Source organism: Flavobacterium frigidarium DSM 17623 (genome assembly GCF_000425505.1).
Classification (GTDB): domain Bacteria; phylum Bacteroidota; class Bacteroidia; order Flavobacteriales; family Flavobacteriaceae; genus Flavobacterium; species Flavobacterium frigidarium.
This window is the reverse complement of sequence record NZ_KE384393.1, coordinates 115344-162778: the sequence shown is the minus strand read 5'-3', so window position 1 is coordinate 162778 and position 47435 is coordinate 115344. Positions and strand designations below refer to the sequence as shown.

The following is a 47435-nucleotide window of genomic DNA, read 5'->3' as shown; positions in this document are numbered from 1 at the left end:
GATCTTTCAAATAATCCTCACTAAAACACAATAAAAATCATTTCAAAAAATAAATCTAATAGCTCTTAGACTTCTCAAGGTATTTAAATCTACAAGTTTCTAGATAAATCTTGGCCCATAGCCCTGATAGAAGCGGCATCCTTTTATGGTTTTATTTAAAACTATAAAAGATATAGCGTATAGCAGGAAACAGCTCCAAAAAATTGAAACCTATAGGTAAAACAACTCTTAATTAGTCATTTGTTTTGTTATTAGATACTGCTTTACTATCTTTCCAATTCAATTTATTAACAACCGTAAACATTGAACCAATGTTAGAAGAAAAGAATGATAACCTGCAAGATGCAGATGGAAAATTAGCTACTGAGACTACTGAAACTGCAACTGCTGAATCAAATAGTACAGACGACACTGCAAATGAGGAAGCTGTAAATGATCATCAAAAAGCGATGAATGCTATCGAGGATTCAAACGCTGAGGAAAGTGAGGACGAGACTTTGAAAGATCGCCATGAAATTCCTATGCAAGATTATGATAGCTTATCGATGGAAGAACTTGTCGAAAATTTAAAAAGTATTACTGCTGTCGAGAAAGTGATGTCTGTAAAAGACCATGTCGATGAGATTAAAAAATCCTTTTTAGCGAAGTACAATGATTTTATCGAAGAGAAAAAAGAAGCTTTTCACGCAGAGCAACCAGATAGCACAGAAGATTTTCAATATCATTTACCTCTAAAAACACAATTTGACGAATATTATAACGCCTATAAAGACCGTAAAAACACTCATTTTAAAAGTCTGCAAACAAATTTAAAATCTAATTTAGAAGTACGTTTAGCTATTGTTGAGGAATTAAAAGAACTTATAAATCCGCAGGAAGACATAAAAGATACTCTTAAGCATTTTAATGAATTAAGAGAGAGATGGAAAAATGCTGGGTCAATCCCAAAAGATAAATATAACCACGTTTGGAACAATTATCATTTTCACGTAGAGAACTTTTATGACTATTTGCACTTAGATAGAGAAGCGCGAGATTTAGATTTTAAACATAACTTAGAGCAAAAGCAAAAAATAATTTTGCGAGTAGATGAGTTATTGCAAGAAGATGATATCCAAAAAGCTTTTAGGGAATTGCAAGACTTACACCGCATGTGGAAAGAGGACATAGGTCCTGTGGGTAAGGAACATCGTGAGGAAATTTGGAATCTTTTTAGTGAGCTAACTAAGAGAATGCACGATAAAAGAGAGTTACTATTTGAAAAACAGCGTGCTGTAGAAGTAGAAAATTTGGCGTTAAAAAATCAAATCATTGCCGATATTGAGGCGCTAGCAACTGTGAAAGTAAATTCACACTCGCAGTGGATGGTTCAAATAGAAAAGGTAGAAGCGCTAAGAACTGCTTTTTTTAATGCTGGAAAAGTACCCGTAGAAGTAAATGAAAGTACTTGGAAATCTTTTAAAAATGCAGTTAGAGATTTTAATTCTTTTAAAAACTCTTTTTACAAAGAAATTAAGAAAGACCAAAACGAAAACTTAAATAAAAAGAATGCACTGGTTGCTCAAGCTCAAGCACTACAAAATAGTGACGATTTTGAGACTACTACCAATACCATGAAACGCATACAGGAAGAGTGGAAACAAATAGGCCACGTTCCTAGAAAGGCTTCAGATAAGGTGTGGTCAGAATTTAAAACAGCTTGTAACTATTATTTTGATCGCTTAAAGGAACAAAAGTATGAAAGCAATGCACAAGAAGTGGCAGCCTTTGAAGCAAAGAGGGAATACTTGGAATCATTAAGGGATTTTGAACTTAGTGGCTCGCACAAAGAGGATTTAGATGCCATTAAACTTCATATAGCTAACTGGAAAGAGTTAGGCCGTGTGCCACATGCAAGAAGACATATTGAAGGTAAATTCAATAAGATTCTTGATGCCCTTTTTGACAAGCTAAGTTTGAGTAAAAAGGACACAGACATGATGCGATTCTCAACAAGGATTGATCAGCTTGCAGAAAATAATGATACTCGAAAACTTGAAAACGAGAAAATTTTTATCATTCGAAAAATTGAAGAAGTGCAAAACGAAATTTTCCAATTAGAAAATAATATTCAATTTTTTACGAATACAAAAAATGCTAAAAAGGAGAATTCAATTGTACTAGAGGTTAGAAAAAATATTGCCATCCATAAAGAGAGTTTAGATATCTGGAAGGAAAAACTAGTACAACTAAGAAATTTAAATCAAGAATAGTACACGAAGAATGACATTTAAAACCTCAAACTAATAATCGTTTGAGGTTTTTTTATGCTCTAAAAATTAGCTTAATTTCATTAAAAAAAATTAGGCTTCGCATCGCCAATGCTATAAATTTGCAAGATGAATTGGGTTAAGAAGACGGTCTTTTTTATCGGACTTATTTTTTTGTTTTTTGTTGCTTTTTCAGCGACTGAACATTCGTCGCTTATAAAAGTCGAAAAGCAATCTTCTACTAAATTTTCTCTTGAGAGCATTCAAAATCCTGCTTTCATTCAACCTCAACCGCATTATACTGCAAATGTACAGCTAGAAAAAGATAGTAACCTAATAATTAAATGGCAAGCTGCTTTTTTAACTGCTAGCACTGCAGTTAAAAAACTTAGTTGTTCTAACGCCTACATAAATCAAGATATTAATAGGTGTGAAAAGGTATCTATTCTCTTGTTTCCCTTCCACTTTTTCTGGTGATCTAAATTAGTTTATAAACGTACAAAAATATTATCTACAGCTTAATCAGATGCATTAAGCTGGTCTTGTTGAATAAATTAATTTAAAATAAAATGGATACATCCGTAACAATTATAGGTCTTGCAATTACATTACTTATTGCAACCCCACTACTCTTTGTTTTTCGATCTAGTATTACTAGCAAAAAGAAAATTAAGGCTATAAAAGAAACTTACAATAATTATAATTTTGATTTAAGCGAAATACTTAATAATAAAGTAATGAGCTTGGACGAAAAAAAGAAAGCATTTCTATTCATGGACTTTAATAATAATGAAGAGCATAGCGCTTTTATCGATCTTACCGCTGTTAGCTCATGCAACTTGGTACTTACCACAAAAAAACCAAGAGAAACCGTCGTGAGAATTGATTTTGAATTTCAATATAAAGGTTCTGCTACTACAGACATCGTTACGATTTATACCATTGAGAACGATCAAATAAATCAAATACGATTATATGAAGAGCATCAATTAGCAATAAAATGGAAAACGCTTATTGACAAGTGCATTGCAGAATAGCAGCAATATTTATTCTAAAGAGGCTTTTTTAAGCCTCTTTTTTTTTGACAAAAACTAAATCTCTCTACGGATGATATTTATCATTTTAAATAATAAGGCTTAACAGTATTTTTGAAGTCAAGATAAAATTGCTAGACATGAAAAATGCATTAATTCAAAAATACAATGTTCCCGGACCACGATATACAAGCTACCCTACAGTTCCCTACTGGAATGAGACAGAATTTGAGTATCAAAATTGGATTGACACTTTGCAAAGATCTTTCAGAGAAAGTAGTAGCACAGATGGCATAAGTTTGTATATTCACCTCCCCTTTTGCGAAAGCATGTGTACTTTTTGTGGTTGTAATAAAAGAATTACCAAAAATCACGAAGTAGAAAATCCATACATTGAAGCAGTTTTGAAAGAATGGTCTTTATATTGTAAAATGCTTCCCGAGAAGCCAATGATCAAAGAAATTCATTTAGGAGGAGGAACGCCTACCTTTTTTTCGAATAAAAATTTAGAGGATTTAATTAACGGAATTTTCTCCTATGCAACAATAGCGCCTGATCATGAATTCAGTTTTGAGGGACATCCTAACAACACGACCTACAAGCATCTGCAAAAACTATATGAACTCGGCTTCAGAAGAGTTAGTTTTGGTGTTCAAGACTATTCACCAGTAGTTCAAAAAGCAATTCATCGCGAACAACCTTTTCACAATGTAGCAAAAGTAAGTTTTTGGGCAAAAGAAATAGGATATACTTCAATTAGTCACGACCTGATATTCGGTCTTCCTTTTCAAAGTAGTAAAGATATCATTGATACTATCGAAAAAACAAAATCATTGCAACCAGATCGTTTGGCATTTTACAGCTATGCACATGTACCCTGGATAAAAGGAAATGGACAGCGCGGTTTTAAAGACGAAGATATTCCAAAAGACAATGAGAAAAGACAATTGTACCAGATAGGAAAGGAACTACTATTGAAAAACGGTTACCACGAAATAGGAATGGATCATTTTGCACTTGAGACCGACAGTTTATATGAAGCGGCTAAAAGTGGTTCCTTGCACCGCAATTTTATGGGTTATAGCGCCTCAAAAACTAAGTTGATGATTGGTTTAGGAGTTTCGTCTATAAGCGATAGTTGGTATAGTTTTGCCCAAAATGAGAAAAACTTAGAAGATTATTACCAACTCCTGGAATGGGACAAACTTCCAATATATAGAGGTCACCTTTTAACTGATGAAGATCTAATTATACGTCAGCATATTTTGAACTTAATGTGCCAATTTCATACTTCATGGCAAAACAAAAATTACTATTTCAAGGAGATTCCTGATATTTTAATTCAACTACAGGAAATGGAGCGAGACGGCCTATTAATCCTCACTAAAGACAGCATTCAGGTTACCGAAAATGGTAAGCCATATGTTCGTAATATTTGCATGGCATTTGATCTCTTACTAAAAAGAAAAGCACCTGAAACCGCTTTGTTTTCGATGACAATTTAACACAAAATCACCTTAAATTTTAAACCACAAATTCGCAAATTATTTAGTACTTGAAGTATTTTTTAAATTTGTGAATTCGCGGTTTTTTACATGTAAAATAAAGTTTTCCTCTCGAATTATTCTTTTGTCAAAACAGCGTATATCTCTTCTTTTAAGAACAATAATTTTGCTTTTAATTTGTGCGCATAACCGTCAGTAAGCACCATAGTATCTGTGTTAATGCGTTGCACTTCATACTCCATTTCATTATACTCATCAAATAATTTTTAATGAGTATCATTCACTATCACTTCTTAAATTCTCTCCTAATGCTCAAGGAACTTTTGACATAAATTGTGTCATTTAACCTTGACGTATTTATGAGTTAGTCATAAAATTATAGTTATTAACTAATGACAATTTGGAGTGGCTTGAACAAACAAGCTCATATTTGAAGGAGAAACATAAGGAATCCCTAGCCCAAGTCCTCTTAAAATGAAAAGACAACCAATGACAACAGCAACATAAGGAATTGCTTTTTGAATTTTGTTACGAATGCGAAGTGTAATAAAAGAATTTGCATATACCACCGCGGTCATCATGGGTACCGTTCCTAATCCAAATAAGATCATATACAATACCCCTAAACTAGCACTTTGCATCGCTATTGCACCAAATAAGGCTACGTAAACCATTCCGCACGGTAAAAAACCGTTGAGTAAACCAATCGTAAATAAGGACTTGTAACTTTTGTTTTTAAACTGACTTCCTAGATGCTGCTTAATTTTTGATATTAATCGAAAAACAGGTTTCGAAAAATTATATTTTGCAAACGACTTCTCAGGAACAAGTACTATTAAAATCATTGCTACACCAATAAAGATAGACATCTTCTGTTGCAGTCCAGCCATGAAAAAGCCCTTTCCTACTAAACCAAAAACCAAACCTATAGTACCATAAGCAGTTAGTCTGCCCAAATGGTATGTCATGATTTGGATTGTTTTTTTGGTTATGTTATTTCGGTCGACAGGCAGCATCATCGCAATGGGACCACACATCCCTATACAATGCAAACTACTAATCAATCCAAATATAAAGGCGGTGTATATCATTTTTTTATCTAATATGTGGTAGTCGGAAAGTCAACAAAAAAACTAACGTAATGTAAAAGTGACTAAACTTACATTTTAATAATTACCAATCACTCCTTACTAATTACTATTTACGAGTTGCTAATTAATATAAATAGTTTCCTTAGTTAAGTATGCTTTTCCTTCATACTGCCATTCCATATTAATATCCCAACGACCGCCTACCAATTTTGATTTAGGTATGAGCAAAGTTGGCTTAGATAAAGAAATAGGAATTTCGAAATCTAAATTTTTCATAGACGGTCTATATAGGGATACTTTACCTTTAATTTTCTCTGGTGCAAAAACTGATGGGAACGCTATTGTAACCCCATCCTCCGTTTTAGTAATTATTGGTTTTTGAACTAAATCATGTGCACTTTGTACACGTATCATTTCATCACCAAATTTAGCATCGTGCTTGTAATATTCTTCAACAACTAATTCGTTGTCATATTTAGAATTCATCTGTACTTTAATTACAAAATACAATATAAATGCCATAAACAATCCCATGGCTATAACAATTCCTGCTCCCCAATTAATCTTAAAACCTTTTTTACCAGAAGAAATTCCAGTAGGTTTATTCGTATTATCTTCCATTTAATTTGGTTTTTTTAATTGAAATTAAGAGATAGCATTTTATAATTAATCAAAACTACGCGGACTTAAAAAGCTCGTTGTACTTGTTTCAATTTTTTTATTGCCATCATAAACCTTAATTCTCAATTTTGTTTTGTCGCTCTCTAACAAATATTGGTTGATTTCTATAAACATCGTCCCGCTACTCATTCCTTGTTTCACTACTTTTAAATGTTGGTTACCCACAAGTTTAAGCGTTCCTTTTATTCCTACTAATTCAAAATGAATGTCTTTAAAATCATTATTCGTTTTATTAATCACTTTGTAGGTATAGACATTGCTAATATTATCACCTTTATGTTCAAATAATTGCCCTGGCAATCTTAAAATAACCGCCTCAACCTCAGTACGTAAAAACAATAACCCTGTTAAAATACCCACTAATATTAATAAAATAGCCGAATATCCTTTCATTCTTGCAGTGAATTTGAAAGGCTCTTTTTTCTCAATCTCGTCTTCAGAGGCATAGCGAATCAATCCTTTTTGTAAGCCTACGCTTTCCATGATCACATCGCATTCATCAATACAAGCGGTACAGTTTACACATTCTAATTGTGTACCGTTACGAATATCGATTCCAGTAGGACAAACATTTACACATTGCTTGCAATCAATGCAGTCTCCTTTTCCAGTTGTGGCTCTGTCCTCTTGCTTACTGAATTTAGCTCTTCCAGTTTCTTTTTCTCCACGCACAAAATCGTAAGCAACGTTAATCGATTTGTTATCTAATAATACCCCTTGCAATCTTCCGTAAGGACAAGCTATAATACATACTTGTTCTCTAAACCATACAAATATAAAATAGAAAACTCCGGTAAAAATAGATAGTGCGATTAAGGTACTAGTGTGCGTTTCTGGTCCATCTTCAATCATTTGGATCAATTCATCACTACCTACTAAATAGGCCAGAAACACATTGGCAATACCAAAAGAAATAATTAAAAAAATAGACCATTTAATCCCTTTCTTTCTTATTTTTTCGGCATTCCACTCTTGTTTTGACAACCTGATTTGGGCACCACGATCTCCTTCTATCCAATATTCAATTCTTCTAAAAACCATCTCTAGAAAAATAGTCTGCGGACAAATCCATCCGCAAAAAATACGTCCAAATATTACCGTAAATAAAATGACAAATACCACTCCTACAATCATAAATAGTACAAAAATGTAGAAATCTTGTGGCCAGAAAGGAAAACCAAATATATTAAAACGACGTTCTAATATATTGAACATCATAAATTGGTTTCCATTTACCTTTATAAATGGATTTGCAACTAAAATGATTAATAAAAAATAACTAACCCATGTGCGGTAATCATAAAACTTACCTGAAGGTTTCTTAGGAAAAATAAATTTCCTTTTACCTTCTTCGTCAATGGTTCCAATGGTATCTCTAAACGCTTCGTTTGGTAATTTTGACATTTTGTAAGGTATTTTAATTCTACCTTTTGATACCGTATATTTGACATCAAAAGGAAGTGAATCAGTGCAATTATTTTGCTGCAGGAGCTTCAGCTGCTTCGTCCACCCAAATTTCACCATCTGGTGCTTTAGGGTCTGCAGGATTACTTCCTTTAAGAGAAATAATATAACTTGCTACTTTTTGCATTTCTTTAGGTTTTAGAGTTCCTTTCCAAGAAATCATTCCTTTCCCGTCACGACCACCATTAACAAGGGTGTGAAAAATATTTTTAATTCCGCCACCTAAAATCCAATGATCATCAGTTAAATTTGGACCAATTTGCCCCCCTGCATCAGCTCTATGACAAACAGCACAATTAGTGGTGAAAATTGTTTTTCCTTCAGCTAAATCCCCTGGTTCCGTTAGTAACGTAACTGTTTTTTCATCCATTAAATCGGGAGCTGTCTTCATATATTCAGCTACATCAATTTTGGCTTGAGCCAATTCTTTCTTCAATTCCATTTCCTGGTTGTCACCACCCATCAACTCAAAATGCACAAAATACACTACTCCAAAAACGATACTGGCATAAAATAAATATACCCACCATGGTGGTAAATTATTGTCTAACTCCTTGATACCATCATAATCATGATCTAATAAAATATCAAGTTCGTTTTCAATAGGTTCTGTTTTAGTTAGTTTTTGCATTAAATTTTTGAACCATAAGCTCTCTTTGTAACTAACTGTGCTTGCTACTGCTAACTGCTCTTTTTGCTCCTCGGTAAGCATTTGATAGGTAATATTATCAATTGCTTTCATTGTTATTTCGATTGCTATTAAAAGAAATAGAAATACAAATAAGAATAAAGAAACCATAGGATACCTTATAAATGCCGGCTGTTCACCTGAATCTATGAAGTATTCCATTGCGCCAAACACGAAAAAGAAAATTGCGGGTACTCTTACGTATGCTGGGATTAATTTTTTCATTTTAATTATTTTGAAATTATACTTTTATTTATCTTTTAATGGCATCTGACTCAACTCTTCTATCTTTTCTTTTTTATAAGAGAAAACCCAAATTCCTAATCCTACGAAAAAGATAAAGAAAATCAATAATGACATAATGGGGTAAATCGCTACACCTGCGATAGTTTCCATGTTGTGTTTTACTTGTTCGAACATATTTATATTTTTTAAGTTACTTAGATCCTGAGACTCTAAGGTTTTGTAGAGACTTAGCGACTTACAACCCTAGAGTCTTAGAACATTTAGTAAACTACTTTTTATCTTTTACTTTAATATCAGTACCCAACCTTTGAATGTATGCTATTAAAGCAACAATTTCTCTTTGATGCATTGGTACAAATTCTTCTCCTTTTGCAGCTGCTTTTTTCTTGCTGTTTTCATAACTTTTTACAAAGTCAGGATCAGCATGTAAATTATCTTCAATTTTTTGAGATTGAATTTTAATGGCATTTTTAGCATTTGCTACTTCAGTGTCACTGTAAGGAACTCCAAGTGTTTGCATCACTTTCATTTTTCCTTCAATATCTGAAATATCTAACGGTTTATTATCAAACAACCATTTGTAACCTGGCATGATCGACCCTGGAGAAGTGCTTTGTGGACTCCACATGTGGTTAAAGTGCCAGTTGTCGTTATACTTACCACCTACTCTTAATAAATCTGGTCCTGTACGTTTAGATCCCCATAGAAACGGATGATCGTAAACAAACTCTCCAGCTTTTGATTGTGGTCCATAACGTTCCACTTCTGATCTAAACGGTCTTACTGATTGGGAGTGACAGCCTACACAACCTTCTCTAATATATAAATCACGACCTTCTAGTTCTAAGGGCGTATATGGTTTTACACTTGCAATTGTAGGTATATTTGATTTTACCATAATGGTAGGTACAATTTGGATAACACCACCAATTAAAATAGCGATTGTAGCTAAAATTGTTAATTGGATTGGTTTTCTTTCTAACCAAGGGTGAAACTTTTCTCCTTTGATACGACTACTACTAATTTTTTGTAATTCAGGAGCTTCTGCTAATTCATCTTCTATTGTTTCATTAGCCATTATTGTTTTAGTAATGTTATAAACCAAGACAAGCATTCCGGCAAGATATAAAGTTCCTCCTATTGCACGCATCCAATACATTGGCATAATTTGCGTAACTGTTTCAAGAAAGTTACCGTAAGTTAAGGTTCCGTCAGGATTAAATTGTTTCCACATTGAAGCTTGTAAAAAACCTGCAACATACATTGGCAATGTATATAATATGATCCCTAGTGTTCCTATCCAGAAATGGAAGTTGGCTAATTTAGTAGAGAATAAAGCTCCTTTAGTCATTCTTGGAACCAACCAATAAATCATCCCAAAAGCCATAAATCCATTCCAAGCTAAAGCACCTACGTGAACGTGAGCAATAATCCAATCCGTAAAATGCGCAATAGCATTTACGTTTTTAAGTGATAACATTGGGCCTTCAAAAGTAGCCATACCATAACCTGTGATCGCTACAACAAAGAACTTAAGTACTGGTTCTACACGTACTTTATCCCAAGCGCCACGTAAGGTTAATAGTCCATTAATCATACCTCCCCAAGATGGAGCAAGTAACATTATTGAGAAAGCAACTCCTAAATTTTGAGCCCAGTTAGGTAAAGCAGAATATAATAAGTGGTGAGGTCCAGCCCAGATATAAATAAATATCAAAGACCAAAAATGCACAATAGACAATCTATAAGAGTACACCGGACGATTTGCTGCTTTAGGCACAAAGTAGTACATCAACCCTAAGAATGGAGTTGTCAAGAAAAATGCTACTGCATTGTGACCATACCACCATTGCACTAAGGCATCTTGAACTCCAGCGTAAACAGAATAACTTTTCATTGAAAACAATGAAACGGGAATTTCTAAACTATTAAAAATATGTAAAACGGCAACCGTAACAAAAGTGGCTAGATAAAACCAGATCGCTACATATAAATGACGCTCTCTTCTTTTTATCATAGTTCCTATCATATTGATTCCCATCACTACCCAAATAAAAGTGATCGCAATATCTATAGGCCATTCAAGCTCTGCATATTCTTTTGAGGTACTATATCCTAAGGGTAAAGTAATTGCTGCGGCAACAATAATTAATTGCCATCCCCAAAAGTGGAGTTTACTTAAAAAATCACTATACATTCTCGCTTTTAGCAATCGTTGCATAGAATAATACATTCCTGCAAAAAAAGCATTTCCTACAAAAGCAAAAATAACTGCATTAGTATGTAAAGGTCTTAATCTCCCGTAACTCAACCATGAAATTCCATCAGTCATGTTTGGGAAAAGAAACATTGTAGCTAGAGTAAGTCCTACAAGCATTCCCACTACACCAAAAAGGATGGTGGCGTAAATGAAATTCTTTACAATTTTGTTGTCATAATAAAACTGCTGCATTTCCATAATTAAATTTGTTTTTCTTTTATTGTTTGTATTTCTGTTTTGGGTGTTTTTTTGATTTCGTCATCAAACAGCATTCTGACCGAGGGTGTATAATCATCGTCGTACTGACCACTTTTTACAGCAATTATAAATGCTACAAAAAAGCCAATAGCAACACAAATACTAATTCCTATCAATAAATAAATGACACTCATACCTTAAAATTATGTTAACAAAATTAGTCTGTTGGTACCGTATTAAATATGATATTTATCATACTTCTAATTAAAAAACGGCTATTACTTAGTTATTTTCCTTGCATAATAATTACTCATAGCGGTAACAAAACTAACAATGGTGATTGTACTCAGCGGCATTATGATGGCAGCCATTAGTGGGTCTAATTTTCCAGTTATCGCATATGACAAGCCCACAATATTGTAGCAAAGTGATAATACGAAACTCATTTTTATCGTGAGCATCGCCTTTTTAGAAAGCTTTAAAAAGTAATTCAAGTGATCAAACTGCTTTGCTTCTAGTATAGCGTCACAGGCTGGAGAGAAAACATTCACATTCTCTGATATGGATATTCCCACATTACTTTGTGCTAAAGCTCCCGCGTCATTCAATCCATCACCTACCATCATTACATTATGACCGTTATCCTGTAGCTGTTTAATAAAGTTGAGTTTTTGTTCTGGCTTTTGATCGAAAATAAGTTCTGTTCCTTGAGGTAGTAATTTTTCTAGCACAGCTCTTTCTCCCTCGTTATCACCTGATAAAACTTTGATTTGGTAACTGTTATTTAAATTTTTGAACAATGATTCAATTCCCTCTCTATATTGGTTCTTAAAAATATATTTTCCTAAATATTTTCCGTCTATTTTAATATGAACTGCAGTTTGTAAATGGTCGCTTTCAATTATATTTTCAACAAAACTTGCGGAACCTATTTGCAATTTCACGCCATCTATAGTAGCTAGAATTCCGTTCCCTGCAATTTCTTCAAAATAAGTAGTTTTTATTTTTGAGCTTTCTGGCAGCATATCATATAGCATGCGACTTAAAGGATGGTTACTTGCTCTAAGAACATTTTTTAACTGCAGGATATTTTTATTCAAAAGCGCCTCTCCTTCGTAAACAATATTTGATTTTTTATTTGTTGTTATTGTCCCCGTTTTGTCAAAAACAACGACATCTACTGCTGCTAACTGCTCAATTACTAAGGCATTTTTGAGATAAAACTGCTGTTTACCAAAGATTCGCAAAACATTCCCCATTGTAAAAGGCGCCGTTAATGCAAGGGCACATGGGCATGCAACGATTAAAACCGCTGTAAAGACACTGAAAGCAGTATTTGTATCAATAAAAATCCAATATGTAAAAGAAGCAAATGCTATTAAAAGTAAAGCGGGAGTAAAATACCGGCTTATGGTATCTGTGATTGTTTTGTGGTTTCTTTCAAATTTCTTCTGAAAAACATCATTACTCCATAATTGTGTTAAGTAACTCTGTGAAACAGAATGCAGCACTTCCATTTCGATAACTTTTCCCATTTGTTTCCCTCCAGCAAAAATTTTGTCTCCTGATTTTTTGGTGATTTCATCGGCTTCTCCAGTGACAAAACTATAATCAATAGCTGTTTTATCGCTAATTAATATTCCGTCAACAGGTATCAACTCTTGATTTCGAATTAATAATCGATCTCCTTTTTGTATATCATAAATAGGTACACTCTCTTCAGATGTATCATTATTTATCCTAGTAATAGCTATTGGAAAATAGGATTTAAAGTCTCTTTCGAAACTCAAAAAACTATAAGTTTTAATTTGGAACATTTTCCCGAGTAACATAAAAAAGATCAATCCGCTCAAGCTATCAAAAAAACCAGGTCCGTAATCAAAGACAATATCAACCACACTACGCACAAACATGACAATGATTCCTAACGCAATAGGAATATCAATATTTAGCATTCTTGACTTGATACTTTTATACGCCGAAACATAATAATCAGATGCAGAATAAAAAAAAGTAGGCAGCGCTAGTACAAATATTAAGCTTCTAAAAAAAGGTTTAAAAGTATCCAACCAGAATTCTGTCAATTCGAAATATTCTGGAAACGAAAGAAGCATAATGTTACCAAAACAAAAAAACGCGACCCCTAACTTATAAGTCAAGCTTCTATCGACATTGTCTTTTCCGGTCTCATAATTCTCTAAACTAATATAGGGTTCGTAACCTATGGAGCTTAATAAGTAAACTATTGTTTTAAGTGAAACGGCATCAGAATTATAGCTGATTCTAACTTTTTTCTCAGGAAAATTAACTTGCGAGCTACTTATTCCCTCTTGAAGACGCTGTAAATTTTCCAAAATCCAAATGCACGAGCTGCAATGAATATGAGGAATATTGAGTGAAACCACAGCGGTTGCAGTTTCTTGAAAATCCAGTAATTTTGAAATAATCTCTTCATTGTCTAAAAATTCATATTTGCCCGCTATATCTAACGGGGTACTTCCAGGGGAATTTTCGAAATCATAATAACAAGTCATATCATTGACACTAAAAATCTCGTACACCGTTTTACATCCGTTGCAACAAAAACTTTTGTGGTCAAAAATAATTTCTTCTGATTTTATAATATCCAACCCACAATGGAAACAATTTTGTGTGTCCATAACTTTGCTCATTTACCTACTGCAAAGCTCTTAAATGAATGTGATTGAAAATATGATATATGTCATACAGAATAACTAAGTTTGCATAACATTCAAAACCAACCTAAAATGAGTAAATGCGAACAATGTATTGTTAGAGAATTTAGCTCTTTAAAGGCTTTAAAGAAAGACGAACTTTTAAAAATAGCCGACTGTAAAACGTCGTACACTATAAAAAAAGGGGATACTATCTTTAGTGAAGGAGAGCAAGTAAATGGTATCTTTTGCATCAAAGACGGAGTTTGTAAATTGAGCAAACTAAGTCAAAATGGAAAAGAGCAAATTGTAAAGCTAATTACTAAGGGAGAATTATTAGGTCAACGCTCTATGATTAGTGATGAAGCAGTAAACCTAAGCGCTGTTGCCCTAGAGGATATGGAAGTTTGTTTTATTCCAAAGGCAGATATCATGGGTTTCTTTGATAAAAACAACCAGTTCTCAATGAATGTTATGAAAAATATTTGCGGCGATCTTAAAGAATCTGAGGCTCACACCGTTTCTATGGCTCAAAAAACAGTAAAAGAACGCTTAGCAGAAACATTACTTTACCTTGAAACTTCTTTTGGTAAAAATGAGGACGGCTCTCTACACATTCAACTTTCTCGTGATGAACTAGCTGGCATGATAGGAACAGCAACCGAGAGTTGTATTCGATTGCTATCTGAATTTAAGAAACTAAATTTGATTGCGCTATCCGGTAAAAGCATCACCATTATAGACAGCGCAAAATTGAAAAAACTAGCTGAATAACCGACTTATTTTTTATTCATAAATAGGTAATAAACGGGTATTCCCAATACTACAATTCCCAGACCTAAACCAGTGTTTACAGTATCATATACTAGTAATGTTAGGCAAATTCCAGTTGTCACTATGATATAAAGCGCAGGTACAAGTGGATATCCAAACGCGCGATAAGGTCTTTCTGTATTAGGTTCCTTTTTTCGAAGAACAAATACTCCTATAATTGTTAAAATATAAAAAAGTAACGATGCGAATGTAGCATAGGTTAATAGGTCTCCAAATTTTCCCGAAAGTGCTAATATACACGCCCAAACGCATTGCACCCATAATGCCTTTGCTGGCACTTGGTTTTTATTTAGTGCTGTTGCTTGTTTAAAAAATAAACCATCTTTTGCCATAGCATAAAATAAACGGCCACCAGAAAGAATTAAACCACTATTAGCGCCAAAAGTGGAAACCATAATTAAAGCTGCCATTACAAATACACTAACGTTACCCATTATCATTCCGGCTGCTGCTGCACCCACTCTATCATTACTTGCAAACATGATTCCGCTATCAAAAGCTGTTGCAGCTCCTGCTGTTCCTTGCATTGGCAATAAAGCGAGATAAGCCACATTTGCCAATACATAAATGATTGTAACGATTAACGTACCTAAAAACAAACTCCTAGGAATATTCTTCTTTGGTTCTTTAATTTCACCAGCGATAAATGTCACATTGTTCCATGCATCACTAGAAAATAAAGAATTAATCATTGTTGCTGCTGCTGCACCTAGTAATGCTGTACCCACAAGTTTAGTAACTGTTACCGTTCCGTCAGGATTTAGAACAGTGCGGCTTGCATCCCACATGTTTTCAAAATTATTCGACAAAACATCTGTCTTTAAACCAACATAAATTCCAAGAATTATCAAGGCAAAAAGTGCTATTAATTTTGCCGAAGTCAAAATCAGTTGTACAATTTTCCCGCTCTTAACTCCTTGTGTATTAATATAAGTCAGTAAAACAATACTTAAAATTGCTAGAAGTTTACTATTTGTAAAAGTAAAATTGCCTAATTGAATTAAGATATTGTCTAATGCTGGAAAAAAAATAGCTGCATAGCTGGCAAATGTCACTGCAATTGCAGCGATGACACCGGTTTGGATTACTGAAAAAACTGTCCATCCATATAAAAAAGATACTAAACGTCCATAAGCACGCTGTATGTATACGAACTGACCACCTGCATTAGGCATCATTCCTGCCAACTCTCCATAACTTAATGCAGCTGCAACTGTAATTAACCCCGTTACCAACCATATTATTAGTAACCAAGCAGCCGAACCAATGTCACGAGCCATCGCCGAGGTTACAATAAAAATTCCGGAACCAATCATGGAACCTGCCACCAAGCTGGTAGCGTCTATTAATCCTAAAGAGCGTTTCAACTCTGTTTTCTGTTCAGCCATTTTTTTAATGCTATATTCTGTGGTAAACTGTATTTATAGTTTTTCTAATTCCTAATTTTTCGGAAGGCGCTTCGCTTCTTCCCAATTGAGAATGTTTGAAAATCGCAGATTTTCTAATTCCTATTTTTTGGGTAGGCGCTTCGCTTCTTCCCAATTGAGAATGTTTGAAAATCGTAGATTTTCTAATTCCTAATTTTTCGGAAGGCGCTTCGCTTCTTCCCAAAAAACGTCCATTTCAGCTAAGGTCATGTCCATTAGGGGTTTTCCTAGCTGGTCTGCTTTGCTTTCTAAATATTGAAAACGTTTTATGAATTTTTTGTTTGTTCGTTCTAGAGCATCTTCAGGATTTATTTTCAAGAAGCGCGCGTAATTAATCATTGAAAATAAAACATCCCCAAATTCTGCTTCCATTTTGTCATGATCATTAGCAGCAACTTCCACTTGCAGTTCTTGCAACTCCTCTTGTACTTTTTCCCAAACTTGCTCTGGTTCGTCCCAATCAAATCCTACCGCCTTCACCTTATCTTGAATGCGACTTGCTTTTACTAATGCAGGCAAGCTTTTGGGTACACCCTCAAGAACAGAACTTCTTCCTTCTTTTAGTTTTAATTTTTCCCAATTCTGCTTCACTTCCTCTTCATCAGCTACGACAGTATCTCCATAGATGTGTGGATGTCTGTGAATTAATTTTTCGCATATTTCATTGCAAACATCAGCGATATCAAAGTCTTTTGTTTCACTACCAATTTTTGCATAAAAAACAATGTGTAACAAAACATCTCCAAGTTCTTTTTTGACTTCGTTTAAATCATTATCTAGAATAGCATCGCCTAATTCATAGGTTTCTTCGATAGTAAGATGACGAAGGGATTGCATGGTTTGCTTTTTATCCCACGGACATTTCTCTCTAAGATCGTCCATAATATCTAACAGTCTTTCAAAAGCTTGTACTTGTGTTTGTCTCGAATTCATAGCGGTAGTTTCTTTAAAATTAAGAAATCCTGTATTCTAAATAAGTAGAGTACAGGATTTCTTTATGATGGATCAAAATTATCGTTCCAATTTTAGTTTTTAGCCTCTTCAGTAGCTTCAACTGTTTCTTCTTCTTCTTTTGGCAATTCATCACTCACTAATCCCTTAGCTTGCAAAATGTTATACCAGTTCAATATTTTCTTAATATCTGAAGGGTATACTCTATCTTCATCAAAGTCAGTTAAGATTTCTCTAAAGTAAGCTAATAAAGTCGCATTGTCTTCCTTGTGAGAAATCGTAGGACCATTTTTTTCCTTCTTAGTGATATTATTCATGATTTCCGCCAATGGTTTTTCACCGTCGTACGTATAAATTGAAATCTCAGATAATAAACTTACGTTACTTTTTAAATTTACTGTTATCTTTTTTCCATCTGCTAATGATTCTGCAACAAACCCTGAACGTGTTTGTACTTTAAGAACATATAAACCTGGCTTACCAGAAATGGCTAATACTTTTTCTAAATTCATCTCGTTTAATTATTATTTAAGAATTTGATTTTACTTTATATTGTTGTGCAAAAAGTGTGCAAATAATCCGCTTAAACGATATTATCTTCCTTTTTTTGCAATAAACTTCATTCTGTAATCTTGGAACGTCTTTCCTTCAGTAATATTTTTTAATTTTTTCTGAATCAAACGCTTTTTCAACGATGAGATTTTATCTGTAAATAAAATTCCTTCGATATGATCGTACTCGTGCTGAATAACTCTAGCGATAAGTCCGTCAAAAACTTCTGTTTTTACTACAAAATCTTCCTCACAGTATTCGATTGTGATGCGTTCGTTTCTATAAACATCCTCACGTACATCTGGAATACTTAAACAACCTTCGTTAAAACACCACTCTTCACCATCTTCTAAAATCATTTTAGCGTTGATAAAGGTTTTTTTGAATCCTTTAAGTTGGTTTTGCTCCTCTGCCTCTAAATCTTCATCATCACTAAACGGAGTTGTATCGATAACAAATAGACGAAGCGCTTTGCCCACTTGTGGCGCAGCAAGACCTACTCCAGAAGCATTATACATTGTTTCATACATGTTAGCAATCGTTTCTGTCAAATTAGGATAGTCTTTTGAAACTTCCTCTCCTACTTTTCTTAGAACCGGATCTCCATATCCTACTATTGGTAAAATCATCGTAATTGTATTAAGTATTAAATGCCATTAATTAAGAATCTTTTATCCTTAAATATGGTTGGCAAAAATAGTAAAAAATTGGACAATGAATAATGACAAATTGATAAATAGTCTTTTTTTATAATTTAATCCTAAATCGCTACGAGTTATGCCTTGATAAATCGCACAATTATTATCTTTGTTTGTAACCAATAACCAAATGATTTCTAAAGTTCAAAAATTCACTGATTCTACATATTTTACTAATGCAATCAAAGTTACGATTGCCTCAGTAACTCCTGTTTTAATATTTACTTATCTTGGTCATTTCCAGATGGGTTTTACTATGGCTTTAGGTGCCTTTTTTACCTATCCAAGTGATATTCCAAGTAATTTAAAACATAAGATCAACGGAATTTTAGTTACCGCTCTAATTATTTCAGGAGTAAGTTTGCTTATCAATATTAGCTACCCCTATCCCTATATATTTTACCCGTTGCTAATTGTTTTGATTTTCAGTCTGTCTATGATATCTGTTTATGGGCAACGCGCTACGATGGCTTCCTTCTCTGCATTACTTGCTTTGTCATTAGCATTTGCGCACATACAAACGGGTTGGGCAATTGTCACCTATACCGGATTACTTTTTAGTGGTGGGATTTTTTACTTGCTAATTTCTTTACTATTTCACTATGTACGTCCCCATCGTTACGTGGAGTTGCAATTAGCACAATGTATTGAACTCACTTCGAAGTACTTGAAATTAAGGGGTGATTTATGGAAGCTGAAATCTGATCGAAAGGAGATCACTAAAAAACAACTGAATTTACAAGTTGAGTTAAACGTTATACACGAAAACATTCGTGAAGTATTAGTTAGAAACAGAGCAAATACGGGATCTTCCAATCAGAATAGAAAGATGCTGATGACTTTTATTGCTTTAGTTGAAATTATGGAACTAGCGGTATCTAATTCCTTTGATCACAATAAATTACATCAAAAATTTGATGCTCATCCTGCTATTCTCAGTAATTATAAAAACTTAGCTTACAATTTAGCCAAGACTTTAAAGCAATTAGGAAGAGCCTTAGAAAACAGCAAACCCTATCAAGCGCAACATGATTTGCTCAACGATTTATACAAATTTGAGTTGGCTATCTTAGAATACGAAGCTCAAACAGGGAACGAAGCAAGCACCGAAGATGTTTTCATGCTTACCACCATGCTACATTATGCAGAGAAGCAGGTGGAGAAAATCAAAATACTTGAGCGAACCTTTACTAGTAAAAGTGTGATATCTGATTTTAAAGATAAAGATCGTGACTTAGAGAAATTCATCACGCCGCAATATTATCCTTTAGAAACTTTAATCGAAAATTTCAGCTTCTCATCTACAGTTTTCAGGCATTCGCTGCGATTAACAATCACTTTATTGGTTGGTTTTATAATTGGTAAAATCTTGCCTTTTCAAAATACCTATTGGATAATTTTGACCATTGTCGTAATTATGAGACAAGGATATGGTTTAACAAGACAGCGAACGTACCACCGGATTTTCGGGACATTCTTAGGAGGAATTATTGCTTTTGGATTGTTATCATTTATTCATCAGCCACAAGTTATTGGGGGATTAGCAGTAGTTGCCATGATTATGGGATTTTCCTTTACGCCTACCAATTATAAAATTGGAGCCACTTTTATCACCATCTATGTGATTTTTGTATACGGTATTCTAACTCCCAATATTGAAGATGTAATTCAGTACCGTGTATTAGATACCCTTGTAGGGGCATTGCTTTCGTTTTTAGCGAATAGTTTTATTTGGCCTTCGTGGGAATTTTTAAATGTTCCTGTATATTTAGAAAAATCTATTTTGGCTAATCGAAATTACCTAAAAGAGATTTCCCTCTTTTACAATAAAAAAGGAGAAGTGCCTAGTTCGTATCGCTTGGCGCGAAAGCATGCCTTTGTCGAGATAGGTAATTTAATGGCTTCTTTTCAAAGAATGGTACAAGAGCCTAAGTCAAAGCAGAATCAATTGCCTCAGGTTTACAAATTGACCGTTCTAAATCATACATTATTATCATCGGCTGCTTCATTAGGAACATATATTCAGTCGCATAAAACAACAGAAGCTTCAGAAGCGTTCAATGCAGTTGTAAATAGAGTGATTCAAAATTTAGACTATTCGATTGTGATTCTTACTGAAGAGATAGAAACAACTGTAATGCAATTACCAAATGAAGATATAAGCAAACGTTTTACTGAATTAAAAAACATTAGAGCTAACGAATTGAAAAATAGAAGCGAAATAAACGAGGAAGAATTTCAGTTAAAAATGCAAGAGGCCCACTTGATAATCGAACAACTGATATGGCTGAACAACCTTTCAGAAAATATCGTCAAATCCACCCAGTTATTGATGACCATAAAAAAAGAAGCCTAGTAAAAATTACTAGGCTTCTTTTATATAAAATCTTGATCTAAATTACTTTACTAGTTTCAATACTGTTGCAGTATGCTCTCTAATTGAATCAGATAATTCTGGTTTATCATTTAATGTTTGACCATATGATGGAATCATCTTTTTGAATTTAGCTTGCCATTCAGCTGTTGCCGTTTGTTCTTTGAAACATCTTTCGATTAAATCAACCATGATAGAAACAGCAGTCGATGCACCAGGAGAAGCTCCTAGCAATACAGCTAATGTTCCATCGGCAGTGGTAATTACCTCAGTACCAAATTCTAGAATACCACCTTCTTTTTCATCTTTCTTGATTACTTGCACACGTTGACCTGCACGTTCAATAACCCAGTCTTCTGCTTTTGCACTAGGTACATATTCACGTAGGGCATTAATGCGATCATCCATTGATTGACGTACTTGTTCGATTAAATATTTTGTCAATGGAATGTTTTTGATTCCCGCTGAAATCATTGGCCAGATATTATCTGTTGTGATTGATAAAGGCAAATCAGAGTACGATCCGTTTTTTAAGAAACGGGTTGAAAATCCTGCAAATGGTCCAAACAATAATTGCTTCTCACCATTGATCATTCTTGAATCAATATGAGGAACAGACATTGGTGGCGCACCCACACTCGCTTTTCCGTATACTTTTGCAGCATGTTTATCAATTACCTCAGGATTGATACATTTTAGCCATTGCCCACTTACGGGGAAACCACCATAACCATCACCTTCAGGCACATCTGCTTTTTCTAGAAGTGGTAGTGAACCACCACCAGCACCTATAAAAACAAATTTTGTATATACTTTTCTTTTTTGGCCTGAAGCCAAATCAGTAATTTTAATTCTCCAAGATTTGTCGTCACGCTGTTTTAACTTGTCAACTTCGTGATTGTAGTGAATATTAACGCCATCTAAGGTTGTTAAATAAGCAAAAATACTTCTAGTCAAGGCACCAAAATTTACATCAGTTCCATGCTTCATACTAGTTGCAGCAACTTTATCTGTCACCTTTCTACCTTCCATCACAAGAGGCATCCATTGTTTTAGCACTTCTAAATCAGTACTAAAAACCATGTCTTTAAAAAGTTGGTTTTTTTGTAAAGCTTCGAATCTATTTTTAAGAAATTCTACATTATTTTCTCCCCATACAAAACTCATGTGTGGGATGCTTTTTATAAAATTTTCAGGAGAAGGGACTTTATTTTCTTCAACTAAATACGACCAGAACTGTCTTGACACCTCAAATGATTCTGCTATGCTAACCGCCTTTTTGGGATCGATTGAACCGTCAGCTTTCTCAGGAGTGTAATTTAGTTCACAAAAAGCAGAATGTCCAGTACCGGCATTATTCCAAGCATCAGAACTCTCTGCAGCTGCAATATCTAATCTTTCAAAAATATCTATTTTAATATCAGGTTGCAGTTCTTTAAGAATTAAACCAAGAGTGGCACTCATAATTCCAGCTCCTATAAGAACTATTTCAGTATTTGAACGTATGGTTGTATCAGGCATAGCAAAAAATTTTAAAAAACAAAGATACCGTTTATAATTGCAAAAAAAAGCATAAATAAGAGTAGAAAAGTTACAAAATTTAAATCTTTTTAGATCTTCCTATTACACTCTTGAAGAGCATTTAAAATCTTTTACTGCTCAAATAATCTTGTAACATAATCGTAGCTGATATTTCGTCAATCAAGGCTTTGTTTTGCCTTTGCTTTTTATTAAGTCCGCTATCGATCATGGTTTGAAAAGCCATTTTTGAAGTAAAACGCTCGTCCATTCTAATTACTTTCATTTCGGGAAAATGATTTGAAAAATGGGTCACAAATCCTTTAATTATCGAGGCACTTTCAGAGGGTTGTCCATTCATTTGTTTGGGCTCCCCTATTAGTACAGCCTCTACTTTTTCCTTACTAAAATAGTCTTTCAAGAAAGCAATTGCTGTAGCGCTAGGAATAGTTGTTAATCCTGAAGCAATGATTTGCATTTCATCAGTTACTGCAATTCCTGTTCGTTTTTGACCGTAATCTATAGAAAGTATTCTAGGCATAATGATTATTTAAGGCTGCAAAGATACGAGAATATCTTGGTAGAAATTTACTTGTTATACTACTGCGTTATTTTTGAAAATTCAAATTATCATGGACTGCACTAATTTGCGTAAGGGATAGAAGTGGATAGCCCACAAGCAAGTAATGCGCTAGCTTTGCTTGCTGCGGACTTGCAACGGATAGCCCGACAGTTAAAAAAAGGGGTACTAAAGTGAATTTGGCTGTAAAACGTGCTACTTTTTTTAACTGATACGCCCAAAAAAAAGGAAAAAACTAAATGTTTATTATAAAACAAAATAAACAATTATGTTACTATTGTGAAAAGGTTTTCCTTTTATAAAAAATCCAATTATATTTGCTAAAAATATACAGAAACATGGAATCATTACAAGTAATTATAGAGCAAGCCTGGGAAAACAGAGCTTTGCTACAAGAAGAAACTACAACAAAAGCAATTAGAGAAGTAATTGAACTTGTAGACACAGGAAAACTGCGCGTTGCTGAACCAAAAGGAGATGCATGGCAAGTGAATGAATGGGTAAAAAAAGCAGTTGTAATGTATTTTCCAATCCAGAAAATGGAAACATGGGAATCAGGTATCTTTGAATACCACGATAAAATGTTATTAAAAACAGGCTACGCTGAAAAAGGAATTAGAGTTGTTCCTAATGCTGTAGCTCGTTACGGAGCTTACATTTCGAGTGGTGTTATTTTAATGCCTAGTTATGTGAACATTGGTGCGTATGTTGATGAAGGAACAATGGTTGATACTTGGGCAACAGTAGGAAGTTGTGCTCAAATAGGTAAAAATGTACACTTAAGTGGTGGTGTGGGAATTGGTGGTGTACTAGAGCCATTACAAGCTGCTCCAGTTATTATCGAAGACGGTGCTTTTATTGGTTCGCGTTGTATTGTTGTTGAGGGAGTTCATGTAGGTAAAGAGGCCGTTCTTGGTGCAAATGTTTGCTTGACGGCATCTACAAAAATTATAGACGTTACCGGAGATGAGCCAGTTGAAATGAAAGGATTTGTTCCTGCTCGTTCAGTTGTGATTCCTGGTAGTTATACTAAAAAGTTTGCTGCAGGTGAATTTCAAGTTCCTTGCGCATTAATCATCGGACAAAGAAAAGCTTCGACTGATTTAAAAACGTCTTTAAATGACGCTTTACGCGAATATAACGTAGCGGTATAAAAATTAAAATAATTGATTAATTATTGTATATTCCTCCCTTAAACAGGGAGGTTTTTTTTATCTATGAAAATAATAGTTATACAACAAAAGATGATTGGGGATGTACTGGTAAGCAGTATTATATGTAATAATTTGAGAAAAGCATATCCTAATGCACAAATCGATTATTTAGTATATGAAAGCACAAAGGCAGTCCTAGAAGGTAATAAAAACATTAGCAATATCATTTCCTTTACACAAGAACATCGTGAAAGTAAGAAAGCACTATTGCAACTTGCGATGAAGATTAGAGCTGAAAAATACGATATCCTAATCGACGCTTATTCTAAACTTGAGAGTTGGATAATAACGGCTTTGAGCGGTGCAAAAAGAAAAATATCCTATAAAAAACCAGGAAGAACAATTCTGTACACAGACAATGTTCCGTTTGCCTCTTTGCCAAAAAGTAATTTGGGGCTAGCAATCGAAAGGCGTTTGTCGCTTTTAGAGCCACTGGATTTAGATGTTAAAATCAACCCTTTGCCTGAACTATTTGTTACCGAGACTGAAAATAAAGCGGCGCAAGAATTGCTTGTACAACACCATGTAAATCGAGATCGCAAAACGGTTATGATAAGCTTGATAGGAAGCGAAAAACTGAAGACTTATCCCTTAGAATATATGGCTAAAGTAATCGATACGATTGCTGCGAATCGAGATATTACTATTTTATTCAATTATTTTCCAAAGCAAATTGAGGATGCTACAATTGTTTTTAATGCTACAAATAAAAGCACTAAGAACAAGATATTTTTTGATCTATTAGCACCTGATTTGCGCGGCTATATTGCTTTAATGAATCAATGTGATTTAATTATTGGTAACGATGGTGGTGCAATAAATATGGCCAAAGCCTTAGGAAAACCCTCTTTTATACTCTTTTCGCCATGGATTGAAAAGAAAATTTGGGCCACATTTGAAGATGGAGTCCAACATGTGTCAGTTCATCTACAAGATTACAAGCAAGAACTTTTTACAGCAAAAACAGAAAAAGAGTTAAAAAAAGATGCCCTTAATTTATATGAAAAATTTGAACCAACATTATTCGAAGAAAAACTGAATCAATTTTTAAACACTAATTTATAGTTGCTGCAAAAATTGTAATACTTCTGTGTTCTCAAAGAGCTGGAGAATTAAATACCTACTTTTTCCAGAATTTTAATCGCTTTTTTAAACGTTTCTTTTTGGCAAATTTCTCTTGAAAAACGACTGTTTCCATCCACATGTTTTCGAAGATAGCCTCCTCAGTTTCTGAGTGATATTTAGCATATTCATTACTCATGACTTTAATCATGTCTTTCTTAGGTGTCAATCTACTAAAGTTTTTCATTCGAGTAGTAAAACTCATACTTTCATGAAAATTCATACGGTTTAAGTCGACCAAGTAAAAATTATATTTACCTTCAGCTCCTTTTTTAATTAACGTATTTCCAGGTGAATGATCAAGGAATTCGATTCCGGCTTCGTGTAGATCAAAAGTAAACTTAACAAACTGTCTCAAAATATTTTCGTGATCAGGATAATCCGGAATTTCGACTAATTCTCTAAAGGTTAAGTCACAGTCTAAATGTTCGCTCACATAATAACTATCAAGCAATCCAAATTTATTAAAGTTTTCGAAATAAGCTAAAGGCTGCGGAGTTCCAATCCCTTTTTGCAACAGAATCGTAGCATACTCAAAAGAGCGTTTGGCTTTAGATTTTCTAAAATGTTTGTAAGCTACTTTATTAACAACATTAGGAATTTTAAACGATTTAATATTGATTGTTTTACCATCAAGATCAAATAGTTTGATAATATTACGATCTCCATTGCCAAAAACAGTACCTAAATCAGATTTAAACTCTTTAATACAATTAAGAATTTGCTTTGAATTTTGAACCGATTTAGAAAACATGATTTTAATTGTCATTTGGAATATTTTAGATACCCATTCAATTTAGGACAGCTATACAGCAACCGCGGTAAAAATAATTCGACTACTTAAGCAGTCTTCATATACCTGAATGATGGACAAAAATACACATACCATTTTAGACTTCAAATTAATATTGTAATTTCGGCAAAAAAACAATAATGACCATACTACATGTATCTGCTGTAAAGAATTGGGGTGGTGGAGAAAACCACATAGAAAACCTTTGTTTCGAACTTAAAGCAACACATCCTGAAGTAAAAAATATTGTATTATGTGTAGAAGGAGGTCTTTTTCACAGCCGTCTTTTAAAAACAGATATAAATTTTGAAACCGCACCTTTAGCATACAACCTTGATTTTCGCTTTTCGATGAAAATTGCCAGATTATGTAAAAAGCTTCAAGTCGATTTAATTCATATTCATGATCCATCTGCAATCGCACTAAGTATAATAGCCGATAAATTTTCTAATTTACCTCCTTTTATATTTAGTAAAAAAACCTCTTTCCCAATTAAACCAAAGAAGTTTACGCTTTACAAATACAACTATAATAAGATTAAAAAATATTTTTGTGTATCGAATGAAACAAAGAGAGTTACTGCTGAATCTATAAAAGATACAAGCAAGTTAATTACCATCTATCATGGCACAAACTTAAAGCATAAAAGTGATAGCACGCCTTTCTTGCTGAGAGAAAAATACAACATTGCTCCAAATAAAAAGATTGTTGGAATTATAGGAAATCACATTCGAGCTAAGAATTTTGAAACACTAATTGAAACAGTAAATATTGTCATTAATGAGGACAAAAGAACAGATCTTGTTTTTGTTCAAATAGGAAACTTTACTGATAGAACCCCAGATTTACTTGCTTCGGTAAAGGAATATAACCTTGAAAAACACATTCATTTTCTAGGTTACACACCAAATGCTTCGAATTTTATACCGCAATTTGATTCACTACTAGTAACTTCGCAAACAGAGGGGATTCCACAAGTTATTTTTGAAAGTTTTTATCATAAAAAACCTGTGATTAGTACCAGTGTTGGCGGAATTCCAGAAATAATTGAAGATAATTATAATGGTTTGCTAACTCCAAAACATGATGCTAAAGCACTAGCAGAGAAACTCAATTATTTGTACGATAATCCACAAATAATACCTGATTTCACGTTGCGATCGTATGAAAAATTGCTAACTCAATTTACCACCGCAATCATGGCAGAAAAAACAATAGAACAATATAAAGCAATAATAAATGGAAAATCTTAACGACGAAATCCAAAAAGCATTTGAAGTCATAAAAGATGGCGGAATTATCTTATACCCTACTGACACAGTATGGGGAATTGGGTGTGATGCTACAAATGCTGAGGCTGTAGCCAAAATTTATAAATTAAAACAAAGAGCAGAAACACAAAGCATGATTGTTCTAATGAATGGAGAGCGAATGATGTACAATGTTTTCAACGATATTCCTGAGGTAGCATGGCAAATATTAGATTTTGCTGAAAATCCAACAACCTTAGTTCTTGACAATCCTCGAAATGTAGCAAAAAATATTATTGCCACTGATAAAACGTTGGCAGTGCGTATTATTAAGGAACCTTTCTGTTTTAAATTATTAGAACGTATGAAAAAACCACTAGTTTCTACGTCAGCTAATATTTCTGGCCAAGCGACCCCAAAAAGTTTTAAAGAAATTAACCCTGAGATTATTAAAGGTGTAGACTATGTCGTAAATTTGCAGCGCGATAAAATTGCTGGCAAACCGTCAACGATTATTAAATTAACTAGTGATTCACAAGTTAAAATTATCCGTAAATAGTATTCAGTTTCAGTCTAGAGTTTAACAACTTTAAACTTTAAACTTCAAACATTTTAAAATGAGCATTAAAACTTCATATAAAGAAGCATTACAAAATAAAATATTCTCAATCATCTCTCAGGCATCACAAGAACTCAATGTTGAAAGCTACGTTATAGGTGGTTTTGTAAGAGATCTTATCTTAGGAAGAGATTTCAAGAAAGACATTGACGTAGTTGCCGTAGGAAGCGGAATCGAACTAGCACTTAAAGTATCTCAATTAATACCTAACAAACCTAAAGTACAAGTTTTCAAGAACTATGGTACCGCGATGTTGCGTTTTGAAGATACCGAAATTGAATTTGTAGGTGCTCGTAAGGAATCATACCAATTTGAAAGCCGTAATCCCGTTGTCGAAAATGGAACATTGCAAGACGATCAAGACCGCCGTGACTTCACGATTAACGCACTAGCTATCTCTCTTAATTCTTCTAATTATGGTGATTTACTAGATCCATTTGATGGTTTAAAAGATATAGCAAATAAAATATTAAAAACACCCTTAGATCCAGATATTACCTATTCTGATGATCCGTTGCGAATGATGCGTGCGATACGATTTGCTAATCAATTGAATTTCGAAATCGAAGAAAATTCATTGCAATCAATTACCAAAAATGCTGAGCGTATTAAGATTATCTCTGGCGAACGTATTGTTGATGAGTTAAACAAGATTCTATCAACACCTAAGCCTTCTACAGGATTTTTACTGTTGTACAAAACAGGACTTCTCGACATCCTTTTACCTGAGTTAACCGCTCTGAATAATGTTGAAGAAATAGAAGGACAGACTCATAAAAATAATTTTTACCACACGCTAGAAGTTGTCGACAACATTTGCCCTAATACAGGTGATGTATGGCTACGTTGGGCCGCATTATTGCATGACATAGGAAAGGCACCAACCAAACGTTTCAATAAAAAACAAGGATGGACCTTTCACGGACATGAGTTTCTAGGCGGAAAAATGGTAAAAAAAATATTTGAACGTTTGCACATGCCATTGAACCAAAAAATGAAATTTGTTCAAAAAATGGTTATGATGAGTTCAAGACCAATTGTTCTCTCACAGGAGGAAGTTACTGACTCTGCAGTGCGCCGCTTGGTATTTGATGCAGGTGAAGATGTAGAAGATCTTATGACGCTATGCGAAGCTGATATCACCACTAAAAACCCAAATAAATTCAAGAAATACCATAATAACTTCATTATTGTTCGAAATAAAATTGTCGAAGTGGAAGAACGCGATCACGTTCGTAATTTTCAACCACCCATTTCTGGAGAGGAAATAATGGAAATTTTTAACATTAAACCCGGTAGAGAAATTGGGGTGATTAAAGAAGCGATAAAGGAAGCAATTTTAGAAGGTGTAATCGCTAATGACTACCAAGCAGCTTATGACTTTATGCTAAAACGAGCAGCCAAATTGGGCCTAAAGATTAACTAATGTTCAATTAACATTTCCCTCATTATAAGGTATCTTTACCTAATTAAATATAGGATTTTCGTTATCAAGATAATTACTTTTAAAAATGAAAAAAGAGAATAAATCAGTTATAATTTGGTTGCTATCAGGTTGTGTTTTATTATTTCTAATGGTGACTGTAGGTGGGATTACAAGGTTAACAAATTCTGGACTTTCCATGACCGATTGGCATTTGGTTACAGATACTTTTCCGCCCTTAACAGATGCCAAGTGGCAAGAAGCCTTCGATCAATATAAAAAGTTCCCTGAATACCAGAAAATCAACATCCATAACGATTTTCAATTATCTGATTATAAATTTATTTACTTTTGGGAATGGTTTCACCGTTTTATAGGTCGTATCATCGGTCTGGTATTTCTAATTCCTTTTTTTTATTTTTTATTTAAAAAGAAGCTTGATAAACCTACAATAAACAAATGCATTGTATTGCTTGGAATGGGTGCTTTTCAAGGATTTTTAGGTTGGTTCATGGTGAGAAGCGGACTTATCGATAATCCAGATGTAAGCCATTTTAGACTCGCTTTACACCTTACTTTTGCATTTATTACCTTTGCTTATACTTTTTGGGTAGCTTTAGATTTACTCTATCCTGAGAGAAATGCACCGATTAAATTCCTACAAAAAATAGCACGATTTGCACTGGTATTTTTAATTATCCAAATTATTTATGGTGGCTTTGTAGCAGGTTTAAATGCAGGTTTAATTCACAATCACTGGCCTTTAATGAGCGATGGACAATTCATGCACGATAGCATTTTTATCGAACAAAAAAGCTTGTTATTAAGCTTTATCGAAGGGAAGAGCGGGGTGCAATTTATTCATAGAACACTAGCTTATGTAGTGGTCGCATTTATGGTATTACTGTATTATAAAAGCCGAAAAATAACACTTAATAAAGGGCAAGCAATAGGAATCAATTTACTCGTTATTTTAGTGTTTTTACAATTTGCACTAGGTGTCTTTACACTACTATATGGCGTACCATTATGGTTAGGACTAGCGCACCAAATTAATGCTTTTTTCTTATTATCAGCAATGACATATACGTTGCACAGATTATCAAAATAAATAACAGTACCATTTTTTACGCTTTGACTATATTGTCACATTTCTCATTGTTCACATAAATAAATGTCTAAACTTGCATCGCAGGATCGCTTCATTGACTTATCAGATTACGGAAGATCATTTGGAAAAATGCTCGCCAATCAATTAAAAAATACCCGCTATACACCTATTCATGTAACACTCCTTTTTGGAGTTTCAGGATTAACCGCGGTGTACTGCATTCTTGAAAATCACTATTATCTAGCGGCATTTTTCATCGTTTTAAAATCAGGAATCGACGCCGCAGATGGTGAGTTAGCACGTCTAAAAAACACGCCTTCTTACACCGGAAGATACTTAGATAGTGTGTTTGATATTTTCTTAAATTTCTTCTTTTTAAGCGCTGTTTGCTACGTATCTGAAAGCTCGTTTTTAACAACTTTAGGAGCCTTTTTTTGTATCCAATTACAAGGTACCTTATACAATTACTATTATGTAATTCTACGTAATAAATCTGTGGGAGGCGATACAACCAGTAAAGTATTCGAATACAAATCACCAAAAGCTTTGGGTAACGAAAGCCAAAAATCAGTAGACATTTTGTTCAAAATTTACACTATTGTCTATGGTGGTTTTGACAAAATAATTCACGCTATAGATAGCGATGCTTACAAAGTAAAAACGTTTCCTAATTGGTTCATGACCTTAGTTTCTCTATACGGCTTGGGCTTTCAATTATTACTTTTAGCATTGATGTTGATAGCAAAAAAAGAGAATCTTGTCATGCCTTTCTTTATAAGCTATTCAGCTCTAATTGTACTTTTAATTGTGATTAGGAAAACGTTATTTAAGGCAAAAAATTAACATAGAAAAAATCTATGCTATATGTATATTAATTTAATTACCAGTACATTAATACAAACTACTTAAACTTATAATTTATTAAGCTTTATAAGCACACATAGTAATCTCGCAACTAATTTCAAAAATAACATAACACCAATTGCTTCATTATTTCGCACCTTTGACTTAACAATATTACTAATAATTTAAAGAACAAATATTATGGCAAATTCAGAAGAACTAAAAGGAAATTGGAACGAGATGAAAGGTAAGTTAAAGCAAAAATATGCAGACTTAACTGATGATGATTTATTGTACGAAGATGGAAAAGAAGATGAAATGTGGGGGAAACTTCAGCAAAAATTAGGTAAGACTAAAAAAGAGATTCAGTCATTATTTGAATAAACAATTTTGATTGATAGCAGAAAGCGGTTTTAAAAAGAACGTCATTTTTTGTTTTGAAGAAAACAGAAAACCACACTTTTTAAAACCGCTTTTTTATGCTTAAAAATGTCCCTCGTTTTATCAATTTATCCACTCTTTAAAGTGGGAAACTTTCTCCCTACTCACCACAACATCTTCATCATTATAAGAAGGCAAAATTACTTTTAACCTAGAATTACTAAACAGCACAATTTCTTTTATTGCAGTGATGGGAACAATAAATTTTCGACTAATTCTGTAAAATTTATTTGGATCTAATTCCTGTTCTAAAATTTCTAAAGTCGATTCGATTAAATAATTTCGGTTATCAAAAGTGTGAATATAAGTCCCCTTATTTTCACTAAAAAAACACTCGACCTCTTCCACTGAAATCACTTTTAAGTGTTGTCCAATTTTTACAGTGAATCTTTTTTTAAATTCTTTTTCGAAAGGATTTCCAAGCATTTTTTTGATGGCTTCAAAGTCCAACTGTAATTTTTCTTGTTGCGGCAGACGCTCTTTATATTTTGAAACTGCAAGTTGTAAATCATCTTGGTCAATTGGTTTTAAAAGGTAGTCAATGCTATTTAATTTAAAAGCTCGCAATGCAAATTCGTCATAGGCTGTCGTGAAAATTATAGCACTTTTAATTTCGACTTTCTCAAATATTTCAAAAGATAAACCATCTGATAATTGTATGTCTAAAAAGATCAAATCTGGGTGCTCATTTTCGGTAAACCACTCTATAGCTTCTTCAACAGAATGCAGTAAAATATCAACTTTTATTTTTATTTTTTCGAGCTTACGCTGCAATAATCTAGCAGCTGGTTTTTCGTCTTCGATTATTATTGTTTTCAATCTCAAAATCTTTATTTATTAGAACTAAGTGCAATTTTTTTTCCTACAAAAAACTATTCCCATTTGTCATTTTTATTCTTATCCATAAACTCTTGGATTTTCTTTTCTTCCCAATCTGCTCCAAAAAATAAATCACGACCAAAAACAGATAATCCGTGTGCCGTTAATCCGATTCCCCAAAAGAAAATCACACTCCAAGTATTCCACTTCCAGAATACAGCATCACCAAATATGCTTTGATTAAAAATCGAAACCAAATTATAGCTATTGATCAAGATATAAATTACTAAGTGAATGTAGAAACCCTTAATTCGCCTCATTCTTCTATACGCCATATTGTATTGCTGATCTGGATTATTTTCATCTTGACCGTAACTATCGTACTTATTTCTACTATATCGCCCCATGATCTTACATTTTTTGATTATTGCCAGTTTCTTTTTTGCCCATTTTCTTGTTCCTTCTCCATCAATTCTTTGATCTTTTGTTTTTCCCACTCAGTACCTAGGAAAGGCATAAAACGAAATACTACCATTGCGTGAATAAGCACCCCTATACCCCAGCCTAGTAAAGGCCAAAAAAACCATAAGTACTGCGGAGATGTCACTAAATTAAGTGTTAAAAGACCTAAGTTCACTGCAATATAACTTATCAAATTTCCATAGAAAGCTTTTATTTCATCGACGCGCTTTTTAGCAGTATAATAACAATCATCATTCTCATATTTATTTTCCATGACTATTTCCATTTTTGCGTTTTATTATTAGCATTTAGAATACTTTCTAATTTTCGATCTTCCCATTTTTCTCCGAAAACAACAAAACTAACAACCGTATCCACCAAAGTTATTAAGAAAGCAGTGGTCCAAATAGCCATAACAAAAAAGTTAAGCTGATTGAGTGGGAAAATATTAAAATCAATTTCAAAATATTCTTTCAATATAAAAAAGGTTAAACCAATTGCATAGATAAAAAAATGAATGTAAAACGATTTCAATTTTTGGACCTTTCTACGGGCCATTTCAAAATCCTGATTTTCTTTGTAGTTGCTCTGATTTAGTTCCATCATTATTTCCAAGTTTTATTGTTATCTGATTTATTTAAAATCTCTTGAATTTTCTTTTCTTCCCAGTTTTGACTAATTCCAAACACTTTAAAAGCATGCATAATTACTCCAAAACCCCAACCTCCCGCAGAGAACCAAAACCAATGAAATTGCGGTGAAAACCTCAAATTAATAAATACAATAATAGGAATTACACAGCAATAGGAAATTAAATTTCCGTAAAAACCTTTTAGCTCCTCTACCCTTTTCTTCGCTCTATAATAGGCGTTTTTTTCGCTAAAATCTGCTGGTATTTCCATAGCTGCAATTTGTTTTGTTAATACTGGCAGTTTGACTGCAAATATTTTTTCAGTTTGCTCAATAAGTACTTTTCTATTAGTAACCAAACCATATCGATTGATGATGTTTTGCAATCCCACACCTTGTCTGTTTTGTAAAACTTCTTTCTTTTGAAAATCATTTTCGACTGTCAAATAACCGTCTTTCATATAAATTCTAATATGTAAAGGACGTTTTTCACTAACTACATTATGTTTCACTGTATTCTCTAGAAGCAATTGCAAGGATAGCGGCACCACTTTGGCTTCGGCATTACTTAGCGCCGCGGGCAATTCATAAAATAAGCTATTTTCAAATCGCATTTTCAAGAGATTCATGTACGTTTTGGCAAAAGCCAACTCCTCCTCTACTGAAACCAAATCTTTGTCTTTTTGCTCTAACACATAACGGTAAATTTTTGACAAGGAAGTAGTAAACCGTTGCGCATTTTCGGGATTTTCCTCAATTAGCGAACTCAAAACGTTCAAGCTATTAAAAAGAAAATGAGGATCTATTTGGTTTTTTAAGCTTTCAAATTTGGCCGAAGCCGTGCCTGCAATAATCTTCTGTTCTTTGACTTTATTTTCGTTATATGCTTTATAAAAATACAACCCATGAATACCCGCTAAAACAAAAAACGAAACGATTAATGCTACAACATAGTTAGAGACAGATTCATTGTTTAAAAAAGTAGTAAAAGTTCGCCCTTCAATTATGACATCTTCAAAAATTCGCAGTAAAAAAATAACGAACAAGGTCACGATAAGCGAACTTGAAAAACCAACCACTATTCTTTTTAAGGTGTATTTGTCTTTTTCGAAAAAAGTATCCAAGAACATATACAAAATGGCATTTGCATAATACAAACTCAAACTATATAACATTGTGTATAAAAAATTTACTTTCAATTTGTTATCGAATGTTATTGTTCCTCCGTTCAAAACAGAAATAGTCACTAAGACAACAAATATTAAGAACGAAATGAGTAGTGCTCTTGGAAGTTCTTTTAAAAATCTATGTAGGTTCATTTTCTTCTTTATTTACAATTCTTTTGAGCTTCTAATGCTCTATCTAATCCCCAACTTGGAGCGAAAGCTGTTTCTGGTTTAAAAGTAGCAAAAAGTGCGATGGCTTTATCAATTTGCATGCACATTGGTTTCGTGTCTTGTCCCCAAAACTTTGCCCCACCAATTTCAAATTCGGCTTTTGAGAACACTACTCTAGGATTATTGGGAGCAATTGCCTCCGCTTTAGCATACAATCCCATAGTAGGTCCTGATAATTTTTGTCCGTTTATCATTGGGTCATACACAATCCAAGCGGTATTGATCATGGCTTGCAATACATACAATTCGGCATTGTTTTGCTCTTTACCCATTTCCACGTCCAGTGCTTTCTGAGCTTTGGTAAGCAATAATGAGATTTGCTCTTTTTCTTTTGTTCCAAAAGCTGCAGTTGTATTTACCAAAGCTACGTAATAATTAGGTAACCATTTACTCGGTTCGGCGGCTGCGATTCTTTCGAATAAATCAGATGCTTCTGAAGACGTTCCCTCTTTCCATAGTCCGAAGGCCTTCCCCATTCCTTGTTCAAATTGTCCTCCAGTTGGAACTTGTTGCTCTTGAGCTGATGCCAACGTGAAGATAAAAATGGCTATTACTGTAATTAATTTTGTCATGATTTCTAATTTTTAAGATTATTATTTTGTTGCCTAAAGATTGATTGTTTTTTTTTATTGATGATTGAAACTTTGTTTATTTCTATTTCAAAAGTAGGTTAGATATACGGGTCTAAAAACTTATTATTACTGAACTGTTGAATATTGGGGATGAGTTGTTGTTTTTTAAGTCGCTGAGTATCTAAGTAAATAAGTTGCTAAGATTTGTTTTGTATTACGATTAAGAAACAATCTATTATTCACGTATTTTCACTTATTAAAACTTTAAACTTTTTAAAAATTTAAAACTTCATAAGTCTAAATCTTTGAGAACTTGAAACTTTGAAACGGCTTCTAAAGATTCTTCAAATTATTTTCTTTCTTATTTTGACTGATCGTCCAAAAGAAGCCTACGAAGAAGAATCGATCGGCTGTGGGTGTAATTGTACGTCGGTTGTACACACTCGATGCATTGGGACTGTTCGCATACTCGTAACCAAATACGTTTTGAGTGCCTAAAACATTCGAAACAGAGAAATACAAGATCTTTTGTTGGCTAATTAAATACGCCCAATTAAAACTTAAGTTGTTGTACGCTTTGGTTTTTCCGTTCATGAATTGGGTTTCGTTTGGATTGTTGTAAGGACGGCCCGAAGCGAAGGAATTTGTAAAACCAACTTGCGAACGCCAATCTGTAATGAAATATTTAGTTACCAATGATACAGTATGATCGGCTACAAAATTGGGCGTCACTGCTCTTGGGAAATTTTTATAATCTCTTTTGGTGTCGATGTATGAATACGAAATCCAATATTCTAAATTCTTCACTAGTTTACCATCTCTCCAAAAAACATCTATCCCTTTGGCGAAAGCCGAACCATTATTATTAAAAACCGAATTATAAGCGATGGCTTGTGTGTCGTATTTTACTAGATTATTGTAATTTTTATAGTAGGCTTCAGCTCTAAAAGTTTGGCTTTCTTTGGCATATTGAAAGTTCAAAATGTAGTGTGTAGCTTTTTCACTTTCAAATTGATGGTATTTTGAATATTTAATATAATCAACAGAAGGACTTTGTGTAAAATCGCCGTAGGCTAGTGAAAACTGACTGTTTTTTGCCACTTTGTATGCAAATGATATTCTTGGCGAAATAGCAGTTTCTTGCAATAAACTGTTATTTGACGCACGAAGACCAATTTTACCGGCCCATTTATTCGAAAACAAAATATCAGCTTCTGTGAAAGCGGCAGCAATATTTGAGTGGTAACCATTTGCCTTTGTAGACCCTGTACTTGGATTGAAACTTTCATCAAATTGTGTCACAAAATAATCGGTACCAAAAGAGAGTTTGAAGTAATTAGAAAACTTTTTGTTTAATTTAAATTTAAAATGTGCCGCATTCTCGTCATTAGCTACTTGGTCTAGATTCAATCCAATTTTGTTTTTGCTATACCCATAACTCATGCCCGTTGTAATTTGCCAGTTAGCTCCAAAAAATCCTTTGTAGGAGCTATTGAAGTACAAATTATCATTGTTTAAATTCACTCTTATTTTGTCAACCGCATTTATATTTTCCTGATTGATATCAAACTTTGAAGCGTCAAAAGCGGTATATAACTTTAAGGTTCCGTTATTGAAATGGTAGCGGTAAACCATTTCTCCCGACAATGATTGATATGGACTGTTCCAATCAATATTTTGTGGTATTGCTGCTTGATAAGGCGCCAAATTAGTATACGAACTGTTTAAACTAAACGAGCTTTTTGTCCACTTTTGGGTATGCGCTACTCCTAATCCTACCGTCATTAAAGAGATTTCGGTTTTATTATGATCAGGTTCATTTTCAGTGTTAAATAATAAAATACTAGACAAGGCTTCGCCATATTCGGCAGAAAAGCCTCCGGTGGATAACGCAATTCCGTTAAACAAAAAGGGAGAAAATCGTCCGCGAGTAGGCACATTACCTATGGTTGCATTGTAAGGCTGTGCCACACGCAAGCCATCTACAAACGTTTGAGTTTCATTGGCCTCGCCACCGCGAACAAACAAACGACCGTCTTCGCCTACACTTTGTGTCCCCGGTAAAGTTTGCAAAGCTGCAATAATATTTCCGGCTGAACCTGCTGTGGTTACAATATCCAGCGGTTTCAATACAGAAACTTTAGCTTTGTCGCCCGCTTCCATAGTTCCCGCCGAGATAACTACGGCATCTAGCGCATTATAACTTTCTTTTAATGTGATGGTTTTACCTTTACAATTGGCAACGTCTATTGTTGTTTTTGATGTTTCGTAAATCAAAAAACTTACTACAAGCGTTTGTGTTCCTTTGGCATCTGTGCTAAAAGTAAAAAGTCCTGATTGATCGCTTGTTGCGCCGTCATAGGTCCCTTCAATAAATATGTTGGCTCCTGCGATGGGATTTCCTTTATTGTCGACCACATTACCTGAGAGGGTCGCTTGCGCAAAAAGAAAATTGCTAAATAATAAAATGATCGTAGTTGCTAATGATTTCATTTGGTTTGATTTTGATACTCCAAAAGTATAGTGACTCGCCAAGTTTAAAAAAAGAAAGAAACTGAACTGTCAAAATAAGAGGATGAATCGTAGCAGCTGTAATTTTGGTTTATATTTACACTCCTAATCTCCTAGTTTACGGAGACGTTTTGCATGAGGGATAGAAGCGGCATCCTTTTTTGTGGCTTTTTCTGCCCCAAAAAAGATATAGTATCCCGATAGTTATAGGGAGCCCGGCCGCAGGACATGCCCAAAATAAAAATACGAGATGAAAACAGAAAAAGAAAAAATGATTGCGGGTGAACACTACAATGCGGGCGATGCAACTTTAGTAAAAGATCGCCGACGTGCCAAAAACTTACTGCATCGCTTGAATGTGATTGAGTACCGCATTACCAAAAAAGCGCGCGAGATTATACAAGAATTGATTCCGAATACAGGGGCTAACTTGTATATTGAGCCACCGTTTCATTGTGATTATGGCTATAACATACATTGTGGCGATAACGTGTACTTTAATGTCAATTGTGTGGTACTAGATTGTGCGCCTGTTACGATAGGTTCGAATGTTTTTTTTGCACCCAATGTGCATTTGTACACGGCGACGCATCCTCTAGAAGCCGAACTTAGGAAAACGCTCGAAAGTGCTTTGCCGATAACCATAGGCGATGATTGCTGGATTGGTGGCAATACTGTGATTTGCCCCGGAATAACTATTGGAAATGGGTGTGTAATTGGCGCTGGATCTGTGGTGACAAAGGACATTCCAGAAAATTCATTGGCAGTAGGAAATCCTGCAAAAGTGATTCGGAAATTAAATAAAGAGTAGTATGTTAGCGTTAAATAAAGTACATCACATTGCAATCATTTGTTCGGATTACGAAAAATCTAAACATTTTTACACTCGAATTCTAGGACTGATAATTATACAAGAAATCTACCGTAAGGAGCGAGATTCTTACAAATTAGATTTGGCTTTAAATGGCGAGTACGCTATCGAATTATTCTCATTTCCCTCTCCTCCACAACGTCCTTCTCAACCTGAAAGTTGCGGTTTACGACATTTGGCATTTGAAGTAGATGATATCGAAAAAACAAGCAGGTTTCTATTCGAAAAGAACGTTCCTGCAGAAGCCATTCGAGTAGATGAATATACTAAGAAGCGATTCTTCTTTATTGCTGACCCTGATGAACTGCCAATCGAGTTTTATGAGCGATAACGTTTTCTAAAAGTAGTGCAATCATAAAGCTTTCTTAAAAAAGGGAATTAGATTTTAGTATCCGAAGCTCTCTTATTTTTAATCGTTAATTTTGCACTCCTTTTTAAATCTAATACACATTAGGTTTGCAATACAAACACAAATGAAAACTACTCGTTTTATAAAAAATAATATCAAATTAATTAAAATTCAAAAATTAATTATCGTTTCTCTTCTTATTGGTTTTCTAGCGGCATTTTTAGGAATCGCCTTGAAAAAACTTACCGAGCATTACGAACAAATATTCTTCACTCAAGCAAGTTTAAATCCCATTTTTATTTTCATATTTCCAGTTTTTGGGTTGACTGTTATTTATTTTATCAGGCAATATGTCTTTAATAAAAAAGTAAATAAGGGAATCAACGAAGTATTTCAAAGTACGGGTTCGCGAACAAAGAACTTACCAAAATCAAAGATTGCTTCTCACTTTATCAATGGCTTATTAACTGTCATTTTTGGTGGATCAACAGGAATAGAAGTTTCTACGGTTGTAGCAACAGCAACCATTGGTTCAGTAGCACAACAAAAGCACAACTTTTTTAGAGACCATAAAACCGAATTAATTTCAGCGGGAGTTGCTGCGGGAATTACAGCATTATTTAGTAGCCCATTTGCAGGGTTGTTCTTTGTGTACGAAGTTATTTCGAGAAAAGTTTCACGAACTTTTTTACTTACAAATGGAATTTCTGTAGCCATTGCCTACGGGTTGGTTTGTCTAGTAGATGAAAAACCAACATTTTCTGTGGGGATTACCAACTGGCATTACTATGCTATTCCTTACTTTATTTTGCTGGGCATAATCTCTGGTGTAAACGCGGTTTATTTAACGAAGTGTGTTTTATTTTTCAAAAATAACTTAACACAAATTAAAAGTCATTATTATAGAATAATTATTGGTTCGGTTATTTTAAGTTGTTCTTTATTTTTCTTCCCACAATTATATGGAGAAGGATACCACGCTATTAAAGAAATCTTCACTAATCCCAATCAAATGCAATTGACAGCAGGACTTGTTGTTTCGCTGATTGGTATAATTGTATTAAAACCTATTGTGACATCAGCAACTTTATTTTCTGGTGGAGATGGAGGTGTATTTGCGCCAAGTTTGTTCATAGGAGCATTTTTAGGACTTTTTATAGCTTTACTACTTAATGTTTATTTTCATGCTAATATCATTCCGTTAAATTTTATGGTTTTAGGAATGGCAGCTTCTTTGAGTGCAAGTATACACGCCCCTTTGACAGCTATTTTCCTGGTTTGTGGTTTGACAAATGATTACACATTATTTTTTCCAATTGCTATTGTTAGTTTCGTTGCCAAGTTTACCGCTGAACGTATTTATCCTTATTCTGTTTATTCATACGCTGCAAGTTTATCAAAATAAAAATTATGCCGATACAAAAAATTAAAAGGAGCTATCGCAAAACAAAATACATCCTTTATAAAGAAACCCTAGTTGATATTAAAGAACACCTTTGGTCTTTTGTAGGTTCGTTCTTAGGAATCGGAATTCTAGCTTACTTACAATCTAGAACCTTAGCAGATTCAGATGTTTTATTTTTAATTGGTTCGTTTGGAGCCTCTAGTGTATTAATTTATGGAGTGATCCAGAGTCCACTTTCACAGCCTCGAAATTTGGTTGGAGGACATATTATTTCTGCTATAGTTGGAGTTACAATTGCCAAACTAGTTCCTGATGTGATCTGGTTAGCATCAGCACTAGCAGTTTCCATTTCGATTATATTAATGCAAATAACAAAAACATTACATCCACCTGGAGGGGCAACTGCTTTGATAGCTGTAACTGGGTCTGCTCATATTAAAGCTTTAGGCTACTGGTATGTTATTTCGCCTGTACTTATTGGAGTTTTGATTTTGCTTGTTATTGCATTGGTAGTAAATAACATGACTCCCAATCGATACTACCCCAATCATAAGAGGTATCGAAAATTTCGAAAATTAATACATAAAAACGATATCGCTAATTGACGTTTAGAAATCTTTAAATTCAAATCTAATGCTATAAAAGCGCTTCTCATGAGGCGCTTTATTTTTTAGACTGAACAGCAGTCAATTATCCTTTTTAAAAATGAGGCGCTAAAAATCTTATTAACAAAAGAGGAATCTGTAGTCCAACTTCGAGACTATATTTAAAATTAAATTTTACCTTTGACCTTTCAATTAAAACAAAGATTATGGTTTACAAATTCAGAGTAATTTTAGATGCAGAAGAAGATATTTTTAGAGATATTGCAATACTTGATGATGATACTTTAGAGGATTTACACAATGCTATCTTCAATTCTTTTGGTTTTGATGGTATGGAAGTGGCTTCTTTCTACACTTGTGACGAAACATGGAATCAAGAAGACGAGATTTCAATGTTTGATACCGGTGATGTTCTAGGTGAGCAAAAAATCATGAGTGACTATAAATTGTCGGACCTATTAGATGACGAAAACACTAAAATCATATACGTTTATGACTTCATAAATATGTGGACATTCTTAGTTGAACTAGCGGCTATTGAAGAACAAGAAGCAGGGAACTTATATCCTGAAACTTTGTTCTCTCACGGTGAAATGCCAGATGAGGCTATGGAAAAAAACTTTGAAGCAGACAACGCTGATGATTATGCAAATGATTACGAAGACGGTCTAGACGAAGACGATCTAGATATGTTTGAAGGTGATGATAGCTTTGAAGATTATGGATCTGAAGATCAGTGGAATTAGGAAAGTTTGAAGTTAAATTGTTTGAAATTGTTTTGAAATAACTGCAGTCACTAAATTTGAAGATTTTTAAATTTGGCATGACTCTAAAAAATTATCAAAAGAAATTATTTTTATAACAAAAATCAAATTAAATCGAGACTATAAACTAAAAGAATAAATCAAACACTCTTTTGGTTGTGCGATCTATGATATTGAAGAAAAATTTGAACGAAATACCAATCTAGAATTTCGACAATTTTAATGAATTACAAAAAATTCGATTGGAGAAACTTGATCACATATTTATCCCTTATCGGACAATGAATTATCGTCCCAAAGAAAACTCAAAAACACTAATCTATCAATATGAAAGGTTTAGTGTGAATGCCCACAATTTTATTACCTATTTAAACAAAAAAGACTTTAAAAGGATAAAGTTTATCGACTCCTAAACTTTAAACAACTTTTAAACCTTAAACAATATTAAACATTTTACATGATCAACTTATTCAACACCCACATCGAGACGCTTTCTATTCATAGAGTAGGGAATAAAAGTCGCAACGAGGCTATTTTTTTATCAGAACAGCCGTTTAGTCTTAATGATGAGATTGTGCCTCTTATGAAAGAATTTTTCTTAAAACCATTTAGAGAAAAAGAGGAAAACTATTATCAGTTTGCTCATGAAGTAGATTTAGATTACAATGACATGTTCAAGTACGCGACTGCCATTTTCGAAAAACCAGAAACGCTACACGAAACTTCAAAAAAAATCACACAACACTTATTTGAGCAGTCAAACCATCCACACATTAAAAACGGTGAAGTGTATGTTACCTACTTAACTAATGTTAATATTGACAACACGCCTGTTGATGCAATTGGGATTTTTAAAAGTGAATTGCAGGCTGACTTTTTACAATTTGAAGAAAAAGGAACACACCTAGAAATGATTTTGCAACAAGGTGTAAACCTTAGTAAATTAGACAAAGGATGTATCATTTTTAATCATAAAAAAGAAGAAGGGTACAAAATTTTGACCGTAGACAGTAACCGTTACGATGCACGTTATTGGTTAGAGCATTTCCTATCTGTAGATGCATTTGAAGATGAAAACTTTATCACTAAAAAATATTTGAAATTCTGTCAAAACTTTGCTAAAGACGTAGTTTTCCCTGCAGAAGACAAAAAGGAAGAAGTGATGTTTATGAACCGTTCAGTGAATTATTTTGCTAAAAACGATCAGTTTGAAGAAACCAATTTCTTAAACGAAGTATTAGACAATCCTGACTTGATTCCAGAATTTAAGAACTACAAAACAGACAAAGGAGAAAAGTATAGCATTGAAGATGTGACTTCATTTCCTATTGCAAATGCAGCTGTTTCTGATGCTCGTAAATCGATAAAAAATGTTATCAACTTAGACACAAACATTCAGATAAAAATGGATTTTATTAATCCAGAAAGCGCTGAGAAATTTGTAGAAAAAGGTTGGGACGAAGAAAAGCAAATGTACTACTACCTTGTTTATTTCAATAAAGAGCAAAAATCGTAAGTAATCCCGTTAGATTACCACTTCATAAGTCCTCAATCGCAAAAGTGATTGGGGACTTTTATTTTATGTGCCAAATTATTCGGTTCGAATGGGCTTCAAGCGATACTAAATTTGTAATTTTGCATACCTTTAAAATACCACGATGAATTATAATCTTTTCTCAGAAAGTCCTTTTAAAACTGAAATTTCTTTTCACAAGTTGATTGAATCTTTGGAAGAAATTGCTGTATCAGATATAGATTACCGTGCTATTTACGCCAAATCATTATTGAAAGAAATAACGCATTTACCTGAATTAAAGTCGGGAATAAATGACTTAACTGTAATTTATGAAAATGAAGGGTTGGTAAAGAACCTTTTATCAGACTTGTTTCCTACTCTCCTTACACATAATGAAATTAAAGCGGTAACCATTCCGTTTCAAAACTTGATGTTCAATTATTCAGAGCGTTTCAAAAAGATACTCAAAAATGCAGGTGGAGCATTTGATATCACCATTCGTGATTTTGATGCAGATCAATATTATATCATGAGCTGTATCTTAATATTGAATTTTCATTATAAACAACAGTTTGATATTACAAAGCCTTTGTTTTACGATATCCCAGACGAGAACGGAATTACTAAACATTATAGAATATTATATAACGCTGATTTTATTGAGATTATTAAGACAGCCAAAGCTCCTGAATTAAGTATCGAAGACATCGAATTGTTGATCGACAACTACGAAGATATTGCGCTATGGAAGGAAAAATTCCCAAATGAGAGTTGGATTTTAAAAGGATTTGGTATCATCACACTTTTTGATGCTACTACTGAAAGTGCTATTTCGAACCTAAAAAGTAACCTACTTTTAAAAGAAGACAAACAGGAAAGAAGCAACCCTAAGTTTGAGAAAATTTTTAGATCTATTTTCAAATTAAATGATATTAGGGTAGGTTTAATTATGTACAATGAAGAAGAAGACAAATTCATTAGACCACCTTATAATAACGATGATGTAATAAGCTTTTTATTAACTGATCATTCCGAAATGAATTGCAGCAGTGCCTTTATGGATTGCACAATAGCTCATGTTGTTGATCAGCAAAAAATGCTTTCAATTTCGAATGTTGCTCACTTTGCACAAACTTCAGGCAATGAAAAACTTGGCGAACATTTATTAAAACAAAATATTAAAAGTTGCATTTTTGCACCTGTGGTCAAGAACGGAAAATTATTAGGAATAATTGAATTGGTTTCTACTAATGTTAGAAGTTTAAACAGCGTCAATGCTACAAATTTAAAGTTAGTTCTCCCGTTTGTTATTGATACAATCGAACGCTATAATGTAGATATCGAGAACCAAATAGAAGCTGTAATTCAACGCGAGTATACTGCGATTCACTCTAGCGTTTACTGGAAATTTAAAAAAGAAGTCGAAAAATATTTAAAGTCGAGTAACAAGAATAAGGATTACATTTTTAAAGAAATAGTATTTAAAGATGTCTATCCTTTATATGGACAAATTGATATTAAAGGGTCCTCTGAACATCGAAATGAGACGGTAAAAGAAGATTTGAAAAATCAGTTGAGTACGTTGTTGACTATTGTCGATAGATTGAATGTAATCAATAATGTACCTCTTTTAGAGCAGCTTAAATTTGAGATGCAAAGTTACTACAATGAACTAAGTTTAGAATTGAAAGCAGATACTGAACAACAAATCCAAGCATACATACAAAAAGAGATTCATCCTATTCTTAGAAATGAGAAGATTGACGAGGACAATAAAGTATTGATTGCAAACTATTTTTCTGAACTAGATTCTAAGACAGCATTATTTTATCATTCGAGAAAAAACTTTGATGATGCCATGTCGATTATTAATAAAAAAATGGCGTCAATTTTAGATCACGAACAAAAAGAGGCGCAACAAATATTTCCTCATTATTTTGAACGTTTTAAGACAGACGGTGTAGAACACAATTTATATATTGGTGCCTCAATTGCACCTACGCAAACTTTTGACACTATGTACTTGAGCAACTTAAGGTTGTGGCAATTACAAACTTTGTGTAAAATGGAATTAGAGCACCATCGCTTAAAATCTATTTTACCATACGAACTTGACGTTACTTCACTTATTTTAGTTTTCAGTTCTCCGATATCCGTTCGTTTTAGAATGGATGAAAAACGTTTTGACGTAGACGGAACCTACAACGCACGTTATGAAGTGGTAAAAAAGCGTATCGACAAAGCTAATATTAAAGGAACGAGAGAACGCATCACGCAAAAAGAAAAGATCACAATTGTTTATTCTAACGATTACGAAGAAAAAGAGTATTTAAAATACATTAAATTTTTACAATTTAAAAAGATACTCGAGCCTACAATTGAGCAATTTGATGTTCAAGAATTGCAAGGTGTCTCTGGATTGAGAGCGTTACGAATTAAAGTTTGCAACACTGATGTTCCAGATGAAGCTTACAGCTATGAAGATTTACTTAACGAAATTAATTAAAGTACTTACTTAAGCGTGAATTGAGTTGAAAGCAATAACAAATGATATTACAGATACGATGATTCCTAGCATGAAAATATTATAGGTAATCCTCAACAAGCTGTATTTTTTCTCTAAAACAAGCCCTAAGAAGTACAAATCTTTAATCATAGAGTTGTACAAGTATTTATCGTCCTTCATCATTTCGTTTACTGCCCACTCATACTCTTCTAACGGCATTTTAAAGAAATTACCAAAGAATAATAAATTCACTTTTTTGTCTTCAATATCTTGCCTCGTAAAAGTACCAGTCGTTACTTTTGGGCGAGTGGATAATATGGCAAAAATGATCGATATTACACTAAACATCAACATGATAAATGTAGGAATGATTAAGTAACTGTTGCTTGGGCTATCTAATTTTGGAATAATAGAAGACAATGCAATAGAAATTATAACAGCATTTACTGATAATAAGATATTGGCTTTGCTATCTGCAATACCACTTAAACGGGTATGATTACTTAAAGTAATTCTAAAAAGTGTGTCTACTCCCCTACTGGTCTTTAACTTTTTTGATTTTTTCTTCTTCTTTTTCTTATCCTCTGTTTCTTTAGTTTCTACTGTTCCTGTAACAACATCGTCGTTAATCTTATTTTGAATCAATTGTATATTTTTTTCTTTAATGGGTTGCCAATTTTCTAGAGCGTATTGGGTGTAATATACATGAAATTGTGAGATGATATGTAGGTTTTCTTTTGCCCATTCTAAATCAGAGTAGAATTTCTGACTAGTTACCTCCCACTCTTTTCTCAGCTTTTCACACAAGGTTAAGTAATCTTCTCTTGCAAAATGCGAGTAATCAGCATCTTTAATGATTTTCTCTAACTGCGTTCGAGGACTGCGATCATAAATGGTAGCTTCAATCACTTTTGCAACAGCGTCAATAAAAACTTGTTCCTTATTATTATCTTTTAAAAACTGAGATACAATAGCAATACTTGACTGCTCATGATTCGTGCAACCCTTGGTATAACCCGTGTCGTGAAACCAAGCTGCTATAAGTAAAACTTCTGTATCTGTTTCATTCAAAACCTCTGATTTTGCTAGTATTGTGGCAGCCTCAACCACGTTTAAAGTGTGATTAAAATTATGATAGGTAAATGATATAGAAAGATTATCTTTGAGTAATTTACCAACAAATTCTT

At 33.7% G+C, this 47435-nt stretch carries 45 protein-coding genes and 1 pseudogene (1 of these 46 only partly in view); 21 read left to right on the top strand and 25 right to left on the bottom strand.

Annotated elements, in window-relative coordinates:
• Window positions 1–311: 311 nt before the first annotated feature.
• From H603_RS0115180 to hemN, 4 genes are all read left to right on the top strand, one after another.
• Window positions 312–2252, top strand: coding sequence for a DUF349 domain-containing protein (locus tag H603_RS0115180; protein ID WP_026709418.1), 1941 nt, complete (start codon window positions 312–314; stop codon window positions 2250–2252).
• Between the two features lie 126 nt (window positions 2253–2378).
• A complete protein-coding gene (locus H603_RS0115175; protein WP_026709417.1) occupies window positions 2379–2726 on the top strand; it encodes a hypothetical protein in 348 nt (115 codons plus the stop codon).
• Between the two features lie 92 nt (window positions 2727–2818).
• On the top strand, window positions 2819–3286 hold the full coding sequence (locus tag H603_RS0115170; RefSeq protein ID WP_026709416.1) for a hypothetical protein: 468 nt from the start codon (window positions 2819–2821) through the stop codon (window positions 3284–3286).
• A 137-nt stretch (window positions 3287–3423) separates the two neighbouring features.
• The gene (hemN, locus tag H603_RS0115165; RefSeq protein WP_026709415.1) at window positions 3424–4788 is read left to right on the top strand and encodes an oxygen-independent coproporphyrinogen III oxidase; all 1365 of its coding nucleotides are present in this window, start codon (window positions 3424–3426) and stop codon (window positions 4786–4788) included.
• 116 nt (window positions 4789–4904) lie between these two features.
• Here hemN and H603_RS17400 read toward each other — a convergent pair.
• The 9 genes and pseudogenes from H603_RS17400 to H603_RS0115120 all read right to left on the bottom strand — a co-directional run.
• Window positions 4905–5042: pseudogene (locus H603_RS17400) on the bottom strand (GTP-binding protein); the annotation flags it as partial.
• A 135-nt stretch (window positions 5043–5177) separates the two neighbouring features.
• Window positions 5178–5879 carry a sulfite exporter TauE/SafE family protein gene (locus H603_RS0115155; protein WP_026709414.1) on the bottom strand — a complete coding sequence of 234 codons (702 nt, stop codon included), beginning with the start codon at window positions 5877–5879 and terminating at the stop codon, window positions 5178–5180.
• A gap of 120 nt (window positions 5880–5999) precedes the next feature.
• Window positions 6000–6500 carry a FixH family protein gene (locus H603_RS0115150; RefSeq protein WP_051219359.1) on the bottom strand — a complete coding sequence of 167 codons (501 nt, stop codon included), beginning with the start codon at window positions 6498–6500 and terminating at the stop codon, window positions 6000–6002.
• A gap of 45 nt (window positions 6501–6545) precedes the next feature.
• Window positions 6546–7964: a cytochrome c oxidase accessory protein CcoG gene (gene ccoG, locus H603_RS0115145; protein WP_026709412.1), complete on the bottom strand. Its 1419-nt coding sequence runs from the start codon at window positions 7962–7964 to the stop codon at window positions 6546–6548.
• A gap of 70 nt (window positions 7965–8034) precedes the next feature.
• Window positions 8035–8937: a cbb3-type cytochrome c oxidase N-terminal domain-containing protein gene (locus H603_RS0115140; protein WP_035676185.1), complete on the bottom strand. Its 903-nt coding sequence runs from the start codon at window positions 8935–8937 to the stop codon at window positions 8035–8037.
• A 24-nt stretch (window positions 8938–8961) separates the two neighbouring features.
• A complete protein-coding gene (locus tag H603_RS0115135) occupies window positions 8962–9132 on the bottom strand; it encodes a cbb3-type cytochrome oxidase subunit 3 (protein ID WP_026709410.1) in 171 nt (56 codons plus the stop codon).
• A 94-nt stretch (window positions 9133–9226) separates the two neighbouring features.
• Window positions 9227–11416 carry a cytochrome-c oxidase, cbb3-type subunit I gene (gene ccoN, locus H603_RS0115130; protein WP_026709409.1) on the bottom strand — a complete coding sequence of 730 codons (2190 nt, stop codon included), beginning with the start codon at window positions 11414–11416 and terminating at the stop codon, window positions 9227–9229.
• A 2-nt stretch (window positions 11417–11418) separates the two neighbouring features.
• Window positions 11419–11610, bottom strand: a complete 192-nt coding sequence (gene ccoS, locus H603_RS0115125) for a cbb3-type cytochrome oxidase assembly protein CcoS (RefSeq protein WP_026709408.1) — start codon at window positions 11608–11610, stop codon at window positions 11419–11421.
• An 84-nt stretch (window positions 11611–11694) separates the two neighbouring features.
• On the bottom strand, window positions 11695–14076 hold the full coding sequence (locus tag H603_RS0115120) for a heavy metal translocating P-type ATPase (RefSeq protein WP_026709407.1): 2382 nt from the start codon (window positions 14074–14076) through the stop codon (window positions 11695–11697).
• Between the two features lie 108 nt (window positions 14077–14184).
• On the opposite strand from H603_RS0115120, the gene H603_RS0115115 reads away from it, so the two are divergent.
• Window positions 14185–14865, top strand: coding sequence for a Crp/Fnr family transcriptional regulator (locus tag H603_RS0115115; protein ID WP_026709406.1), 681 nt, complete (start codon window positions 14185–14187; stop codon window positions 14863–14865).
• A 5-nt stretch (window positions 14866–14870) separates the two neighbouring features.
• Here the strand turns inward: H603_RS0115115 and H603_RS0115110 are convergent, their stop codons facing one another.
• From H603_RS0115110 to def, 5 genes are all read right to left on the bottom strand, one after another.
• On the bottom strand, window positions 14871–16313 hold the full coding sequence (locus H603_RS0115110; protein WP_026709405.1) for an APC family permease: 1443 nt from the start codon (window positions 16311–16313) through the stop codon (window positions 14871–14873).
• Window positions 16314–16323: 10 nt separating this feature from the next.
• Complete coding sequence (locus H603_RS0115105; protein ID WP_026709404.1) at window positions 16324–16536, bottom strand: hypothetical protein; 213 nt, start codon at window positions 16534–16536, stop codon at window positions 16324–16326.
• Window positions 16503–17285, bottom strand: coding sequence for a nucleoside triphosphate pyrophosphohydrolase (gene mazG, locus H603_RS0115100; protein WP_026709403.1), 783 nt, complete (start codon window positions 17283–17285; stop codon window positions 16503–16505). The genes H603_RS0115105 and mazG overlap by 34 nt, the downstream gene beginning before the upstream one ends.
• Before the next feature lie 92 nt (window positions 17286–17377).
• Window positions 17378–17815, bottom strand: coding sequence for a DUF5606 family protein (locus tag H603_RS16940; protein ID WP_035676182.1), 438 nt, complete (start codon window positions 17813–17815; stop codon window positions 17378–17380).
• Between the two features lie 81 nt (window positions 17816–17896).
• Window positions 17897–18484 (bottom strand): peptide deformylase, encoded by a 588-nt coding sequence (gene def / locus H603_RS0115090; RefSeq protein WP_026709402.1) that lies wholly within the window; start codon window positions 18482–18484, stop codon window positions 17897–17899.
• Between the two features lie 199 nt (window positions 18485–18683).
• Between def and H603_RS0115085 the strand changes: the two genes are divergently transcribed.
• Window positions 18684–20909 carry an FUSC family protein gene (locus tag H603_RS0115085; protein ID WP_026709401.1) on the top strand — a complete coding sequence of 742 codons (2226 nt, stop codon included), beginning with the start codon at window positions 18684–18686 and terminating at the stop codon, window positions 20907–20909.
• 42 nt (window positions 20910–20951) lie between these two features.
• On the opposite strand, the gene H603_RS0115080 is transcribed toward H603_RS0115085, so the two are convergent.
• Window positions 20952–22448, bottom strand: a complete 1497-nt coding sequence (locus H603_RS0115080) for a malate:quinone oxidoreductase (protein WP_026709400.1) — start codon at window positions 22446–22448, stop codon at window positions 20952–20954.
• A 121-nt stretch (window positions 22449–22569) separates the two neighbouring features.
• The gene (gene ruvX / locus H603_RS0115075; RefSeq protein ID WP_026709399.1) at window positions 22570–22986 is read right to left on the bottom strand and encodes a Holliday junction resolvase RuvX; all 417 of its coding nucleotides are present in this window, start codon (window positions 22984–22986) and stop codon (window positions 22570–22572) included.
• Window positions 22987–23363: 377 nt separating this feature from the next.
• Here ruvX and H603_RS0115070 point away from each other — a divergent pair, with 377 nt between their 5' ends.
• Together H603_RS0115070 and H603_RS0115065 are read left to right on the top strand one after the other, a co-directional pair.
• Window positions 23364–24179, top strand: coding sequence for a 2,3,4,5-tetrahydropyridine-2,6-dicarboxylate N-succinyltransferase (locus H603_RS0115070; RefSeq protein WP_026709398.1), 816 nt, complete (start codon window positions 23364–23366; stop codon window positions 24177–24179).
• Window positions 24180–24242: 63 nt separating this feature from the next.
• Entirely contained in the window at window positions 24243–25304 is a 1062-nt protein-coding gene (locus tag H603_RS0115065; protein WP_026709397.1) for a glycosyltransferase family 9 protein, read from the top strand.
• A 55-nt stretch (window positions 25305–25359) separates the two neighbouring features.
• On the opposite strand, the gene H603_RS0115060 is transcribed toward H603_RS0115065, so the two are convergent.
• A complete protein-coding gene (locus tag H603_RS0115060; protein WP_026709396.1) occupies window positions 25360–26130 on the bottom strand; it encodes a lipopolysaccharide kinase InaA family protein in 771 nt (256 codons plus the stop codon).
• 164 nt (window positions 26131–26294) lie between these two features.
• Here H603_RS0115060 and H603_RS0115055 point away from each other — a divergent pair, with 164 nt between their 5' ends.
• The 6 genes from H603_RS0115055 to H603_RS0115030 all read left to right on the top strand — a co-directional run bounded on the left by H603_RS0115055 (window position 26295) and on the right by H603_RS0115030 (window position 31784).
• The gene (locus tag H603_RS0115055; protein WP_026709395.1) at window positions 26295–27407 is read left to right on the top strand and encodes a glycosyltransferase family 4 protein; all 1113 of its coding nucleotides are present in this window, start codon (window positions 26295–26297) and stop codon (window positions 27405–27407) included.
• Window positions 27394–27963 (top strand): L-threonylcarbamoyladenylate synthase, encoded by a 570-nt coding sequence (locus H603_RS0115050; RefSeq protein WP_026709394.1) that lies wholly within the window; start codon window positions 27394–27396, stop codon window positions 27961–27963. The genes H603_RS0115055 and H603_RS0115050 overlap by 14 nt, the downstream gene beginning before the upstream one ends.
• 58 nt (window positions 27964–28021) lie before the next feature.
• On the top strand, window positions 28022–29449 hold the full coding sequence (locus H603_RS0115045) for a CCA tRNA nucleotidyltransferase (RefSeq protein ID WP_026709393.1): 1428 nt from the start codon (window positions 28022–28024) through the stop codon (window positions 29447–29449).
• Between the two features lie 85 nt (window positions 29450–29534).
• Entirely contained in the window at window positions 29535–30557 is a 1023-nt protein-coding gene (locus H603_RS0115040; protein ID WP_026709392.1) for a COX15/CtaA family protein, read from the top strand.
• Window positions 30558–30620: 63 nt separating this feature from the next.
• Complete coding sequence (locus tag H603_RS0115035; RefSeq protein ID WP_026709391.1) at window positions 30621–31400, top strand: CDP-alcohol phosphatidyltransferase family protein; 780 nt, start codon at window positions 30621–30623, stop codon at window positions 31398–31400.
• Window positions 31401–31601: 201 nt separating this feature from the next.
• The gene (locus tag H603_RS0115030) at window positions 31602–31784 is read left to right on the top strand and encodes a CsbD family protein (protein ID WP_026709390.1); all 183 of its coding nucleotides are present in this window, start codon (window positions 31602–31604) and stop codon (window positions 31782–31784) included.
• 120 nt (window positions 31785–31904) lie between these two features.
• Here H603_RS0115030 and H603_RS0115025 read toward each other — a convergent pair whose 3' ends face one another.
• The 7 genes from H603_RS0115025 to H603_RS0114995 form a co-directional block, all read right to left on the bottom strand.
• A complete protein-coding gene (locus H603_RS0115025) occupies window positions 31905–32660 on the bottom strand; it encodes a LytR/AlgR family response regulator transcription factor (RefSeq protein ID WP_026709389.1) in 756 nt (251 codons plus the stop codon).
• A gap of 53 nt (window positions 32661–32713) precedes the next feature.
• The gene (locus tag H603_RS0115020; protein WP_026709388.1) at window positions 32714–33067 is read right to left on the bottom strand and encodes a 2TM domain-containing protein; all 354 of its coding nucleotides are present in this window, start codon (window positions 33065–33067) and stop codon (window positions 32714–32716) included.
• 17 nt (window positions 33068–33084) lie between these two features.
• On the bottom strand, window positions 33085–33408 hold the full coding sequence (locus tag H603_RS0115015) for a 2TM domain-containing protein (protein WP_026709387.1): 324 nt from the start codon (window positions 33406–33408) through the stop codon (window positions 33085–33087).
• The gene (locus H603_RS0115010) at window positions 33399–33728 is read right to left on the bottom strand and encodes a 2TM domain-containing protein (RefSeq protein WP_245576128.1); all 330 of its coding nucleotides are present in this window, start codon (window positions 33726–33728) and stop codon (window positions 33399–33401) included. The genes H603_RS0115015 and H603_RS0115010 overlap by 10 nt, the downstream gene beginning before the upstream one ends.
• Window positions 33728–35071, bottom strand: coding sequence for a histidine kinase (locus tag H603_RS0115005; RefSeq protein WP_026709385.1), 1344 nt, complete (start codon window positions 35069–35071; stop codon window positions 33728–33730). The genes H603_RS0115010 and H603_RS0115005 overlap by 1 nt, the downstream gene beginning before the upstream one ends.
• A gap of 8 nt (window positions 35072–35079) precedes the next feature.
• Window positions 35080–35721 (bottom strand): hypothetical protein, encoded by a 642-nt coding sequence (locus tag H603_RS0115000; protein ID WP_026709384.1) that lies wholly within the window; start codon window positions 35719–35721, stop codon window positions 35080–35082.
• Between the two features lie 333 nt (window positions 35722–36054).
• Complete coding sequence (locus H603_RS0114995; RefSeq protein WP_026709383.1) at window positions 36055–38214, bottom strand: TonB-dependent receptor; 2160 nt, start codon at window positions 38212–38214, stop codon at window positions 36055–36057.
• 268 nt (window positions 38215–38482) lie between these two features.
• On the opposite strand from H603_RS0114995, the gene H603_RS0114990 reads away from it, so the two are divergent.
• The 7 genes from H603_RS0114990 to H603_RS0114960 all read left to right on the top strand — a co-directional run bounded on the left by H603_RS0114990 (window position 38483) and on the right by H603_RS0114960 (window position 46248).
• On the top strand, window positions 38483–39043 hold the full coding sequence (locus H603_RS0114990; RefSeq protein ID WP_026709382.1) for a sugar O-acetyltransferase: 561 nt from the start codon (window positions 38483–38485) through the stop codon (window positions 39041–39043).
• A gap of 1 nt (window position 39044) precedes the next feature.
• The gene (gloA2, locus tag H603_RS0114985) at window positions 39045–39434 is read left to right on the top strand and encodes an SMU1112c/YaeR family gloxylase I-like metalloprotein (protein WP_026709381.1); all 390 of its coding nucleotides are present in this window, start codon (window positions 39045–39047) and stop codon (window positions 39432–39434) included.
• 142 nt (window positions 39435–39576) lie between these two features.
• Window positions 39577–40857, top strand: a complete 1281-nt coding sequence (locus tag H603_RS0114980; protein WP_051219356.1) for a chloride channel protein — start codon at window positions 39577–39579, stop codon at window positions 40855–40857.
• 5 nt (window positions 40858–40862) lie between these two features.
• Window positions 40863–41462, top strand: a complete 600-nt coding sequence (locus H603_RS0114975; protein ID WP_026709379.1) for an HPP family protein — start codon at window positions 40863–40865, stop codon at window positions 41460–41462.
• A gap of 206 nt (window positions 41463–41668) precedes the next feature.
• Window positions 41669–42208, top strand: coding sequence for an IS1096 element passenger TnpR family protein (locus H603_RS0114970; protein WP_026709378.1), 540 nt, complete (start codon window positions 41669–41671; stop codon window positions 42206–42208).
• Window positions 42209–42683: 475 nt separating this feature from the next.
• Window positions 42684–43742, top strand: a complete 1059-nt coding sequence (locus H603_RS0114965; protein WP_026709377.1) for a nucleoid-associated protein — start codon at window positions 42684–42686, stop codon at window positions 43740–43742.
• Window positions 43743–43884: 142 nt separating this feature from the next.
• A complete protein-coding gene (locus tag H603_RS0114960; RefSeq protein ID WP_026709376.1) occupies window positions 43885–46248 on the top strand; it encodes a GAF domain-containing protein in 2364 nt (787 codons plus the stop codon).
• 9 nt (window positions 46249–46257) lie between these two features.
• Here H603_RS0114960 and H603_RS0114955 read toward each other — a convergent pair whose 3' ends face one another.
• Window positions 46258–47435: the 3' portion of a Pycsar system effector family protein gene (locus H603_RS0114955; RefSeq protein WP_026709375.1), read on the bottom strand. The gene runs 22 nt beyond the window's last position; only the last 1178 of its 1200 coding nucleotides appear in the window; its start codon lies beyond the right edge, outside the window — the gene reads right to left on this strand; the stop codon is at window positions 46258–46260.

Excerpts from the sequence above, each read along its gene's own strand:
- H603_RS0115180 (WP_026709418.1), top strand. The coding sequence starts at position 312 with ATGTTAGAAGAAAAGAATGATAACCTGCAAGATGCAGATGGAAAATTA.
- H603_RS0115175 (WP_026709417.1), top strand. The coding sequence starts at position 2,379 with ATGAATTGGGTTAAGAAGACGGTCTTTTTTATCGGACTTATTTTTTTG.
- H603_RS0115170 (WP_026709416.1), top strand. The coding sequence starts at position 2,819 with ATGGATACATCCGTAACAATTATAGGTCTTGCAATTACATTACTTATT.
- hemN (WP_026709415.1), top strand. The coding sequence starts at position 3,424 with ATGAAAAATGCATTAATTCAAAAATACAATGTTCCCGGACCACGATAT.
- H603_RS0115155 (WP_026709414.1), bottom strand. The coding sequence starts at position 5,879 with ATGATATACACCGCCTTTATATTTGGATTGATTAGTAGTTTGCATTGT.
- H603_RS0115150 (WP_051219359.1), bottom strand. The coding sequence starts at position 6,500 with ATGGAAGATAATACGAATAAACCTACTGGAATTTCTTCTGGTAAAAAA.
- ccoG (WP_026709412.1), bottom strand. The coding sequence starts at position 7,964 with ATGTCAAAATTACCAAACGAAGCGTTTAGAGATACCATTGGAACCATT.
- H603_RS0115140 (WP_035676185.1), bottom strand. The coding sequence starts at position 8,937 with ATGAAAAAATTAATCCCAGCATACGTAAGAGTACCCGCAATTTTCTTT.
- H603_RS0115135 (WP_026709410.1), bottom strand. The coding sequence starts at position 9,132 with ATGTTCGAACAAGTAAAACACAACATGGAAACTATCGCAGGTGTAGCG.
- ccoN (WP_026709409.1), bottom strand. The coding sequence starts at position 11,416 with ATGGAAATGCAGCAGTTTTATTATGACAACAAAATTGTAAAGAATTTC.
- ccoS (WP_026709408.1), bottom strand. The coding sequence starts at position 11,610 with ATGAGTGTCATTTATTTATTGATAGGAATTAGTATTTGTGTTGCTATT.
- H603_RS0115120 (WP_026709407.1), bottom strand. The coding sequence starts at position 14,076 with ATGGACACACAAAATTGTTTCCATTGTGGGTTGGATATTATAAAATCA.
- H603_RS0115115 (WP_026709406.1), top strand. The coding sequence starts at position 14,185 with ATGAGTAAATGCGAACAATGTATTGTTAGAGAATTTAGCTCTTTAAAG.
- H603_RS0115110 (WP_026709405.1), bottom strand. The coding sequence starts at position 16,313 with ATGGCTGAACAGAAAACAGAGTTGAAACGCTCTTTAGGATTAATAGAC.
- mazG (WP_026709403.1), bottom strand. The coding sequence starts at position 17,285 with ATGAATTCGAGACAAACACAAGTACAAGCTTTTGAAAGACTGTTAGAT.
- H603_RS16940 (WP_035676182.1), bottom strand. The coding sequence starts at position 17,815 with ATGAATTTAGAAAAAGTATTAGCCATTTCTGGTAAGCCAGGTTTATAT.
- def (WP_026709402.1), bottom strand. The coding sequence starts at position 18,484 with ATGATTTTACCAATAGTAGGATATGGAGATCCGGTTCTAAGAAAAGTA.
- H603_RS0115085 (WP_026709401.1), top strand. The coding sequence starts at position 18,684 with ATGATTTCTAAAGTTCAAAAATTCACTGATTCTACATATTTTACTAAT.
- H603_RS0115080 (WP_026709400.1), bottom strand. The coding sequence starts at position 22,448 with ATGCCTGATACAACCATACGTTCAAATACTGAAATAGTTCTTATAGGA.
- ruvX (WP_026709399.1), bottom strand. The coding sequence starts at position 22,986 with ATGCCTAGAATACTTTCTATAGATTACGGTCAAAAACGAACAGGAATT.
- H603_RS0115070 (WP_026709398.1), top strand. The coding sequence starts at position 23,364 with ATGGAATCATTACAAGTAATTATAGAGCAAGCCTGGGAAAACAGAGCT.
- H603_RS0115065 (WP_026709397.1), top strand. The coding sequence starts at position 24,243 with ATGAAAATAATAGTTATACAACAAAAGATGATTGGGGATGTACTGGTA.
- H603_RS0115060 (WP_026709396.1), bottom strand. The coding sequence starts at position 26,130 with ATGACAATTAAAATCATGTTTTCTAAATCGGTTCAAAATTCAAAGCAA.
- H603_RS0115055 (WP_026709395.1), top strand. The coding sequence starts at position 26,295 with ATGACCATACTACATGTATCTGCTGTAAAGAATTGGGGTGGTGGAGAA.
- H603_RS0115050 (WP_026709394.1), top strand. The coding sequence starts at position 27,394 with ATGGAAAATCTTAACGACGAAATCCAAAAAGCATTTGAAGTCATAAAA.
- H603_RS0115045 (WP_026709393.1), top strand. The coding sequence starts at position 28,022 with ATGAGCATTAAAACTTCATATAAAGAAGCATTACAAAATAAAATATTC.
- H603_RS0115040 (WP_026709392.1), top strand. The coding sequence starts at position 29,535 with ATGAAAAAAGAGAATAAATCAGTTATAATTTGGTTGCTATCAGGTTGT.
- H603_RS0115035 (WP_026709391.1), top strand. The coding sequence starts at position 30,621 with ATGTCTAAACTTGCATCGCAGGATCGCTTCATTGACTTATCAGATTAC.
- H603_RS0115030 (WP_026709390.1), top strand. The coding sequence starts at position 31,602 with ATGGCAAATTCAGAAGAACTAAAAGGAAATTGGAACGAGATGAAAGGT.
- H603_RS0115020 (WP_026709388.1), bottom strand. The coding sequence starts at position 33,067 with ATGGGGCGATATAGTAGAAATAAGTACGATAGTTACGGTCAAGATGAA.
- H603_RS0115015 (WP_026709387.1), bottom strand. The coding sequence starts at position 33,408 with ATGGAAATAGTCATGGAAAATAAATATGAGAATGATGATTGTTATTAT.
- H603_RS0115010 (WP_245576128.1), bottom strand. The coding sequence starts at position 33,728 with ATGATGGAACTAAATCAGAGCAACTACAAAGAAAATCAGGATTTTGAA.
- H603_RS0115005 (WP_026709385.1), bottom strand. The coding sequence starts at position 35,071 with ATGAACCTACATAGATTTTTAAAAGAACTTCCAAGAGCACTACTCATT.
- H603_RS0115000 (WP_026709384.1), bottom strand. The coding sequence starts at position 35,721 with ATGACAAAATTAATTACAGTAATAGCCATTTTTATCTTCACGTTGGCA.
- H603_RS0114995 (WP_026709383.1), bottom strand. The coding sequence starts at position 38,214 with ATGAAATCATTAGCAACTACGATCATTTTATTATTTAGCAATTTTCTT.
- H603_RS0114990 (WP_026709382.1), top strand. The coding sequence starts at position 38,483 with ATGAAAACAGAAAAAGAAAAAATGATTGCGGGTGAACACTACAATGCG.
- gloA2 (WP_026709381.1), top strand. The coding sequence starts at position 39,045 with ATGTTAGCGTTAAATAAAGTACATCACATTGCAATCATTTGTTCGGAT.
- H603_RS0114980 (WP_051219356.1), top strand. The coding sequence starts at position 39,577 with ATGAAAACTACTCGTTTTATAAAAAATAATATCAAATTAATTAAAATT.
- H603_RS0114975 (WP_026709379.1), top strand. The coding sequence starts at position 40,863 with ATGCCGATACAAAAAATTAAAAGGAGCTATCGCAAAACAAAATACATC.
- H603_RS0114970 (WP_026709378.1), top strand. The coding sequence starts at position 41,669 with ATGGTTTACAAATTCAGAGTAATTTTAGATGCAGAAGAAGATATTTTT.
- H603_RS0114965 (WP_026709377.1), top strand. The coding sequence starts at position 42,684 with ATGATCAACTTATTCAACACCCACATCGAGACGCTTTCTATTCATAGA.
- H603_RS0114960 (WP_026709376.1), top strand. The coding sequence starts at position 43,885 with ATGAATTATAATCTTTTCTCAGAAAGTCCTTTTAAAACTGAAATTTCT.